The sequence below is a fragment of the Kaistella montana genome (genome assembly GCF_024436175.1).
GTDB lineage: Bacteria > Bacteroidota > Bacteroidia > Flavobacteriales > Weeksellaceae > Kaistella > Kaistella montana.
This window is the reverse complement of the sequence record NZ_JANFQP010000002.1, coordinates 692,059-749,729: the sequence shown is the minus strand read 5'-3', so window position 1 is coordinate 749,729 and position 57,671 is coordinate 692,059. Positions and strand designations below refer to the sequence as shown.

Annotated in this window: 44 protein-coding genes (2 of these 44 only partly in view); 24 read left to right on the top strand and 20 right to left on the bottom strand. The window is 37.0% G+C overall.

Annotated features, from left to right (window positions below):
• From pckA to NOV28_RS09610, 6 genes are all read right to left on the bottom strand, one after another.
• Positions 1–292: the beginning of a phosphoenolpyruvate carboxykinase (ATP) gene (pckA, locus tag NOV28_RS09635; protein ID WP_255930286.1), read on the bottom strand. It extends 1,313 nt beyond the left edge of the window; the window shows 292 of its 1,605 coding nt (coding positions 1–292); the start codon lies at positions 290–292; the stop codon falls past the left edge of the window.
• Between the two features lie 131 nt (positions 293–423).
• Positions 424–1,329, bottom strand: coding sequence for a GYDIA family GHMP kinase (locus NOV28_RS09630; RefSeq protein WP_255930284.1), 906 nt, complete (start codon positions 1,327–1,329; stop codon positions 424–426).
• A 9-nt stretch (positions 1,330–1,338) separates the two neighbouring features.
• Positions 1,339–2,214, bottom strand: a complete 876-nt coding sequence (gene fabD, locus NOV28_RS09625; protein ID WP_255930282.1) for an ACP S-malonyltransferase — start codon at positions 2,212–2,214, stop codon at positions 1,339–1,341.
• An 83-nt stretch (positions 2,215–2,297) separates the two neighbouring features.
• Positions 2,298–4,211 carry a LysM peptidoglycan-binding domain-containing protein gene (locus NOV28_RS09620; RefSeq protein WP_255930400.1) on the bottom strand — a complete coding sequence of 638 codons (1,914 nt, stop codon included), beginning with the start codon at positions 4,209–4,211 and terminating at the stop codon, positions 2,298–2,300.
• 38 nt (positions 4,212–4,249) lie between these two features.
• Positions 4,250–5,836 carry a bacillithiol biosynthesis cysteine-adding enzyme BshC gene (gene bshC, locus NOV28_RS09615; protein WP_255930280.1) on the bottom strand — a complete coding sequence of 529 codons (1,587 nt, stop codon included), beginning with the start codon at positions 5,834–5,836 and terminating at the stop codon, positions 4,250–4,252.
• 7 nt (positions 5,837–5,843) lie between these two features.
• Positions 5,844–7,772 carry a putative porin gene (locus NOV28_RS09610; RefSeq protein WP_255930278.1) on the bottom strand — a complete coding sequence of 643 codons (1,929 nt, stop codon included), beginning with the start codon at positions 7,770–7,772 and terminating at the stop codon, positions 5,844–5,846.
• Between the two features lie 202 nt (positions 7,773–7,974).
• On the opposite strand from NOV28_RS09610, the gene NOV28_RS09605 reads away from it, so the two are divergent.
• Positions 7,975–8,634, top strand: a complete 660-nt coding sequence (locus NOV28_RS09605) for a hypothetical protein (protein WP_255930276.1) — start codon at positions 7,975–7,977, stop codon at positions 8,632–8,634.
• Positions 8,635–8,876: 242 nt separating this feature from the next.
• Here the strand turns inward: NOV28_RS09605 and NOV28_RS09600 are convergent, their stop codons facing one another.
• The 7 genes from NOV28_RS09600 to rimP form a co-directional block, all read right to left on the bottom strand.
• Positions 8,877–10,235: a RagB/SusD family nutrient uptake outer membrane protein gene (locus NOV28_RS09600; protein WP_255930274.1), complete on the bottom strand. Its 1,359-nt coding sequence runs from the start codon at positions 10,233–10,235 to the stop codon at positions 8,877–8,879.
• 49 nt (positions 10,236–10,284) lie between these two features.
• Positions 10,285–13,134: a SusC/RagA family TonB-linked outer membrane protein gene (locus tag NOV28_RS09595; RefSeq protein ID WP_255930272.1), complete on the bottom strand. Its 2,850-nt coding sequence runs from the start codon at positions 13,132–13,134 to the stop codon at positions 10,285–10,287.
• A gap of 623 nt (positions 13,135–13,757) precedes the next feature.
• Positions 13,758–14,981 (bottom strand): RagB/SusD family nutrient uptake outer membrane protein, encoded by a 1,224-nt coding sequence (locus NOV28_RS09590; RefSeq protein WP_369413222.1) that lies wholly within the window; start codon positions 14,979–14,981, stop codon positions 13,758–13,760.
• A 238-nt stretch (positions 14,982–15,219) separates the two neighbouring features.
• Positions 15,220–18,144 (bottom strand): SusC/RagA family TonB-linked outer membrane protein, encoded by a 2,925-nt coding sequence (locus NOV28_RS09585; protein WP_255930260.1) that lies wholly within the window; start codon positions 18,142–18,144, stop codon positions 15,220–15,222.
• A gap of 277 nt (positions 18,145–18,421) precedes the next feature.
• Entirely contained in the window at positions 18,422–21,295 is a 2,874-nt protein-coding gene (gene infB / locus NOV28_RS09580; RefSeq protein ID WP_255930248.1) for a translation initiation factor IF-2, read from the bottom strand.
• A gap of 71 nt (positions 21,296–21,366) precedes the next feature.
• The gene (gene nusA, locus NOV28_RS09575; RefSeq protein ID WP_255930246.1) at positions 21,367–22,614 is read right to left on the bottom strand and encodes a transcription termination factor NusA; all 1,248 of its coding nucleotides are present in this window, start codon (positions 22,612–22,614) and stop codon (positions 21,367–21,369) included.
• Positions 22,615–22,740: 126 nt separating this feature from the next.
• The gene (rimP, locus tag NOV28_RS09570) at positions 22,741–23,208 is read right to left on the bottom strand and encodes a ribosome assembly cofactor RimP (RefSeq protein ID WP_255930244.1); all 468 of its coding nucleotides are present in this window, start codon (positions 23,206–23,208) and stop codon (positions 22,741–22,743) included.
• A 680-nt stretch (positions 23,209–23,888) separates the two neighbouring features.
• Here rimP and NOV28_RS09565 point away from each other — a divergent pair.
• From NOV28_RS09565 to NOV28_RS09550, 4 genes are all read left to right on the top strand, one after another.
• Positions 23,889–24,572 (top strand): carbonic anhydrase, encoded by a 684-nt coding sequence (locus NOV28_RS09565; protein WP_255930242.1) that lies wholly within the window; start codon positions 23,889–23,891, stop codon positions 24,570–24,572.
• A gap of 1 nt (position 24,573) precedes the next feature.
• Positions 24,574–24,867, top strand: coding sequence for a hypothetical protein (locus tag NOV28_RS09560; protein ID WP_255930241.1), 294 nt, complete (start codon positions 24,574–24,576; stop codon positions 24,865–24,867).
• Positions 24,868–25,049: 182 nt separating this feature from the next.
• Entirely contained in the window at positions 25,050–26,645 is a 1,596-nt protein-coding gene (locus NOV28_RS09555; RefSeq protein ID WP_255930239.1) for a SulP family inorganic anion transporter, read from the top strand.
• Between the two features lie 33 nt (positions 26,646–26,678).
• A complete protein-coding gene (locus NOV28_RS09550) occupies positions 26,679–27,314 on the top strand; it encodes a carbonic anhydrase (protein WP_255930237.1) in 636 nt (211 codons plus the stop codon).
• Between the two features lie 6 nt (positions 27,315–27,320).
• Here NOV28_RS09550 and pth read toward each other — a convergent pair whose 3' ends face one another.
• The gene (gene pth / locus NOV28_RS09545; RefSeq protein ID WP_255930235.1) at positions 27,321–27,884 is read right to left on the bottom strand and encodes an aminoacyl-tRNA hydrolase; all 564 of its coding nucleotides are present in this window, start codon (positions 27,882–27,884) and stop codon (positions 27,321–27,323) included.
• A 139-nt stretch (positions 27,885–28,023) separates the two neighbouring features.
• A complete protein-coding gene (gene mfd / locus NOV28_RS09540) occupies positions 28,024–31,407 on the bottom strand; it encodes a transcription-repair coupling factor (protein WP_255930216.1) in 3,384 nt (1,127 codons plus the stop codon).
• 259 nt (positions 31,408–31,666) lie between these two features.
• On the opposite strand from mfd, the gene NOV28_RS09535 reads away from it, so the two are divergent.
• The 3 genes from NOV28_RS09535 (at position 31,667) to NOV28_RS09525 (ending at position 34,337) form a co-directional block, all read left to right on the top strand.
• Complete coding sequence (locus tag NOV28_RS09535; RefSeq protein WP_255930214.1) at positions 31,667–32,098, top strand: hypothetical protein; 432 nt, start codon at positions 31,667–31,669, stop codon at positions 32,096–32,098.
• 352 nt (positions 32,099–32,450) lie between these two features.
• On the top strand, positions 32,451–33,965 hold the full coding sequence (locus NOV28_RS09530) for a GH3 auxin-responsive promoter family protein (protein WP_255930212.1): 1,515 nt from the start codon (positions 32,451–32,453) through the stop codon (positions 33,963–33,965).
• The gene (locus tag NOV28_RS09525) at positions 33,966–34,337 is read left to right on the top strand and encodes a hypothetical protein (protein WP_255930210.1); all 372 of its coding nucleotides are present in this window, start codon (positions 33,966–33,968) and stop codon (positions 34,335–34,337) included. It abuts the gene before it with no gap.
• Here NOV28_RS09525 and NOV28_RS09520 read toward each other — a convergent pair whose 3' ends face one another.
• Positions 34,338–34,676 carry a DMT family transporter gene (locus tag NOV28_RS09520; protein WP_255930208.1) on the bottom strand — a complete coding sequence of 113 codons (339 nt, stop codon included), beginning with the start codon at positions 34,674–34,676 and terminating at the stop codon, positions 34,338–34,340.
• 85 nt (positions 34,677–34,761) lie between these two features.
• Here NOV28_RS09520 and NOV28_RS09515 point away from each other — a divergent pair, with 85 nt between their 5' ends.
• The 10 genes from NOV28_RS09515 to NOV28_RS09470 all read left to right on the top strand — a co-directional run bounded on the left by NOV28_RS09515 (position 34,762) and on the right by NOV28_RS09470 (position 47,075).
• Positions 34,762–36,000, top strand: coding sequence for an MFS transporter (locus tag NOV28_RS09515; protein WP_255930206.1), 1,239 nt, complete (start codon positions 34,762–34,764; stop codon positions 35,998–36,000).
• A gap of 157 nt (positions 36,001–36,157) precedes the next feature.
• On the top strand, positions 36,158–37,747 hold the full coding sequence (gene dnaB / locus NOV28_RS09510; protein ID WP_255930204.1) for a replicative DNA helicase: 1,590 nt from the start codon (positions 36,158–36,160) through the stop codon (positions 37,745–37,747).
• A gap of 104 nt (positions 37,748–37,851) precedes the next feature.
• Complete coding sequence (rnhA, locus tag NOV28_RS09505) at positions 37,852–38,340, top strand: ribonuclease HI (RefSeq protein ID WP_255930202.1); 489 nt, start codon at positions 37,852–37,854, stop codon at positions 38,338–38,340.
• Between the two features lie 307 nt (positions 38,341–38,647).
• Complete coding sequence (locus NOV28_RS09500; RefSeq protein WP_255930200.1) at positions 38,648–39,277, top strand: NAD(P)H-dependent oxidoreductase; 630 nt, start codon at positions 38,648–38,650, stop codon at positions 39,275–39,277.
• A gap of 5 nt (positions 39,278–39,282) precedes the next feature.
• Entirely contained in the window at positions 39,283–40,884 is a 1,602-nt protein-coding gene (nadB, locus tag NOV28_RS09495) for an L-aspartate oxidase (RefSeq protein ID WP_255930198.1), read from the top strand.
• A 1-nt stretch (position 40,885) separates the two neighbouring features.
• Positions 40,886–41,746, top strand: coding sequence for a carboxylating nicotinate-nucleotide diphosphorylase (nadC, locus tag NOV28_RS09490; RefSeq protein ID WP_255930196.1), 861 nt, complete (start codon positions 40,886–40,888; stop codon positions 41,744–41,746).
• 232 nt (positions 41,747–41,978) lie between these two features.
• Positions 41,979–44,450, top strand: a complete 2,472-nt coding sequence (locus tag NOV28_RS09485) for a TonB-dependent receptor (protein WP_255930194.1) — start codon at positions 41,979–41,981, stop codon at positions 44,448–44,450.
• An 82-nt stretch (positions 44,451–44,532) separates the two neighbouring features.
• Positions 44,533–44,970 (top strand): hypothetical protein, encoded by a 438-nt coding sequence (locus NOV28_RS09480; RefSeq protein ID WP_255930192.1) that lies wholly within the window; start codon positions 44,533–44,535, stop codon positions 44,968–44,970.
• 28 nt (positions 44,971–44,998) lie between these two features.
• Positions 44,999–45,991 (top strand): aspartate-semialdehyde dehydrogenase, encoded by a 993-nt coding sequence (locus NOV28_RS09475; protein ID WP_255930190.1) that lies wholly within the window; start codon positions 44,999–45,001, stop codon positions 45,989–45,991.
• A gap of 76 nt (positions 45,992–46,067) precedes the next feature.
• Entirely contained in the window at positions 46,068–47,075 is a 1,008-nt protein-coding gene (locus tag NOV28_RS09470) for a cation diffusion facilitator family transporter (protein ID WP_255930178.1), read from the top strand.
• On the opposite strand, the gene NOV28_RS09465 is transcribed toward NOV28_RS09470, so the two are convergent.
• Positions 47,072–47,506 (bottom strand): exosortase F system-associated membrane protein, encoded by a 435-nt coding sequence (locus tag NOV28_RS09465; protein WP_255930176.1) that lies wholly within the window; start codon positions 47,504–47,506, stop codon positions 47,072–47,074. The genes NOV28_RS09470 and NOV28_RS09465 overlap by 4 nt on opposite strands.
• A complete protein-coding gene (xrtF, locus tag NOV28_RS09460) occupies positions 47,493–48,035 on the bottom strand; it encodes an exosortase family protein XrtF (protein ID WP_255930174.1) in 543 nt (180 codons plus the stop codon). The genes NOV28_RS09465 and xrtF overlap by 14 nt, the downstream gene beginning before the upstream one ends.
• A 51-nt stretch (positions 48,036–48,086) precedes the next feature.
• Here xrtF and NOV28_RS09455 point away from each other — a divergent pair, with 51 nt between their 5' ends.
• The 5 genes from NOV28_RS09455 to NOV28_RS09435 are packed head-to-tail and all read left to right on the top strand — an operon-like array spanning position 48,087 to position 51,561.
• Positions 48,087–49,106 carry an aminoglycoside phosphotransferase family protein gene (locus tag NOV28_RS09455; protein ID WP_255930172.1) on the top strand — a complete coding sequence of 340 codons (1,020 nt, stop codon included), beginning with the start codon at positions 48,087–48,089 and terminating at the stop codon, positions 49,104–49,106.
• A gap of 54 nt (positions 49,107–49,160) precedes the next feature.
• Entirely contained in the window at positions 49,161–49,571 is a 411-nt protein-coding gene (locus NOV28_RS09450; protein WP_255930170.1) for a RapZ C-terminal domain-containing protein, read from the top strand.
• Position 49,572: 1 nt separating this feature from the next.
• The gene (locus NOV28_RS09445; RefSeq protein ID WP_255930168.1) at positions 49,573–50,286 is read left to right on the top strand and encodes a nucleotidyltransferase family protein; all 714 of its coding nucleotides are present in this window, start codon (positions 49,573–49,575) and stop codon (positions 50,284–50,286) included.
• Between the two features lie 5 nt (positions 50,287–50,291).
• Complete coding sequence (locus NOV28_RS09440) at positions 50,292–51,050, top strand: LOG family protein (RefSeq protein ID WP_255930166.1); 759 nt, start codon at positions 50,292–50,294, stop codon at positions 51,048–51,050.
• A 40-nt stretch (positions 51,051–51,090) separates the two neighbouring features.
• Positions 51,091–51,561: a DUF6702 family protein gene (locus NOV28_RS09435; RefSeq protein WP_255930164.1), complete on the top strand. Its 471-nt coding sequence runs from the start codon at positions 51,091–51,093 to the stop codon at positions 51,559–51,561.
• Between the two features lie 320 nt (positions 51,562–51,881).
• Here the strand turns inward: NOV28_RS09435 and NOV28_RS09430 are convergent, their stop codons facing one another.
• Both NOV28_RS09430 and NOV28_RS09425 read right to left on the bottom strand, forming a co-directional pair.
• Positions 51,882–53,957 (bottom strand): DUF5689 domain-containing protein, encoded by a 2,076-nt coding sequence (locus NOV28_RS09430; RefSeq protein WP_255930162.1) that lies wholly within the window; start codon positions 53,955–53,957, stop codon positions 51,882–51,884.
• A 17-nt stretch (positions 53,958–53,974) separates the two neighbouring features.
• Complete coding sequence (locus NOV28_RS09425; RefSeq protein WP_255930160.1) at positions 53,975–56,698, bottom strand: TonB-dependent receptor; 2,724 nt, start codon at positions 56,696–56,698, stop codon at positions 53,975–53,977.
• 238 nt (positions 56,699–56,936) lie between these two features.
• Here NOV28_RS09425 and NOV28_RS09420 point away from each other — a divergent pair, with 238 nt between their 5' ends.
• On the top strand, positions 56,937–57,671 hold the 5' portion of the coding sequence (locus NOV28_RS09420; protein WP_255930158.1) for an endonuclease/exonuclease/phosphatase family protein. Its footprint extends 468 nt past the window's final position; 735 of the gene's 1,203 nt are visible here — the first part of the coding sequence; it begins with the start codon at positions 56,937–56,939; its stop codon lies beyond the right edge, outside the window.

Here is a 57,671-nt window from a genome sequence, read left to right as displayed (position 1 = left end):
AGCTTTCAAAAATTTCAGGAGTAGTAGGTAAATTAACTTTTCCATCCCAATAGATGGTATCTTTAGTTACGTCATCTTTTACAATATATCTGTCTTTTGGAGAACGGCCTGTGAACACTCCGGTTTTTACTGCTACAGCACCCGATTCGGTGAGAGCACCTTTCTCAAAACCTTGGTTCTTGGTGGACATTTCAGCTTTGAAAAGCTCTTCATAAGTGGGATTATAAACCACCTCTTGGTAGCCCGTAATTCCTAAACCATCTAATTGTTGAATAATTTTGAAATTCTTCATAATGACTTTTTATTTTCTGATTTTTATAGTGAAAAACAAATTTAAACATTAATAATAATTAATCATGTTTTAAAAATACTGATATTCATCAGAATTCACAAGAAAATTAAAAACCTATAAACACCTGATTATCATTTAATTAAATAAGACCAAGAAAAAACGTCCCTAAAACCTTTTCCCGAAAAATAGTCTTCAAAACCCGAAAATTTAGTACTCATCACGAAATCGCCTCCCCAAGCGCCTAGACTTTTTACAAAAACAGGGCAGTTTTCGAAATATTTTTCTTTCACGGTTTCGATTCCGAGAAAATTTGAAAGTTTTTCTTCATGTTTGGTCATCAATTGCGAAAAATATTCTAAATCTTGCGCTTTCAAAACCTGTTTCGTCAGTTCAGAAAATTCATCAATAAGTTCCTGCGATTTTTCCTTCGAACGGTAAAGTTGAATACCTTCACGGCTGTCTTGTTTCTGATTTAGATGAATAAAAATGAGTTCATCTTTAAATGATGGTTCGAAATTGATAACTTCCACTCGTCTTTCATTTCCGGTAAGTTGATAAAGAAGTGCAGATTTTTCTTTAGCCACGGCGATATCATAACCGCTGCCCCCCAAACTCAGTTCATTAAGTTTGTAAGCATCAATCACGGCCCATTCTGCTAGATTGTTCATCAAAGTAGAGCTGCTTCCTAAACCATAGTTGGAAGGGAACTGAAGATTGGTCCGCAACAGATAAGAGTAATTAGCTTGAAAAACTTTTGTAGAAAGCCGCTGAACATTCTGAAGAACTTTCAAGACAAATGCCGCAGGTTCTTGCATATTGGTATCGAGAATTTCCCAGGTTTTATAATCAATTTTTGCGTACAGCCACAACTGATCTTGGTGGTAAGCTTCCCAAACCACTTCCGATTGCTCATTGTCATTGGCTTCAAAAAAAAACTCTTGCCCCCATTTTGTAGGTACGGCAAGAGCTAAGGCTCCGTCTAAAACGGTATATTCTGAAGTGAACAATAATTTTCCACGTGAAAATAGTTGACCCATTCTTTTCATTTAAATTGCGGTTGAAACCTCTACTTCGTTGTTGATTTTCTTAATCAAACCTTGCAAAGTTTTTCCAGGACCCACTTCGATGAAAGTGGTAGCTCCGTCTTTGATCATATTCTGAACAGATTGAGTCCATTTTACAGGTTCAGTAAGTTGTTTGATCAAGTTTTGTTTAATCTCCTCCGGATTTGTTACCGCAGTTGTGGTAATATTTTGATAAACCGGAATGGTAGGATTTCTGAACTTGGTTTTTTCAATTGCTGCTGCCAGTTTTTCTTGTGCAGGTTGCATCAATGGCGAATGGAATGCTCCGTTTACCGGAAGCATTAATGCACGTTTTGCACCTGCTTCTTTCATTTTTTCACAAGCTTGTTCTACTGCAGCCGTTTCTCCGGAAATAACTAATTGCCCGGGACAGTTATAATTTGCAGGAACAACAATGCCATTGATTGATTGACAAATTTCTTCTACTTTTTCATCAGCAAGACCTAAAATTGCTGCCATCGAACTCGGATGAGCGTCACAAGCTTCCTGCATCGCGTTTGCACGTGCAAAAACAAGTCTTAATCCATCTTCAAAAGACAAAACTCCGTTGGCCACTAAAGCAGAAAACTCACCGAGTGAATGGCCGGCAACCATCTCCGCGCCTTGCCCATTTACTATTTTTAAAACAGCTACGGAATGAATGAAAATAGAAGGTTGTGTCACTTCTGTTTTTTTAAGGTCTTCGTCTGTTCCATTAAACATGGTGGAAACAATGTCAAACCCTAAGATGTCGTTGGCAGATTCCATAAGGTCTTTGATGTCTTTACGGGAATCATATAATTCTTTTCCCATCCCGACAAACTGTGAACCTTGACCAGGAAATACAAGTGCTTTCATATATTTTATTTGCAAAAAATTGTGTGGGTCATTCTTGTAGAATTACCCCTTTTGTGTTATTTAGATTGACCTTTTCGGATTTTTTAATTAGGTACCAAACGAACAACTCGGTAACCTTTGTTTACATAAGCGCCCGATTTGGTTTTTTCAAATTCAAATTTGGTGGCAAGCTGAGTTTGTACTTTACCCATTTGTTTGAAGATTTCCCCTTTTTTATTCTCACGGCTGAGCATATCATTAACGATATCGAAACCGATTACTGAATATTTAGAAGGTGTTTTGCAGTATTTTTTCTTATATGCTGCTAATATTTCCTTCTCGAAATCACCTTCCGTATTGATTTTTCTATCCATTAAATAAACCAAATTGGCTTGACTAAGTTCATCCACTTTTTTCTCGAAAATAGATGAATAATACATACTGAACGCTTTCACATCTGGAGTTTCCTTAGCAAGAGAAATCATTCTGTTGGCAAATGCTTCAGCTACAGCATCATTATCATTAGCCAGAATAGCGATTACAGGTGCAGATTGTCCCGTCATCATGTTCTTATCTGCTTGTACATCAGCTGCTGAATTGACAATGATAACATTTGGATTTTTCAATTCTTTTTCAAGATTGGTTTTCAGATAGTTGGCTTTGGTTTTATCACCATCCGCAACAATATAGATTTTCTGATCCGAATAAGCATCTTTCACTTCTTTTACGATTCGGTCTGCATAGACCATTTCATTGGTTTCGATAAGGATAAGATTGCTGTATTGATACAAATCTTCAGAATTCGCAAATGGAGCTACTACCGGGATTTTCGAAGTTTTCACATAATCCAAAACCTGTAAAACACTCGATTTGAAAAACGGTCCGATAATTAAATCCGTGTTATCAGCATTGATTTGAGTTAAAGAATTTTTAAAACTCGCTTCGTTGCCGGCATCGATTACTTTAATGTCGAGTTTTTGCCCATTGGCAACATTTCTTTCAATTGCCAGTTTAGCTCCTGTAAGAAAATCAAGAGAAAGGGTACGGAATTTCGAATCGTTGGTATCAAAACCGAACGGAAGCATTATTACTACATTCAGAGCATCTCCTGATTTTTTGCTGTATGCTGCATCTAATTTTTTGATTTTTAAAACCATCCCTGTTTTCAAACCTTGGGAAATATTAGGGTTTAGACTAAGCAATTCGTCTAAAGAAATTCCAAATTTATTTAAGATCCCGAAAACAGTATCACCGGCTTGTACCGTGTAAGTCACATAATCATCAGCTGTAGATGTTGTGGTATAAGTATTTGCAGGTTTGCTTTCCTCCACCTTTTCCTCTACACCTTTTTCAGAAACTTCTGAGGCTGTTGTATTTCCTTTGATTTTAATAACGTCTCCCGGTTTCAAACCTTTTTCCTCCAATCCAGGATTGAGAGCAAACAATTCCTTTTGGGTAAGGTTAAACTTTCGGGTCAGTTTATAATAATTATCTTTTTCTTCAATGGTATAAAAATCGTCGCCAGAAGCTTTTTCTTCATTTTTCACCTCTTCCACAACAGGAGTAGTTTTCACTTCTTCCTGTTTTACAGAAACATTTTGGGCGGTTCCGAACTTGTTGATATTCGCCAAAGGCAATACCACTTCGTCACCAATTTTCATGTGGCTGTCCAACTCAGGATTCAATCTTCTGAGTTCTGCCTCGCTGATTTGATATTGTTTGGTGATTCCGTAGATCGTTTGCTTTGGTTGCAAAACTATTTTGCCTAATTGTACTGAGGCAGTAGCTTTGGAACTTGTCGTTTTGGTGGATCCAGTAGTTTTACCAATAATCAAAACATCTCCTAAAGCCAATTTTCCGTTTTTTACTTTTGGATTTTTTTGATAAAGTTCGTCTAAACTTATTCCATACTTTTTGGAAATATTATAAGGATTATCTCCCTTCACAACAGTATGAGTCTGGGCACATAACCCTGAGAAAACGATTAAGCTCGAAATTATGAATGATTTTTTGAACATCATGTATGATAAATATTTACAAAAATACTGCTTTAAAATTAAATGGAAACAATAATAAGTTCCGACTTCTCTACGTCCATTTCTTCATAACAATTTTGAAGCCATTCTCTACCATAATCAGCATAGAATACAGAAAAATTAAACACTCTTTCCTGCCATATTTTTCCGGGATGAATCTTTAAAAATAGGGTTTCAAGTCTTTCTAATTTCTCGTTTTGCTTTATTTTTTCTGCACGAAGCAGCCTTTTTCTCATTCTTTCAAAAGATTTCAGTTGTCGCGTTTTTTCCGCATCTACCAAACTTCCGAAACTACTATCTGTTGTTACGGCTTTGGCTGAAATTTCTTCAAACTGTTGGTTCAAAGCGGCTTCACTATGATTCAAAAGAGCCATAATTTCGCTGTTTTCTAAAAGAATTCCTTTCGTAACTGCTGCAAAATCTCGGAAAAAATCGTTTAGAGAAAGGCCTATTTTTTCTGCTTTATTCAATGTTTTTTCATCGGTGAAAAGCAACGAGTTTCTCGGAACCAAAACTGGAAATGGCACCTGAATCGAATTAAAATAATCTTTCAGCTCCAGCCAATACATAATTTCTGCATTTCCACCTACATAAACCAAATTCGGCAAAATACTTTCTTGATAAACCGGCCGCATCAATGCGTTCGGACTGAATTTTTCAGGATGATTTTCTAGTTCGGCAATAATCTCCTCTTTGGTAAATGAAATTTCGGTATCTACAACATAGAATTTATCTTCACGGAATTCAATCCTGTTACGGGTTTCCGATAGATAAAACAAATTGATTTCCCGAGGATTTACCTGTACTTTTCCGTATTTTTCAGTAAGGAAACCAACGGTATTTTTGGTCTTTTCAAAAAGGTTTTGGTGCAAAAGTTCGTTTCGGAAAACATCGGTGATTTCTTTTTTCAATTCTGCATGATCACCATCAATAATGATTAAGCCATAATCTGCAAAAAGCTCCTGAACTAAAATTCTCGTGGCTTGCGAAAGTGAGTTTCCCTTTCGGTAAGCCCTTTTCATCAACAAAATAAGCTCGGTTCCAAATACAGAATCCTTGTATTCTTCTTCAAATTGAGAAATGAAAAAATCGTCTTCTACAGCAATTCTACCTACTGCTCCACCAGATTTTGCTTTGGTTTCGTAATAATGATTTTCAGTTTTAAAATGATTGATTTCCTCAAAATCATGGTCTTCCGTTGCCATCCAAAATACAGGAACGGTCTTATTTTCGTGGAATTTTTCATTCAGAAAATTGGCCAATTTGATGGTTTGCAAAATTTTATAAACGAAAAAGACCGGTCCGGAAAACAAGTTCAATTGATGCCCTGTGGTTACCGTAAACGAATTTTCATCTTTTAAATAAGATAAATTTCGTTTTTGCTTTTCGGTGAGATTTGAAGTGGCATGTTGCTCTTCTAAAACCCTCGAAAGCACGGCTCTTTTCCCTTGTGAAAAACTTTCTTTTTTGAGCAGAAACTGTTTTTCAATATTTTTAAGGTTAAAAACATCTTCCTCAAAACCTTCAATCTTCTGCGTAAGAAAATCCTTGATCAGCTGTGGAATGCTTTCAATTTCTAAAAACGGGATATTTTTAATTTTTTCCAAAATAGTCTTAACTGAATAAATACCAAACAATCCCGAGATTCAATCTGAAATCATAGATCGGATAATTTGGCGCGGTGAAAGATTTGTTCTGCATGAAAGTGGTGTTCAGATGCTGCGCTTCGATAAAGAAGAACATTCGCTTCACTTTCAGGTTGAAATAAACATCGGCAATCGGTTGTCCGCCGATGGAATACGAATTGGCATTAGGCAAAATAAATTCGTTCAACACCGGGAAATATTCCCGTGAAGCAAACTTGCTGAAATAATACACCTTGATTCCTGCTTGAATTTCTGCTGCTTTTTTGAACGCTTTAGATTGCCAAAAAAGGTTTGCTCTACCAATAAAATTAGGCATCGGCAGCAAATCCTTGTTCTCAATTGCACTTTGGAAAAGCACTTTCGGATTCAAATGGAAATTTCCATAAGAGAAAGTTGCTTCGCCACCGATTTGAGAAATATTTAACGATGAACTGCTCTGCTGCGGTTGCGCATCGGCATCGAGGTAAGTATAATTGTCAATTCTGAAATAATTCGCAAAAACACTGCTCTTGAACCATTTTAAATTGATGTCGCCACCAATTTCGGTAATCGATTCGTTGCTTGGATTTTGTAAATTATAATTAAATTTCTTGTAAATCGAAGGATTCATCAACAAATTAAAACTCGGTGATGCAGTTTGGAAATTCACTTTGGCATTGACGAAATAACCTTCAATCGGTTCGAATTTCAATAAGTTTTGTGAACGAAGAAAGCTTCCGAATTCGGTTCCATTAGAAAATTCTAGATTAGAATTAAGCGCGACTTTATTCCAAAGTTTAATTTCTAAATTTCCGACTGCTCCGATTCGGTTTTCGGACCTTTCCTGAGGAATATTCAAAGCATCGGGCAAAGCGGTTCCCATTCCTAGTTTAATGAGTTGATGACGAACTCCAGCGTCTAATTTGAAATGTTCTTTATCGAAAAGTACACTTACCGTATTGCTTAAATTCTCGGAATATTTCTTCGAAGAAAGCGGATAGTCGATCAAATCGACTGCGTCGGTATAGTAATATCCTTCTGCTGAAGATTGGTTGTAATAATATTTATTGCCTTGGTGGTAAATCGTATGTCGGATTTTAAAAGGGAATTTCTCCGAAGAAAACGGTCGAAATTGCTGGCTGAAATAATATCTTCTGTAAGAAAATCGAGAGTCTGAAGCGGTAAGATTAACCGGTAAATTGAGTCGATTGCTAAAATTGCTGTTTCCATCAAGGAAAAGACTGATATCCGAAACACCGCCATTCTCCTGATTATTAACATTTTGATGCAAATAATGAGCGAAAGCTTCGTATTTATTGTTTTTGGAAGTATAATGACCTGAAAAAACAATATTGTTGTTGGACGCCAAATTATATTGATATACTCCCAAAGATCTCAACCCCATATATTCTACTGCAAAATTGAAGTTTTTACCAATATTTTGGGTGTAAGTTGACTGCAACGCCGCTCCACTGCTTACCGAATTGTGATAGATGAAAGCGGTTGTAGGAGTTTTCACATCGTAATATTTCACCTCTTTAATTCCCAAAATCATAAATGATTTATTGGTCGGAAGCAAGGACAAGTTTTGCTCGGGATTGACTTCATAAACCAGCGGCTGATAACCGGAACCGATGTTGGCAAACTGTATTTTCCCGAAGTTATCGCGGTTATTGTATTGTGAAAAAATGAAAGTTTTGTTGTGAGTAAGTGTGGTATCGAAGATCTTTTTCTCAGAAAACTGAGTTTGATAAGTATAATCGTAAATCGTAGGTTTAAAGATTGTTAACGAATCTTTGGTGCCGGAATCAATAACCAAGGTATCCTGAGGTTTCACTCTGTTGGAATCGGTTTTATTGACGACCTGCGCAATGAGGAAACTGTTGCAAAACAATATACAGAGAAGGAAGTATTTCATTGGTAAACTTTGGAGTACAAATGTAAGAAATATAGGGAAATAAAAAACTCAAGTAAATATATGGGAATTAATACATGGTTTCGATTATTTATGGATTAAAAACTTCTAATCAAACAATGCTTTACTATAATTATGAGACATAAAAAAGAATCAGACATTTTTATCAAAATAAATGTATATATTAGATTTAAAATTTTCAATTATGAAAAAAACAATAATATTTTTAATAGCCACCCCTTTTTTTGTATTCGCACAACAAAAAGAAGATCATAATGTCGTTCAAGGTTCGGAACTACTCATGAGCCGAAAAGCAACAAAAAGTAACACTATTGAGGGCTCTCCCTATCTTCAAAAGGAATTTTTACAATCACAAATAACTGGATATAGCAAAAAATACTTTCTAAGATACAATGCAAATCAAGATGAAATGGAATTCATGCAAGATAATGAGATTCAATATTTAAATAAGATTGAAAATTTAGAAATCCATTTTCCAACACTCAATAAAACATATGTATTAACAAATTACATTGACGGGAAGGGGGTTGCTGTTTCACAATACTTGGTTAGGTTAACAGACAATCCTATGAAATATAATCTATACAAAAAAGAAAATATTGCTGTAATAAGTGGAATTAACGGTTTAAATAGTTATCAAAAATCACAAAATGACTATTATGAAAAACAAAAAGACACCTACGTTATCAAATATCAGAATAAAACCTATGTTGTCCCCGATAATGTAAAGAAACTTGACGGAGAATTACTAATACTAAGTAAAGATTTTACGAAAAACAACAAACTAAAGTTGACCGAACCTGAAATTATTAAATGGCTTAATTATTTAAACTCAAAATTATAGTCCCAAAGATTACAAAAAAAGTCCGCCCCATTACCGAGGCGGACTTTTTTTTGATTTTCCTGTAAAATTTTAAATAACTTAAAACCGTAAACAATGCTCAGTCGAAGTTGAACCATGGCTAGCTCATTTCAACCTTCTAAAACGATTTTGATTTTTTTAAAATATCTAAAAAAATCCGCCTCACTCCATTAAGTGAGGCGGATTATACTATTTATTCCTTAGAGCTTGTACTCTAATATGGACTATTTGTATCCGAAATTCTGAACAATATTAGAGTTAGCTCCAGTTTCAGTTGCAGGAATTGGGAACGCATAGTTGTAACTACCGTAAGGCAAATCAGTATCCCCAAATGTTTGTAACAAATCTACTTTTGGAATAGCCATTCCGTTTCTTGCTAAATCATCGAATCTAAATCCTTCGAAGGCAAGTTCCTTTCTTCTTTCAAGAAGAATGTTACTTAAAGTAGCTGCCGCATATGGAGCTGCATTACGATTCGCAGGAATTTTATTCAATTGAATAAGCGCTTCGGCTGTCTTTCCATTTCTGAAAAGAGCTTCAGCATACGTAAGTACAACTTCCTCATATCTCATTACTGGAATGTCATCTTTATAAGGATCTTTAGAAGGATATTTCCCAACGTTACGATAAAATTGACCATCGAAAGCCATCATTGCTTTTCTAACATCAGTGGCACTAAAAGTGTCATAAATATTCTTAGTTGCTGCAACATCACCATAAGGAGTATCTTGATAGATGTTTGCTAAACCATTAATCCCTAAGTTATCAGTTGGACTAGCTGCAACAGCGAAAATATGATTCATTGCATTATCCGTACTAAATGTTGATGCAAAACTTCCAGCAGGTGCAATAGAGAATTGGCCAATCACTTTACTAGCAGCGCTTTCAGCAGTAGAATAGTCTTTAAAATAAAGGGCTGCTCTAGCCATTAATGCATTGGCTGCATGTGTGGTGAAATAATGTGAATTTCTATTTGCAGAAGGAGACATTAATTTTAAAGCCTCATTAAGGTCATCCATTACCATTTTTTGAACTTCCTGAACAGTATTTCTTGAAGGAAGTAAATTATTCTGGTCTCTAAAAGTAGTAACATAAGGAATTCCCAATGTAGGATCTCCTCCCGCAGTAACGTTTTGCTGACCGTAAAGCTTTAATAAATCAAAATGTCCCAAAGCTCTCATAATAAGGGCTTCTCCCTTCAATTGATTAATTTCAGCAGTTGTACCTTCAGTAATTGTAGCAGCATCTTTTCCAATCACCACATTCGCAGTTGCAATTGCCCCGTAAATTGCTGCCCAAGTATCTGCCGCATACGCATCATTAACTGTTAAATCCATTCTTGCAGCCGTTACAAAACGGTTTGAATTTGCATTGGAAAATGCATTGTCAGATCTTACTTCGCCGAAGATAATATAATCTCTTCCATAGTAAGCTACTCCACTTAATCTATTGTACCCAGCATTTAAAACAGCATTTAAATCTTCAACAGTATTAATACTTGTTTCAAGATCCTTCGATTGCTGTAGTGTGGGCTCTAAACTTTCATCTCTACACGAGTTCAATGCCGGTAGCGATAAAGCCATTGTTAATACTAAATATATCGTCTTTTTCATTTTGATAATAATAATTTAATTAGAATTTTACGTTTACACCAAAGATTACAGACTTCACAGGAGGAGTAGTTAATGTAGTATAACCATTGGCCTGAGTTTCTGGATCCAATTTAAGATCTTTATCCTTTGTCCACGTGTACATATTGGTTCCTCTAACTGACAAGGTCAATCCATCAATACCTATAGCATTTGTAAACGATTTCGGCAAGTTATATCCCAATGTTACATCTTTAAGTCTAGCGAAAGTTCCATCATAAAGGTGACGAGAGCTTGTTGCATGGAAGTTATCACTTCCTGCAAATTTCAGTTTCGGAATATCCGTAACATCTCCCGGTTGCTGCCATCTATCCAACAACTCTTCTACACCATTATATGACATTAAAGTAAAGTTGTTTGTTCTCATGTAAAACTGTGCGTACTGCTCGTAAATTTCGTGTCCTCCGGCAAAATAAACATTCGCGTTTAAGAATACATTCTTAACAGTTAATCCAGTTTGGAATCCTCCGGTATACTTTGGAATTGAAGTACCTTGGTTGTGTCTTGCTGCTAAGTTATAGTTGGATGTTCTTTCTCCATCTACCCCGTTAACATACCATTCAGGAGCACCTGTTTCTACATTAACACCAGCCCAAGTTCGCATAAACCAATATCCAATTGATTGACCAACTTCAGTATTCTTGTAACTAGAACCTGCACTTGGATTCACTGGATTTCCATTACCATCTAAAGCAAGCTTCTCCACTTTATTTTCAAGAGTTGCAAAGTTTGCAGATACATTCCATGTAACGTTATCATTTTTAATGATATCGTATCCTAACATGGCTTCAATACCTTTGTTGCTAACTTCACCAACATTTTGTGCTTGAGACGCAAAACCTGAAGTTCTAGAAAGTGGAACATTCTGAAGTAGATCATAAGTACGCTTGTTAAAGTATGCAAGTGAACCAGTTAATCTTCTATCTAAAGCTTCAAACTCGAAACCAACATCAAAAGTTTTGTTTTTCTCCCATGTTAAGTCAGGATTTCCGAATACACTTGGATAAGCTGCACCGTTTCCATCATAATCCGCATCATATGACAATAAGGCTTGGTAAGCATTCACACCAACACCAGAGTTACCTGTTAAACCATAAGAAGCTCTAACACGTAAAAGGTTAAATGTTTCTTGGAAGATATCTTTGTGAAGGTTATAAGCTGCCCCCACAGACCAGAAATTACCAAATCTTTTCCCTTTCGCAAATCTAGAAGAGCCTTCTCTACGGATTGTACCATCAAGAACTAAACGATCCGCAAAGCTATAGTTTAACATCCCCAAGTATGAAGTATTTAACCAATCCGAATATTCCGAAGAAGCATCATCGTTTGCACCAGCAGAAGCAATATTGGTTAATCCATCAGCTGGGAAATTTTCTCCATAACCATAAAGCGATTCGTATTGGTATTTCTGATGTTCAAAAACTCCAGTTAAATCAAATCTATGATTATCTCCTACTCTAAAATTATAATTTAATGAGTTCTGGCTTACCCAAGTATAATCTGTAGACATTTGTCTTTCTGAATATCCTAAAGTTCCATCTCCATCTCCATGGTATCTGTTTTGGTAGTTACGATAATCATTAAGGATGAAGTCAATATTAAATCGAGTAGAGAAAGTCAAATTACGAATAATCTTGTAATCTAATTTCGTATTCGAAATTCCACGCATCATTTTATTTCTAACAATATTATTTGAAAGCGTATAAAGCGTATTATGAATTGATGTAAAATTCCCGATATCCTCAATATTGTAAGATCCATCTGCATTGTAAGGATTTGCAAATGGGTTCATCAATACTTTAGTAATAAAAGGGTTTGAGAAGAAGCTTCCCCCTTCCAAAATTGGGTTTTGTGAAATCCAAGATCCGTTGATTGAAGTTTCAAAATCTAATTTGTCAGTCAATTTATTAGAATACTTGAACATCGCTGAAATTCTTTCAAATGCTGGTCCAATTACAGTTGCTTCCGTCTTATTATGACCTAATGAACCATAATAACTACTCTTACCATCACCTCCAGACACACTTAAGTCAGCGGTACTTGTCATTGCATTCTTTCTCTTAAGCAATCCTTCCCAATCATACTCTTCACCAGTCCAAAGACTTGCGCCTCCATCAATACCATTCGCGGCAGCAAAATCAATTGCATTATCAAGAGTAACCCCATAATTTTTACCATAAGAATTAACTAAAGCTTCTTTTAAAAGCTCCAGTTTTTGTCCAGCAGTTAACCCATGACGCTTCATGTAAGCATCGTTCTGGAAACCAATTGATGTATTTAAATTAAATTTGGCTTTTCCACTTTTTCCTCTTTTGGTTGTAATCAAAATTACCCCATTGGATCCTCTTGCACCATAAGCTGCAGTTGCAGATGCGTCTTTAAGCACAGTTATACTTTCAATATCTTGATTGTTAATCGATGCTAAAGTTGATAAAGACGAATTGTCTGTAGATGCAGATGCATTACCATTAATCACTGGAACTCCATCAATAACAAAAAGAGGGGCATTGCTAGCGGTCAAAGATCCTACTCCACGAATTCGAATATCCTGAACAGATCCAGGAGTACCTGAACTTGCATTAACTTGAACCCCGGGCGATTTTCCCTGCAAGGCCTGATCTACACTGATTGCAGAAGGAGTATTGATTTTATCACTTGACAACTGTACCGAGTTACCGGTAACTTCTGTTGCTTTTCTTTTTACGTAACCAAGAACTACTACTTCTTCAATGTCCTTCGACTTAATCGAGTCGGATTGAGTTTGCGCCGACAAAGTACCAAGCCCAATAAAAAAGGCTACTCCAGCACTTAGAGCTTTAGATTTCACATTCATATTAACACTTTTTTAATATTATAATGGCAAATATGTTAATTTTTTTTAACACTACCAAATCAAAATATCCAAATCATGAAGTTTTACGAAAAAACATTAGCATTCTGTTAATTTATATTGCTGTTTTTTGAAGATAAATAACTTTATATGTTAAAATACACAAAATATAAAAATAACAAAATTTTCTCCAACCTCCCATTACAAGCACGATTGATGATACTTGAATCAGTTGCTTTCTTAGCTCTACTTCTTTGTAATTGGTTTTAATAAAAACAACCTAAAAAAAAACAGAATAATCAGATCATGATAATAATTCCTGTAATAGAATAACAAATCCATACAGTTTAACATGAACTGGTACAGTTTATGAAAAAAAACTATTTTTATTTTATCTACAGAATTCATCGTTCATAGTTGATTTACTTTTTAACACTCCAGTTATATAAACCTGTAATTAAAAATTGATAGGAGAAATTTTATTCTCGTATTTACTTCAATCTTTTTTGGAATATAAAGGGAATTTGAATTTGTTATCAACACAGTCCACATCTTAATAATTATGATTATAAAAAAGCCGTCCCAATTTCTTGGAACGGCTTGCTTATATAAAGTTTTTAGATAGACTATCTATCATTATTTATACTTGATGGGATATTTGGATTTGCATCGATTTCTGACTGTGGTATTTTCAAGAAAAATCTTTTATCATCCGGCATCAAAGGATTTGATGTCATTGGCAAACGGTGAACACCTCCTTGATCTCTTGGTAGACCTTTACGAAGTCTCTTGGCATCATACCATTCCACACCAATCTCTCCATAAAGTTCCTTTCTTCTTTCTACCATAATTTCATCTAATAATGCTTGTCCTAAATTTGCTGATTTAACAGCGGCAGGATCTCTGTTTACTTGAAGCGCATACAATAGTGCATGTGCTGCTGCAGGATTTGAGTAGTATAATGCTTCTGCTTCAATAAGAATCATCTCAGCGGTTCTCATCAATGGCACATCAGCATGGAAAGAAAATACAAACTTCTTGGTATATACCTGTCTGTAATCAGTTCTTGCTGTAGTAACAAAAGTATTACGAACATCTGTTTTTGTAAAAAGGTTTTTGAAGTTTTTATTGATGTAGGTATTATTGTATGCAGATTCAGTTTGAGTAAAGAATCCGTGTGGCGCAGTATAGTAATATGCAGACTGATCATCAGTCTGTGGACTTGCAAGCATCCATTCATTCCCTGCATCCATATCGTCAAAACCATTTTTATAAACGTCCGGCGAAAGAGCTGCATTTACATTCCCACCATAAGCAGCTTTTGCATGTTCAGCAGCTTTAGGCCAGTTCCCCATAACTTGATATACTCTTGCGGCAATTCCATGTGCCACCTCTTTATTGAAATATGATTTATTCATTCTTTCAGAAGAACCAATTTGAATAGATTTTTCAATATCAGATAGAATGAATGCATACATTTCAGCTTGTGTAGACATTGGCTTCCCTTCTAATTGGCTTGGTTTATCATAAATCGGCGGCGCTGGCAAACTTGTATCGAATTTATAAGTATGTTGGAATTCCAAACTTAATTCAAAATAAAAGAAAGCTCTCATTGCGTAGGCCTGTCCTAACAAAGGTCCTTTATCGGATTCAGCAATTGCTGTACTCCCCTCTACTCCTTCAATTAAAGCGTTGGTCTGGTTAATTAAGTAATACAAGAAGTTCCAAGTAAATGCAGTTCTTCTGTAGTTAGGCTCTCTGTTGTTATTTTCATAATCTGATCCGAACCAGCTTCCTGAATTTACAACATCATTTCCTTTATTCGTTCTTGCGAAATACATAGACCCCAAGTTACCGGTGTCTGTAGCAGTAAACTGCGCACGAGTGTTTCTTAAAATCCCTGCGATAAATGCAGTTGCACCTTCTTTAGATCCAAATACAACATCAGGTGATACACTGGTAGTTGGTTGAGGATCGTTCAAATAGTCTTCACGACAAGACTGAACGGTAAATAATATCGCGAAAAGCGCTATAATATATGTTTTAAAATTGTTCATATTTTATATATAATTTATAATTAATATTCTGTTAGAATCCGATTGTTACCCCTAAAGATAAATTTCTTGATTGATAAGATCTGTTATCTGTAGTTCCGGAAATCGACTGTTCAGGGTCAATACCTTTGTGTGATTGCCAAGTCCATACGTTATCTCCCTGAACAAAAATTCTGAACTGGTTGATTCCAAAAGGTTCTAGCATATTTTTGTCAATATTATAACCTAATGTTAAAGATTTCAACCTTACATAATCGTTCTTAAACAAGAAACGAGTTGATGTAGCATTATTGTTATTTTGAGTCTGAATATTCATTGGAACATTTGTAATGTCTCCAGGATTTTGCCATGCATCTTTAATATCAACCGACTGCTGATAACCTGGTCTAGAGAATCCTGCCATTAATGCTTGATAAGAGGAATCAAATACATAGCTACCAAAACTATAATTGAATAATACATTCAAATCAATTGCTCCCACTCTGAAGTAGTTGGTTAAACCTCCAAAGAAGTCAGGAATTGAACTTCCTGAATACACTTTGTTTTCAGCCAAATTCGCTTGGTTATAATCAGTAGTAACTTTTCTTCCAATTACATTGCCTGCTGCATCAACATCATTAATATACCAGGTTCCCATTCCTGTTTGAGAATCTACCCCTGCCCATTCTGGGATATAGAAATCGAAGATCGATCTTCCAACTTCATATCTTTTTGTCCCATTTTGGAAAGAAGCTTGATTGAGTTCTGTCAATCTGTTTTTATAGGTTGATATATTAAAATTGGTAGTCCAAGTGAATGTATCGGTGTTAATATTTTTTGAACTTAGGTTAAGCTCCCAACCATAATTTTCGATGGCACCAATGTTATCTAGATAAGTAGTGTTTCCTACAGAACCTGGTGTTGGTCTTGAATAGATAAGATCTTTGGACTCTCTTTTAAAATAATCAACATTCCCTGTAAGTCTGTTCTTGAATAATCCGAAATCCAAACCTATTGTAGTAGTAACACTCGCTTCCCATGTTAAATCATAATTTGCTGGTGAATCCAAGATAACTCCTGTTTGCCCCAATTGATTATTACCTGCAGAGAATAAGGTTTGGTAAGGGAAATAACTTTCCGCTCCATCTCTGATAATTTTATTATTACCCAGCTCTCCATAAGAAGCTCTAAGTTTTAATAAATTGATGTTATTACTGTCTGCCAAGAATCCTTCTTTAGAAATAACCCACGAAGCACCTAAACCATAAAATTCGCCTCTTCTGGTATCAGGGGAAAACTTGGTAGAACTATCGCTACTCCATGTTCCTTCTAAGAAATATTTGTTTTGGAAATTATAAGTAGCACGTCCTAAATAACGAACCAATCTTTCTCTGTTCACATAACCTCCAATGCTTTCAGGAGTTGTAGAGGTATTTAGCACATCATTTCCTGGCAAGAAACCTGTTCCTTGTGCTTGCAAGTAATCGTAAGTATACTGATATACTTCATAAACTCCTTGTAAACCGATCGTGTGATCTCCAAATTTTTTATCGTAGTTTAAACTGTTGGTAAAGTTGATGGTTTTACCTATTGCTCTGGTTTGAGATACACGTCCACCTACTGAAGCAGCTGATCCTACAGCGTAATTATCATAAGCCTTTTCATCAAACATAAACTGTTCGTAAGAAAGTTGTGATCTGAATGTCAAATCTTTGGTGAAATCAATTTCTCCAAAACCATTTACGACATAATTGCTTCTCTTTACAATGTCATAATTATTATAGAGTGCACCTACAGCGTTTTCATTCTCAAACAAAGGTCTTTGGGAATTTAAGAGTGCAGCACCATTAGCACCATAATCATAAATAGTATTACCAAAACCATCTTTAATCAAACCACCATTAGCATCTCTTCTGTAAAGTGGGTAGATGTTAGCTAAACTGTAAATCCACTGAATAGAACTTCCATAAGTGCTTCCAGATTGGATTGGCAAACTTGATGTTGACGCACTGTAAGATGAATTCATTCCCACCTTTAAATAATCGGTTACTTTCGATTCAAGGTTTAATCTTACTCCGGTACGCTCAAATTGAGATGTTTTAACAGAACCACTTAAATCTAAGTAATCTGCTGCTAAGAAATAAGTGGTTTTAGCATCTCCACCGCTGATGTTAAATCTATGCTCTTGTTTAAAAGCAGCTTTATTTAAGATTTCCTTTTCCCAATTTGTATCCCACATTAAATTAGCGCCCGCTACTAAATTACCGTTTGCATCAATAGGAGTGTCAACATTATATGGATTGTATCCCAAACTTCCGATTAAAGTATTGGTCGCAGCCTGACCAGGATTTGCATCTCCTGCTGCTTTTTTTGCATTTTTTATCGCTTGCCAAGAGTACTGCATATAATCAGCAGCTCCCAAAGTTTCATGCAATTCTACAGCGGGCATACCAACACCAATTAATGATGTCATGGTAGCTTGTGGTCTTGCATTCAATCTTCCTTTTTTGGTCGTAATAATAATTACACCGTTGGAAGCTCTTGAACCATAAAGTGCTGTTGCACCTGCATCTTTCAACACCGTCATTGACTCGACCTGATCCTGAGAGATATTATTGATATTTCCATTAAATGGTGAACCATCTAAAATGATTAGAGGCTGAGTACTTGAGTTAATAGATCCAACCCCTCTAATATAGATGGAAGGGTTATCTCCTGGCTGACCTCCAGAAGTAATAACATTTACACCTACAGCAGTACCTTGAAGCGCTGAAGTAATACTTGGCGCCTGTTGTGTAGCAATAACCTTATTATCAATAGTCGTAACTGATCCGGTAATTGCTTCTTTCTTTTGCTTACCAAAAGCTACGACAACAACCTCATCAATGTTTTTCGTTTTTAGCGAATCTTTTTGCGCCATCACTGCTTGTCCTGTAAAGAACAAAACACCAGCAGTTAAAGCTTTAAATTTTAAATTCATATTAACACATTTTTAATAATATCAAGCAAATATGTTAATTAAAATTAACATTAACAAACCCAAAAAGTCGTCATTGCAAAACCAAAAATACAGTATTAATAAGGGTTTAAAGAGATTAACGACTAAAAAAACAAACAATTCTTTAGAAAATTACAATATAACCAAACATTCTAAAAATGTGTTAAAAATAAAATAATTTGCTTTTTTTACATTTTTTTTAAAACAAAAAAAACCTGCCGTAAAAGCAGGTTCTTATTATAGTAATTTTTAAAGGTCGTTATTTCAGTTTTTTCTTCACTGCTACTTCCTCATATACTTCTAGGATGTCGCCAACTTCGATGTCGTTGTATCCTTTGATGTTCAATCCACACTCGTAACCTTTGGTTACTTCTTTTACATCGTCTTTGAAACGTTTCAAACTTTCAAGTTCTCCGTCGAATTTCACGATACCGTCACGCAGCAATCTGATCTTCGAGTTTCGGGTAACTTTTCCGGTAAGCACCATACATCCTGCGATGGTTCCTACTTTGGTAATTTTGAAGGTTTCGCGGATTTCCACGTTTCCGATTACTTGTTCTTGAATTTCCGGAGAAAGCATTCCCTCCATCGCTTCTTTCACCTCGTCGATCGCTTTATAGATAACAGAATAAGTTCTAATTTCGATTTCTTCTTTATCCGCCAAATCTTTTGCATTGGCACCCGCCCTCACGTTGAAACCAATCATAATCGCATCAGAAGCCGCTGCTAAAAGCACATCAGATTCTGTAATCTGCCCTACTCCTTTGTGAATAATGTTGATACTGATCTCTTCTGTGGAAAGTCTCTGCAACTGGTCGGAAAGCGCTTCTACGGAACCATCAACATCCCCTTTCAGGATAATATTAAGTTCTTTGAAATCTCCAAGTGCGATTCGTCTTCCCAATTCATCCAATGTAAGGTGTTTTTTGGTTCTGATCGATTGCTCTCTTTGAAGTTGCTCACGTTTCGTTGCGATGGTTTTCGCTTCTCTCTCGTCTTCGAATACTCTGAATTTATCTCCTGCAGTAGGTGCACCGTCTAAACCAAGTATTGTAACCGGGATAGATGGACCTGCTTCCTGCAATGGTTTTCCTCTTTCATCGAGCATTGCTTTTACTTTACCGTGATTTTTTCCGGCTAGGACATAATCTCCCACCTTCAAAGTTCCGGTTTGTACCAACATGGTAGCAACATAACCTCTTCCTTTATCTAATGAAGCTTCTATAACAACACCTTGTGCATTTTTATTTGGATTGGCTTTGAGCTCAAGCATTTCTGCTTGTAGCAATACTTTTTCAAGCAAAGCATCCATATTGTTACCAAACTTAGCAGAAACCTCCTGAGATTGTACATTTCCACCCCATTCTTCTACCAAAATATTCATTCCGGATAGTTGCTGACGGATATTGTCTGGGTTAGAGTTTGGCTTATCCACTTTGTTTAAAGCGATAATCATTGGAACTCCCGCTGCTTGTGCGTGAGAAATTGCTTCTTTCGTTTGTGGCATCACATCATCATCCGCTGCAATTACGATAATTGCGATATCGGTGATTTGTGCACCACGCGCTCTCATCGCGGTAAACGCTTCGTGACCTGGGGTATCAAGGAAAGTAATTCGTTGACCATTTTCCAATTTCACGTTGTACGCACCAATGTGTTGGGTAATTCCTCCGGATTCACCGGCAATTACATTGGTTTTTCTGATATAATCGAGTAAAGATGTTTTACCGTGATCTACGTGTCCCATTACGGTAACAATCGGAGCTCTTGGCAATAAATCTTCTTCAGTATCGGTATCTTCTTCAATCGCTGATTCTTCAAGATCTGCATCAGAGAATTCAATTTTGTATCCGAATTCATCGGCTACTAGCAATAAGGTATCGGCTTCCAATCGCTGGTTCATGGTCACCATAACTCCTAACGAGAAACAAGCAGAAATTACTTCGGTAGGGCTCACGTTCATTAGACTCGCTAATTCCCCAACGGTGATAAATTCTGTTACCTTAAGCGTTCTGTCTGCTGCATCAATTTCTTGCTGAAGCTCATCTTGCTCTCTTCGGTAAACTCTTTTTTCTTTTCTGTATTTTGCCCCTTTATTTTTCCCTCCTTTATTGGTGAGTTTTTCTAGGGTTTCTTTAATCTGATTTTTTACCTGCTCATCTGTAAGTTCTACAGGCATGCTCGGTGCGCCTCTTCTGCTGCCTCCTTTTCCTGCGTTGCCACCACCTTGGTAACCAGGTCGGTTTCCGCCTTGTCCTTGTGGACGGTTTCCGCCTTGTGAAGGTGGACGATTGCCACCCTGTCCTTGTGGACGGTTCCCTTGTGCATTGCCTTGGCCTGGAGTATTAGCTCCCGGAGTGTTGGGCTTTTCAATACGCTTTCTTTTTTTCTTCGCAGCAGCACTGTTGGCTCCGCCTTGAGGTTTCGGCTTATTGAATTGGGAAAGATCAACAGTTTGCTTTAGAATTTTAACCCCTTCCAGTTTCTGATAAACCGTTTCGATTTTATCGCTTACTGGTTCTTCAGCCGGAGTTTCTGCTGGTTTTTCTACCGGTTTTTCTGCAACTGGCGCAGGAGCTTCAACCTTTGAAGCGGGAGTTTCCTCAGCTTTTGGAGCTGGCTTTTCTTCCTCTTTTTTAGAAGGTTCTTTTTTAGAAGATTTCGGTCGGTGACCTTCGATTTGTGATAAATCGATTTTATCTAAAACTTTGAATTCTTGTTTTTCAGAAGGTGCGGGAGTTACAGGAACTTCCACTTCCGGAGCTGCTTCTACTTTCAGAGCCGGCTCTGGCTTCACTTCTTCCTGAACCTCATCTTTTTTAGGCTCAAGATCTATTTTGCCCAAAACTTTTGTTTCAGGTCTCAGGCTAGCTTTGGCTCTTATTACCTCAGGCTTTGAAGGTTCAATTTCCAGTTTTTCATCCGGAACTTTAATCATCACTACCTCATGAGAAGCTTTTCTTTGTTCACCGTCTTTGGCGAACTCAGCTTCCAATGCAGAATATGCCGATTCTTCCAATTGAGCGTTCGGGTTATTTTCTACCTCGATTCCTTTAGATTGTAGAAATTCTACCAATCGTGACATCGAGATATTAAATTCCTTAACCGCTTTGTTTAATCTAATTTTGGGCATGTATAATTTATACTTTTATTTAATTTTCGGTAAAGTTAATGCTTTTCCTTTAATATGTATATTTTTAAGGCTTAGTCTTCAAACTCTTCCTTCAAAATCTGTTTTACTTCTTCGATGGTTTCTTCTTCCAAATCGACCATTTTCAATAGTGCATCGGTTTCTTTGTCCAAGATGCTTTTCGCAGTAGTAAGTCCTACTTTTTCGAACTCATCGATAATCCATTGTTCGATATCGCCTTCTTCTGTACCTACGAATTCTTTCAATTCTACATCGTCGTCTTCATTAGCTTCTCTATAAACATCAATTTCGTAACCGCTTAACCAAGAAGCCAATCTGATGTTTTGTCCTTGCTTTCCGATCACTCTTGAAATCTCTTCAACTGGTGTATACACCAATGCGTATTGAGTTTCAGGATTGATTTCAATTTTATTGATGGTGATGTTTCCTAATGCTCTTTTCACCATGATTTCAGGGTTTTTAGACCATTGAATAACGTCAATATTCTCGTTTTTCAATTCTCTTACCACTCCATGAATTCTAGATCCTTTCACTCCTACACAAGCTCCTACCGGATCAATTCTATCATCGTAAGCATCCACAGCGATTTTCGCTTTTTCACCCGGAATTCTCACTACTTTTTTCAAGATAATGGTTCCATCCTGGATTTCAGGGATTTCAAGTTCTAAAAGTTTCTCCAAGAATTTCGGAGCTGTACGGGAAACTACAATCTGTGGTTTAGCTCCTTTGAAATCTACACTTTCAACAATCGCTCTTACGTTTTCTCCTTTTTTGAAGAAATCGGAAGGGATTTGATTTTCTTTTGGTAAGATAAACTCGTTATCTTCATCATCCAACAAAATCACATGTTTATGGCGAATATGGTGAACTTCTCCTACTACGATTTCTCCGATTTTATCACGGAATTCTTCGTAAAGAACAGCGTTATTATGTTCTTGAAGTTTTGTAGCAAGAATTTGTTTTAAAGTAAGAATACTTCTTCTTCCCAATTTTTCGATTGGAATTTCTTCAGTAAAATCTTCACCAACCTCGAAAGTTGGATCTATCTTTTTAGCTTCGGAAATTTCAATTTCCAAATCATCGTCTTCCGACATTTCGTCTTCAACAATTGTTTTGTTTAAAAAGATTTGAAAATCTCCTTTATCAGGATTCACGATTACATCAAAGTGATCATCAGAATCATATCTTTTTCTAAGTAAAGTTTTCAGTGAATCTTCAATAATCGCCATCAAATCAATCTTGCTGATGTTTTTATCTTCTTTGAAATCGCCAAATGCTTCAATCAATGCTAAACCGTCCATTATTTTTTATTTTATTATTAAATTCCCGAAAGATGCCGGGAGAAGTTAAAAGCGCCGAAACCCTTTTCACTACAATGAAATTACTATTATTTTTTATCGGAAATTCTTTCGAATAACCTTTCTTTTCTAAAACTTTATCGCCACCAATGCTTTTTTGATGTCGGTGTAAGGAATTTCTTTTTCTTCCACTACATCTACTTTTCCCTTGCCAATTTCTTTGGGTTTTCTGTATTTCAGAACCAAAGTAATATGATCTTCTTCCACTTTGGCGAGTTCTCCCTCGATTTGTGTGGCATCCGCAAGGAGAATATCGAGTTCGCGACCGATATTTTTTCTAAATTGTCTCGGGGTAGCGAGCGGTTCACTCAACCCTGCACTCATCACCTGAAGGGAGAAATCGTGCTCTTCGCGATCCATATTGAATTCTATTGCGCGGCTTGCATCCAAACAATCTTGCAACGTAACACCACTGTCTCCATCGAGGATTACCGTGATATCGTCACTGGCTGAAAATTTCAGATCAATCAGGAACAAATCTGTTCTTTCCGCTAAAAACTGATGTAGCAGTTCTTCTATTTTTTTTCTAAATTCCATATCCTTAATTTGAGTTACGAAAAAAGGCATTCTTGCGAAGGCCTTTTCATTGTTTTCCGTAAATCCGATGCAAATATACACATTTTTGATAAAACTGCAAAACGCTCCCAAGAATCGCATCTTGAAAATCAGGCAACAATGGGTATTTATTTATATTGACTTGCATTTTTAAATACTGACTCTTCGATGAAGTTAAACCAAAATTACAATACAAAGCCTTCTCCATTTTCAACCCATATGGGACGTTAGCATTTATTATGTACATACATTCTGTTTTAGTTTAAACTTCTATCTTCTTAAACTTTTTTGAAGACAAAAAGGGGACATTTAAACATTCTAAAAAAAACTGTTTGTGACACTGTGTAAGGATTATTGTCAATGATCTATACTCAACCAATTTTTAGGTTTCTTTTAAAATCATTTATAGTTTTGAATGGTGCATTTTTCAATTTACTATATTGAAAGTCAATAAAACTCACCGATTTTCACCACACTTCAACAATCATTTCTTATTTTTGACTCCAGAATACACATCAAGTTAATAACAAAAATTAATATTAAAATCTGTTAAATATTCGGGATTTCATTTTCTATACTTTATTTTTGCAAAATTATTGACTACATCTATTGAATTTGAAATTAACAGTAACGAAATAGTATAATCTCACCAAATTAATTCTATGAAAAAATCCTACGAAGTTATTTTCGAAAACAATAAAAAATGGGTAGAAAGCAAATTAGCAGAAGATCAACATTTTTTTAAAACATTATCATCTTCTCAAACGCCAGAATATCTTTACATCGGTTGCTCAGATAGCCGTGTGTCGGCAGAAGAAATGATGGGAATGAAACCCGGAGAGGTATTTGTTACCCGAAACGTGGCCAATGTTGTGAATACTTTGGATATGAGCTCAACTGCAGTTATCCAATACGCGGTGGAACATCTGAAGGTAAAACACATCATCGTATGCGGACATTATGGTTGTGGTGGCGTAAAAGCAGCAATGACTCCGGAGGATTTTGGTTTGATGAATCCATGGTTAAGAACCATTCGGGATGTTTACAGATTACATCAAGCCGAGCTCGATTCCATCAAAGAAGACCATCTGCGCTACGACAGACTTGTGGAACTGAATGTTCAGGAACAATGCATTAATGTCATTAAAATGGCGGTAGTTCAGGAACAATATTTGCTAGACGAATATCCGATTGTTCACGGTTGGGTTTTCGATATGAAAACAGGAAAAATCATCGATTTGGAAATCGATTTTGAGAATATTTTAAAAGACATTCAAAAAATATACAATCTGACGAACTCGAATTGGGTGATGAGCAGAAAAAACAATAAAAATCTCATCGGATAGAATGAAACTTTGGAGCATTATTACATTAACGGTATTTTTAAATTTCATGGCTTTACCAAGTTTAGCCACGATATTTAATTGGGATTTGCCCACTACCAATGTGGTAATTTCTGAAGAAGAAACCCAACATTCGCCATTGGTGATCAATGAGAAAACGGTTCCAAAAACCCTTTCTGTTCACGATTTTATCAAATTTTTTGATAGAGATTCTACCTACCATTCTTTTGTATTGATGGACGATTCCGTGCATCTATCTCCCTTTATTACCATATTTTCTCCGCCTCCAGAAGCATAATTTTTTTAAAGAAATTAAAATTACGCGATACAGAACTTGCATTGTTTTGTAGCGTCTATTTTTGTCTAAAAAAAATTATTTTTCAATCGCTGGTAAAGGATCGACTGTCTTTTATTACCCAACTTTTGGGCAATAAATACATGCAGCTTTGTACCTAATTCCAGCACAATTTTTCAATCAAAATGAAAAAAACATTTTCAATATTTGGAGGGATTAAAGAGAATTTCCCTTCAGGACTCGTTGTATTTTTAGTGGCGCTGCCTTTATGTTTAGGAATTGCGCTTGCATCAGGGGCACCACCATTATCTGGAATTATCGCCGGAGTAATCGGTGGTTTGGTAGTAGGTTTTTTAAGCAATTCCCACATTTCAGTTTCTGGGCCGGCTGCCGGATTAACGGCAATTGTACTCACCGCGATTACCGATCTTGGTGCATTCGAACTGTTCTTATGCGCAGGAATTATCGCCGGATTGCTTCAACTCATTCTAGGATTTATCCGCGCCGGAAGTATTTCCAATTATTTCCCTACCAATGTGATCGAAGGAATGTTGGCCGGTATCGGAATTATTATTATTTTAACCCAAATACCGCATGCATTAGGTTATGATAAAGATTTCGAAGGAAACGAAACCTTATTTGCCAACGGATTTAATCCCAATTTTTTCACAGAATTATTCTCAGCGATTCACCCTGGAGCGGTGATGGTCACTTTGGTTTCTGTTGCGATTCTTATTGCATGGGATCAGGTTCCTGCGCTGAAAAAGATCAAAATGGTTCCCGGAGCCTTGGTGGCGGTAGCTGCAGGTATTTTACTCAATTGTATCTTCACCATCTCTGGAAGTTCGCTTGCAATTGGTAAAGATCATTTGGTTTCGTTGCCGGTTCCGCAAAGTGCAGATGATTTCAAAAACATGATTGTTTTTCCTGATTTTCAAGGATTTTTAAATCCGAAAGTATGGATTGTTGGTGCCACCATTGCTATCGTTGCATCTATTGAAACCTTGCTTTGCATCGAAGCATCGGATCGATTGGACGCTCACAGAAGGATTACCGATACCAACCTCGAACTTCGTGCTCAAGGAATCGGAAACCTCATCAGTTCCGCAATCGGCGGTTTACCAATGACTTCCGTTGTGGTAAGGAGTTCTGCCAACGCAAATTCTGGCGCTACCTCGAAAGTTTCTACGATGATTCACGGTGCGCTCTTATTAATTTGTGTATTAAGTATTCCATTTATTTTAAATTTAATTCCGCTTGCTACTTTGGCTGCAGTGTTAATTTTGGTTGGTTACAAACTCGCGAAACCCGCTACAATCATGCATTTTTGGCACAAAGGAAAATACCAGTTTATTCCGTTTATCGCTACGATTATCGCGGTGGTAACATTGGATTTATTAAAAGGAGTTGGAATTGGATTATTGATTTCCGTCTTTTATATTCTTCAAGGAAATATGAAACGAGCTTACTACCTAAGCCGTGAAGAATTGAGTGATGTGGATGATATTACCATTAAATTATCCGAAGAAGTTTCCTTCTTGAACAAAGCGGCGATTAAAAAAACCTTAAAAAATGTAAGACCCGACTCGAAAGTGTGTATTGATGCACGTTCTACGTCCTATATCGCGACCGATATTTTGGAAATGATTCAGGATTTTGCCAATATTCGGGCCAAAGAAGAAAACATCGAAGTGAAACTTCTCGGATTCAAAACTTCTTACCAAGAATACGCCGAAGACCACGATTCACACGTCATCATCGCCCACAGACGTGCAATGTAACTTATTGATTATTAATTAAAAGAGAAAAAGAAAATGAAAGCTCATACTTTAGAAACCCAATCAACCATAACTCCAGAAAAAGCCCTTCAATTTTTGCAAGAAGGCAACCAAAGATTTGTTCAAAATTTAAAAGTAAACCGAAATCTTTTGGAACAAGTAAATGATACCAGAAGCGGACAATGGCCATTTGCCGTAATCTTAAGCTGTATCGACAGCCGAACTTCTGCCGAACTCATTTTCGACCAAGGATTAGGTGATATTTTCAGCATCAGAATCGCTGGAAACTTCGTCAATCAGGATATTTTAGGTTCTATGGAATTTGGTTGTAATGTCGCTGGATCCAAATTGGTTGTCGTGTTGGGACATTCGAAATGTGGTGCGCTGAAAGGCGGTTTAGATGCTGCTAAAATTAAAAACACAGGCATGGAAAACCTCAATCATTTGATCGAAAAATTCGAAGGCTGCATCAATAATGTCATCAACGAAGGCGAAGAAAGAAGTTCTTCCAACGAAGATTTGCTCGAAAGATTGAACGTTTGCAACATCAAAAATACCATTTCCGAAGTTCGCAAACAAAGCGCTACTTTAGCCAAAATGGAAGAAGAAGGCCTCATCAAAATTGTTGGTGCAAACTACTGCGTGGAAAGCGGCGTGGTGACTTGGTTATAGCAAAAATTATTTCCCGTTGAAACCCGTCATCGCGTTCTGAATTCCCGCAAAAACGAATGACAGACACGCTTTAGAAAACTTCTCGATTCTTTCGGGAAGTTTTTCTTTTTCCACCTCGTTCCATTTTCCGAGAACATAATCAATTTGTTTTCCTTCGGCAAATTCGGCGGAAATCCCAAACCTCAACCGCGGATAATTCTGAGTTTGCAATTGTTCTTGAATGCTTTTCAAACCATTATGTCCCGCGTCGGAACCTTTCATTTTCATCCTTAAAGTCCCGAAAGGCAACGAAAGATCGTCGGTAATAATCATTAAATTTTCTAAAGGAATATTTTCTTTCTGAAGCCAGAATTTCACTGCATTTCCCGAAAGATTCATATACGTATCGGGTTTCAGAACAAAAACTTTTCGCCCTTTGTATTTTCCTTCTGCCATAAGTCCAAAATTGGAAGATTTAAAGGGAACTTCCAAGGATTCTGCGATTTTATCGGCAACTTTAAAACCAATATTGTGGCGCGTTTCCGTGTATTCATCTCCTTTATTTCCTAAACCTACAATCAGGTATTTCATGACAATAATTTATTTAATGTTAAAGCTTCAAAAATCATTCATTTTGGTGGTTTTAAAGCAATTTGATGGCAATATTCCTATTTTTATCGTTAAATCTCAGCAAAAGTAAACTTTTTTATAAAATCGAAAACGCTTCTGATTATTTAGATAAAATCCGCTCCAAAACTGCATTGACTTCATCTACGTGTTGCACATTTTCTTTTCTCATCATCAATTGACTGCCTTCTGCGGAATGTTTTTCTTTCAAAGTAGCCTCTTTCGGGTTTTGACTTAAATAAGAAATAATATGTTTAAACTTATCGCTTTGGTAGAATTTATCTTGAGGATTGGGTGGAAAATAACCAAGGAAAATTCCGTTTTTCACCACGATTTTATCAAAACCAATTTCTGCGGCAATCCATTTTAATTCTACACTTTTCAGAAGATTTCTAGCTTCAGCAGGAAGTTTTCCGAATCGATCTTCCAATTCGTTTTCAAACTTTTTAAGATCTTCTTTATTTTGAATTTCTGCAAGTTTTTGGTACAGCGAAAGTCTTTCTTCAATACTTTGAACATAAAAATCAGGCAACATCAACTCCAAATCGGTATCAATATTCACTTCTTTGGTCGACTTGAAGAGTTTTTTGCGATCTTCTTCATTCTCAAATAAATCGGAGAAATCATCATCATTTTGAAGTTCTTCCAAAGCTTCCTGCATGATTTTTTGGTAGGTATCAAATCCCATTTCGTTGATGAAACCACTTTGTTCACCACCCAATAAATCGCCTGCTCCACGAATTTCCAAATCTTTCATCGCAATTTGGAAACCGCTTCCCAAATCGGAGAATTGTTCAATCGCTTCCAATCTTTTTCTCGCATCCGAAGTCATCATATCAAACGGTGGCGTGATCAAATAACAAAAAGCTTTTCGGTTGCTACGTCCGACTCTTCCGCGCATTTGGTGCAGATCCGCCATCCCAAAACGTTGCGCATCATTAATGAAAATCGTATTCGCATTCGGAACATCTACTCCACTTTCCACGATCGTTGTGGAAACCAAAACATCGTATTTTCCTTCCATAAAATCAAGAACATTTCGTTCCAATTGTTTCCCTTCCATTTGTCCGTGGCCAGTGATTACTCGTGCATCTGGAACCAGTCTTTGAATCAAACCTGCGATATCTTTCAGGTTTTCAATCCGATTATTAATGAAATAAACCTGCCCATCTCGTTGAATTTCATAAGAAACCGCATCTCGGATAATTTCCTCGTCAAAACCAATAATACTCGTATCCACAGGTTGACGATTTGGCGGCGGCGTTTTGATCACCGATAAATCTCGTGCAGCCATCAAAGAAAATTGCAAAGTCCGCGGAATCGGCGTCGCAGTGAGGGTTAAGGTATCGATATTATTTTTTAAAGTTTTCAATTTGTCTTTAACAGAAACTCCGAATTTATGTTCTTCGTCGATAATTAAAAGCCCGAGATCTTTAAATTTCACGCTATTTCCAACCAATTGATGGGTTCCGATCACGATGTCGATTTTCCCATCTTCGAGCCCTTTCAACGTTTCAGATTTCTGTTTGGCAGTTCGAAAACGATTTAAATAAGAAATATTCACCGGAAAATCTTTCAAACGCTCTTTGAAACTACGATAATGTTGAAATGCTAAAATCGTTGTCGGAACCAAAATCGCAACTTGTTTTCCATCCGTTGCCGCTTTGAAAGCTGCTCTCACCGCGATTTCCGTTTTCCCGAAACCTACATCTCCGCAAATCAAACGATCCATCACGGTATCATTTTCCATATCTTTTTTCACATCGAGCGTCGCTTTTTCCTGATCCGGCGTGTCCTCGTAAAGGAAACTCGCTTCCAACTCATTTTGAAGATAAGAATCCGGCGCAAAGGCAAATCCTTTCGCAGTTTTTCTTTGCGCATAAAGTTTAATCAAATCAAAAGCAATTTGCTTAACCTTCGCTTTGGTTTTTTGTTTTAAATTTTTCCAAGCCGGAGAACCGAGCTTGCTGAGCACAATTTCACGTCCGTCTGGTCCGTTATATTTCGAAATTTTATGAAGCGAATGAATGGAAACATACAGCAAATCGCCGTTTTTGTAAACGAGTTTGAAACATTCCTGAACTTTTCCGTTGTTATTCACTTTCACCAAACCCATGAATTTCCCGATGCCGTGGTCGATATGCGTAATGAAATCCCCCACTTTCATCTGCATCAAATCTTTCAGCGTGAGTTGTTCGGATTTTGCAAAGGTATTTTTAGCTTTAAATCTTTGGTAACGATCGAAAATTTGGTGATCCGTGTACACTGAAATCAGGTGATGATGATCCACAAAACCTTCGTGAAGTTCCGATTTAAAGGATTTAAACGGAATTTTTTGGTCTTCTCCGAATGCTCCAATTTCTTCAAAAATAGCTTTCAAACGCTCCTTTTGTTTTTCGGTAGAAAATGAAATCCATAGATCAAAACCGGCAGCTGTTTTCTCGTTCAAATCCTCAATCAACAACTCGAAATTTTTATGAAAAGCCGGCTGTTGCGTTTGCGGCACCTCTATTTCATGAACATTTAAATCTTTAAATTTCAAAGGATTAATCGTAAAATCAATGCTTTTGAATTTTTGGTAATCTGCCAATAAAATTCCTTCAGAAAGAAATAATTCTTCCGGTTTTCTATGACTGATTTCTTTGCTTAAAGTTTCAAATTTTTCAATGGCTTTTTCGTAGAAATCTTTGGTTTTTCTGAATCCGAGAAAGGCGTTTTTGGAAACCACCAAACTGTCTTTTGGCAACAATTCGAAGAAAGAAACTTTGGTTCCCGAAACAGCAAAATTCATGTTAGAAACCAACTGAAATTCATTGACTTTCCCGTTGGTGAGCTGAGTTTCGATATTAAAAGTTTTAATACTTTCTATTTCATTTCCGAAAAAAGTAATCCGGTAAGGCTCTTCATTGGAATAGGAAAAAACATCAACAATTCCACCGCGAACAGAGAATTCACCCGGCTCGGAAACAAAATCAGTCAAACTAAAACCAAATTGTTGCAAAAGTTCTTCGGTGAAATCAAAGTCCAAACTTTCACCAACTTTTATTCGATGCGAAATTGCCTTGAAATCTTCTTTTTTCAACACTTTTTCTGTCAAAGCCGAAAATCCTGCAACAATCACTTTCGGTTTCTTTGCGGAGTTTAATTTATTGAGAACCTCAGTTCTTAGAACAAGATTCGCATTTTGAGTTTTCTCGATTTGGTAGGGCTCCAAATGTGTTGCCGGAAAATAAAGCACATTTTCTTTGCCCAACAAATCTTCCATTTCTGCAGTGATGTACAATGCTTCTTCCTTGTCTTCAATGAGGAAAAGAATGGTTTTTTGATGAGAAAGAAAAAGCTCGGCAGTGAAAACCGAAGGCGCAGAACCTGCAAATCCTTTTACGGAAATGTGCGGATGTTGATCTAAACTGTTGAAGATTTCTTTTCCGAATTCGTTTCGCAACATATCGGGAAGAAACGTCTCATTGATGGGCTTTAACTGCATTTTTTATAAGTAAAATATAAACAACAAAAGCGATTTCGGGATAATTCCGAAACCGTTTTTCTGGAGCCAAATTTACGCATTATTTTCGAGTTCTATTTTTTATTACGAATTGCATAAAAATGAAATTAAAGGATCATTTTTTAACATTAATATAACATAATATCAAAAATTGATAATAAAAGTTAAATTAAATCCATTATGATTTCATGGCATAATGTTTGAAAACCTCCATCCTATCAATCTTTAAAAAATAAATATTATGAAATCTATTCTTCAAAAAAAACAATCTCGAAATTCTATTTTTAAAGGAACCGCAAAATTAATTGCATTATTCCTTTTGGTATTTTCGGTGTTTTCTCTAAGCTCTTGTAGCCGTGACGATGATCCTGCCGATAACGATTTCTTCGCGGGAACTTACAATGGTTCCGTTGGTTATACCGATGGTACCACAACCATCAATAAAGACAACGGAAGTGTTTTCGTTACAAAAATCGCGAGTGGAACCAAGTACAACTTCAGATTCTCAGATTCAATTCCTGATTTGAATGGAGTTCAATTTGAAAAAACTGGTGACAATACCTTAGTGATGGTAGGTTCTACCGCAACTTCTTACATTAGAATTGATAACAATGAGTTGAAAATTTTGTACCATGCAGATGGTAAAACCTGGACCGCAAACGCTACCAGATAATTCCAATTCATTTTAAAAGTAAAAAACTGCTTCACTCATCTGAAGCGGTTTTTTTATACTTTAGAAAAAATATTGGATGAATTTTTCTTTAAAACTACCGTGAAACTCATCAAGAGTAATTGTTTGGAGAAAAACCTGCACCTACATTATTGATTCTGTTATAGTGGAAATTTTGCAACTCCGATCAAAATTGGAATTGCTTATCGTAAACTTCTTCGAACACTCGAAATTTGTAGCAACACAGCTCCTGAAATCTAGGATCCTCTTCTCTAAATTGAAGTTTGGGCTATCGTCATTAATTTTAAAATTAAAAATCAACAAGATTATCTCCAAAAACCTTTAAATTTGCTTTATGCTAAATTTTATAAAGAAAAAAATCGCTTTAATCTGGGCAAAAAAGCACGTTAAAGAAGCCGAAATATACAAGCAAAACGCCGTTGAAGATCAGGAAAAACTCTTATTGTCTTTGGTCAAAACTGCGGAGAAGACTTTGTTCGGAAGAGAACATCAGTTTGAAACGATTCAGAATGTTCCGGATTTTCAAAAATTGGTAAAAATTGACGATTATGAAGAGCTGAAACCTTATATCGAACGCGTTAAAAAAGGACAACGAAACATCCTCTGGACCGAAACCCCCGAGTATTTCGCTAAAACTTCCGGCACCACTTCCGGCGCAAAATACATTCCGATTTCCAAGGAAGGAATGCCCTATCAAATTGCTGCAGCCCAAAGTGCGATTTTTCATTATATCAATCAGAAAAATAATTCAGATTTCGTTTCCGGGAAAATGATTTTCTTGCAAGGAAGTCCGGAATTAGAGGAAATCAACGGAATTAAAACCGGCAGACTTTCCGGAATTGTGGCGCATCATATCCCGAATTATCTTCAGAAAAATCGTTTGCCAAGCCTGAAAACCAACCTCATCGAAGATTGGGAAACCAAAGTGGACGAAATCGTAAAAGAAACCGAAAAAGAAAACATGACCCTGATTTCGGGAATTCCACCTTGGTTGATTATGTATTTCGAAAAACTCATCGAAAGAAACGGAAAGAAAATCACCGAACTTTTCCCGAATTTGCAACTCATCATCACCGGCGGCGTGAATTTCGAACCTTACCGCGAAAAAATGAATGAACTTTTGGGGAAACCCGTCGATACGATTCAAACTTTTCCGGCAAGCGAAGGATTTTTTGCATTTCAGGATGATTATCAGAAAGAAGGTTTGCAACTTTTGACCAATCACGGGATTTTCTACGAATTTGTTCCTTTGGAAGAATACGGAAAACCAGACGCGAAAAGATTGACTTTAAAAGATATTGAACTTCATAAAGATTACGCATTAATTCTCACCACCAATTCCGGACTTTGGGCGTATTCAATCGGTGATGTGGTTCGTTTTATTTCAAAAAAACCTTATAGAATCGTGGTTTCCGGACGGACGAAACAATTCACATCCGCTTTTGGCGAACATGTGATTGCGTTTGAAGTGGAAGAAGCGATGAAGGCGACTGTGGAAAAATTTCCGGCTCAGATTACCGAATTTCATTTAGCTCCACAGGTGAATCCGCAAGAAGGTTTGCCTTATCATGAATGGTTGATCGAGTTTGAAAAAGAACCGGAAAACTTGGAAAACTTCCGTCAAAATCTGGATGCAGAAATGCGAAAAAGAAATGTGTATTATGATGATTTAATTGCAGGAAATATTTTGCAACCTTTAATCATCTCTAAATTACAGAAAAATGCTTTTCAGGATTATGCAAAATCCGAAGGAAAACTCGGTGGACAAAACAAAATTCCGAGGTTGGCCAATGATCGAAAGATTGCGGATTTTTTGGAAAAATTAATCAACCATAAACTGGAAGAATAAATGAAAAAAGCAACTCTTTTCTTATTGCTCATTCTTATTACTTCTTGTGTTTCCACGAAATATAATGTGTACGAAAACCAAGGAAATTTTGATAATATTCAAGCTGGAACAAAATATACCATTTTCGATAAAAACAACCACAAAGTTTTTCTGAATGTGACTTCCATTGAAAAAGATTCGATTCGTGGAACAAAGAAAAATCAGCCTTTTACTATTGCCAAAAGTGATATTAAAGAAATCAAAAAGAATAAAACCGGTGCAACGGTTATTTTAATTAGTACAACAGCCGGATTGCTTATAATGACTTTTGTAATTGCAGATACCATGAAAAAAATTGGTGAAGCTTTTGGGCATACAATTGCTGGACAATAATTAATGACTGACCAATTTCAAGCCGACCACGGAAGCAATTAAAGTACAAACGAAAAACATTCGCCAGAAAGTAGCCGGTTCATTGAAGATAAAAATTCCTGCTAAAACACCACCAACAGCGCCAATTCCGGTCCAAACCGCATACGCAGTTCCGATCGGAATGGGATTATTGCCAATGGAAATCGCTTTAAACATTAAAAACATACTGATGAACAGCGAAAGCACGAATCCGCCCCACCAGAAATTACTTTCGCGGCCGGTGGTTTCCTGAGCTTTTCCGAGACAAGTCGCAAAACCGGTTTCGAACAAACCTGCAATAATGAGAATAATCCAATTCATGCATCAAAGATAAGTTTTTATCAAATGCTCAAAAACTCTTCGCAAAGATTTACGCAGATTAATTCTTAAAAATTACATTTGCAAAATGATTTCACTCACGCCTGTACAAACCCTAAAAATTCCCGAATTCCGAAATTTAATGACCGGTCGGTTTTTCCTGGTTCTTTCGTTCAGAATGCTTGCAACGCTTATGGGATGGTGGATTTATCAACTCACCAAAGATCCGTTTGCGATTGGTTTAATCGGACTTTCAGAAGTAATCCCGGCGGTTTCCACCGCTTTGTACGCAGGTCATGTGATTGACAATTCAGAGAAGAAAAAATTGCTTTTGATCTGCAACTATTTTTATGTTTTTCTCATTAGTTTATTGATCATTCCTGCATTTTTTGGCAATCAATTATTGCATTTAAGCAACAAAGAAATATCGTATTTTATCTATGTTGTTATCTTTTTTACGGGATTTTGCAGGGCGTTTTTAGGACCAATCATCCCTTCTATGATTCCGAAAATCGTTTCAAAAGAAGTTCTTCCGAATGCGATTACGCTCAACCAAGGAACTTTTCTTACGGCATCGGTTGTTGGTCATGCTTTAGGCGGATTTCTGATTCATTGGATTGATATTTCCGGAACCATTTTGGTGGTTGTGGGTTTAATGATTTTCTCGTCCATTTTCTTTTGGATGCTCAATAAACACCCTTCCGAAAACACCCAAAAAGAAATTGGAGTGGTGCAAAGCATGCGAGAAGGAATTGCTTATATCTATAAAACAAAAGAAATTTTAGGAGCACTTTGTTTAGACATGTTTGCGGTACTTTTCGGCGGAGCAGTGGCGATGATTCCGGTTTTCGCAACAGATATTCTGAAAGTCGGAGCGGAAGGTTTTGGTTTGCTAAATGCCGCTTCTGATATCGGTTCCATGTGTATTATTGCATTTTTGGCTTTTGTTCCGTTAAAGAAAAATCAAGGCAAAATTTTATTGACAGCAGTGGCCGGATTTGGATTATGCATCATTGGTTTTGGACTTTCAGAATGGTATTGGCTTTCGTTCTTCCTGTTGGTTTGCAGCGGAATGCTCGATGGAATTTCCGTGGTCATTCGAGGAACTATTGTGCAGCTGAAAACCCCAGATTATATTCGCGGGAGAGTGTTGAGCGTCAATTCAATCTTCATCATGTCGAGCAACGAAATGGGCCAATTTGAAAGTGGACTGGCTGCGAAATTATTAGGCGTCGTAAGATCAGTAGTTTTCGGAGGAAGCATGACGGTTTTGATCGCTTTGCTCGTGGGAACTACCGTACCGAAACTCAGAAAAATGAATTATTAAACGAAAGTTTTCTCTTTGCTTTCTTTATTTTTTCAATCACTTTCTTGTTGACTTATCAACATTTAAAACTACTGTATTTCAATTATTTACAAAATACAAACAGAGAATTGTTGATTACTATCTGAATTTAATTTTTTAAAAAAACTATCTTTGCCCTATGGCACAAAAGGAAACATTATCATCGCTCATTCACGGCAATTTCGCCAAAGAACTCTCTATTTCAGACGGTAAAATGCCGCCGAACGCAGTAGAATTCGAGAAATTGGTAATCGGTACTTTCCTGATCGACAAGAAAGGGCTCGATTATTCCATCGATCTTCTTACGGCCGATGTATTCTACGATCCTCGCCATCAGGAAATATTCAAAGCCATCCTCAAACTTTACGAAGGAAACCATCCTGTAGATTTGATGACCGTTATTCAGGAACTCAAAAAAACCGAAAGATTGAATTTGGCAGGTGGTGATCATTATATCATTGATTTAACGATGGGCGTTTCATCCAGCGCTCACATTGAATATCACGTTCGGGTAATCCTTGAAAAATTCATTTTAAGAAGTTTAATTAATGTTTCCGCAAACGTAATCGACAGTTCTTACAAAGAATCTACCGATGTTTTTGAACTTCTCGACAAAGCAGAACAATCCTTCTTTGAAATCACCAACGGAACCATCAAAAAAGGTTTCGACACCGCAAATACTTTGGTAAAACAAGCTATTGAAACCATTAAATCTTTAAAAGACAAAGAAGGAATCTCCGGAGTTCCTTCCGGTTTCAGAGACATTGATAAAGAAACCGGAGGTTGGCAAAATTCCGATTTGATCATCATCGCGGCACGTCCTGCGATGGGAAAAACCGCTTTTTTGCTATCAATGGCACGAAATATTGCCGTAGAACACAAAGTACCTTTAGCTTTATTTTCTCTGGAGATGGCTTCTGTACAGTTGATTACAAGGATGATTGCATCCGAAACCGGCATTTCATCAGAAAAATTAAGAAAAGGACAAATGAGCGATGAAGAGTGGCAAAGACTCTTCTCCAATGTTTCCGAACTGGAAAACGCACCTTTATATATCGACGAAACACCATCACTTTCTGTATTTGATTTTCGGGCGAAATGCCGAAGATTGGTGATGCAACACGGCGTGAAAATCATCATGGTGGATTACCTTCAACTAATGACCGCAAACAGCGGAAAAGGTGGCGCAGGAAATCGTGAGCAGGAAATTGCAACCATTTCCCGTTCCTTAAAAGCGATTGCTAAAGAACTCAACGTACCTGTAATTGCACTTTCACAGCTTTCGCGTAGTGTGGAAACACGCCCCGGAAAACGTCCACAGCTTTCCGACCTTCGGGAATCTGGAGCGATTGAGCAGGATGCCGATATCGTTTCCTTTATTTTCCGTCCGGAATATTATAAAATTACGACTTGGGACAACGATGAAGATGGAGCTGAAACTTCCACAGAAAATCAGGCCGAACTCATCATCGCAAAACACAGAAATGGTGCTACCGCGGATGTGAGAATGTCTTTCTTTAAAAATATTGCAAAATTTGCTGACCTTGATTTATTCGGAAACAGCTATGGATACCAACCTTCCAATTTCGGACAACAAGATCAACCTAGCGGTTTCGAAAAAATAAAAGCAACCATCGATCCAGGCGCAGCATTTGATCTTCCAAATAACCAAAATCTTTCAGGTTCGGCGATGAATGATGATGACGATGACGATGATTTTAAATTTTAAGACCAAACGAATTCAACATTCAATAAAAACATCAATGTAAGCGGGCTATTGCCCGTTTTTTAATAGAATTGACCAATTGTTTTTAAACATTAATTTTTACTAAATTGAGGATAGAAATCTTTACTGATGGTGCTTGCAGCGGGAATCCCGGAAAAGGAGGTTACGGAATTGTGATGAAAGTTCCCGAAAAAAACTACGAAAAAAGATATTCAAAAGGTTTTCGACATACCACCAATAATCGAATGGAACTTTTGGCGGTGATTACGGCTTTGGAAAAACTTAAATCCACTGAAAACGACATCCATATTTATACCGACAGCAAATATGTTTCCGATGCCATCAACCAGAAATGGATCTATGGATGGATCAGAAAAGGATTCAAAAATGTAAAAAACCCTGATCTTTGGAAACGGATCATCCCATTATTAAACGCCCACAAAACTACTTTCCACTGGGTGAAAGGCCACGCCGGGCATCCTGAAAACGAAATCTGCGACCAACTTGCCGTGAAAGCAGCGCAATCTTCTGACCTTGAAATCGACGAATATTTCGAAAATCCAAATGGTGACGGATTGTTTGATGTCAATCCCTGAATAGACTCGTCTTGTTTGATACAATTGTTCTCATAAACATATTTACAACATACATCTTCCATCTATGTAGTTTAATATCTCATGTCTGGCATCTAGCATCTAAAAAATATCAAGACTATCTCTCCCCCAGTCAAAGCCTAGGCAAAGCCCAGTCCTAGCCCACCATAAAGGCACTAACCTCCTATCGGCAAAAACGGTCGTTTTCGGCAAAAACAGACGTAATCGGCACCATCCCACCCTTTCTTTGTTCGTATTAAAACTTCCAACATCGCGCTTCCATCTTCCGACTTTTTTCTATCTTTGAAATATGAATTACATTGAGTCTCTTCAAAAACGATATTCTGTAAAAAAATTCAATAAGGAGAAAAAAATTCCTCAGGAAATTTTACGGAACATTCTAAAAGCCGGTCAACTTTCTGCCAGTTCATTGGGACTTCAGCCTTACAAGATTTTTATAGTTGAATCCGAAGAGATTAAAGAAAAACTGATTGCTGCATTCAGAAATCCGTCGCAAATTTCCACTTGTTCACATCTAATTGTTTTGGTTTCTAAAAAAAACATTGAAGAAAAATACGTGGACGGATATTTCCGACACATCACCGAACTGCGCAATGTTCCGCTCGAAAGCCTTGATCTTTTTCGTAAAAGCATCGATTTTTACATCAATTCACTTTCCCAAGAAGAACAACAACATTGGAATCAAAAACAAGCTTATATCGTCTTGGGACAACTGATGTTCGCCGCTGCATTAGAAGAAGTTGATAGTTGCCCGATGGAAGGCTTTGACGAGGATTTAATGAATGAAATCTTAGGACTCGATTCAACCGCAGATTCCGCAACAGTGACGTTGGCTTTAGGTTATAGAGCAGAAGATGACCATTTTCAGCACCTGAAAAAAGTGCGCAAACCTGACGATAAATTGTTTAAATTCTTATAAACACCATGATAAAAGCAGATGTACTCGTGATCGGTTCCGGAATTTCTGGGCTTTCCTATGCGATAAAAATATCAGAAAAAATGCCCGATGCCCAAATCATCATCGTCACCAAAGCCGATGAAGATGAAAGCAATACCAAATACGCACAAGGTGGCCTTGCTGTGGTGACGGATTTTGACAAAGACAACTTCCAGAAACACATCGACGATACCATGAGAGCCGGAGACGGCGAAAACAACCGCGAAATCGTGGAGATGGTGATTAAAGAAGGTCCCGCAAGATTCCAAGAACTGGTAGATTGGGGAACGCATTTTGACACTGAAAAGGACGGCGATTTCAAATTAGGACGCGAAGGCGGCCACACCGAAAATAGAATTGTTCATCACAAAGACATTACTGGTGCCGAAATAGAGCGCGCATTGCTGGAAACCATTCGAAAATCGAACAATATCGAAATGCTCGCCCACCATTATGTAATCGATTTGATTACCCAACACCATGTTCCGGGCAAAGAACTCAATACCGATGATATTTCGTGCTACGGCGCCTATATTCTGGATGAGAAATCAAAAAAAATCAAAAAAATCACTGCGAAAATTACTTTGGTAGCCACCGGTGGAGCAGGCCACGTTTACAAAAACACAACCAATCCTGTTATTGCCACTGGCGACGGAATTGCCTTTGTACACCGTGCCCGCGGAAAAGTATCGAACATGCAGTATTATCAGTTTCACCCAACAGCATTGTTTTCTAAAAGAGATGGAATGTTGTTTTTGATTTCAGAAGCAGTTCGTGGTGATGGCGCAAAACTTCGATTGAAAAATGGTGAAAAATTCATGCACAAATATGATGAACGGGAAGAATTAGCTTCCCGCGACATTGTAGCCAGAGCTATTGACAATGAAATGAAAATCAGCGGAGATGACTACATGGGTCTCGACTGTAGAGAAATGGATCATGAAAAATTCAAAGAGCATTTCCCAAACATTTACCAAAAATGCCTAGACGAGGGCATCGATCCCTTTAAACAATTGATTCCTGTAGTTCCGGCTTGTCATTACCTCATGGGCGGCATAGAAACCGACCGACATGGACAGAGTTCAATAAAAAATCTCTTCGCTGTGGGCGAATGCACCAATTCCGGCCTGCACGGAGCTAACAGATTAGCTTCCAACTCTTTACTGGAAGGATTGGTTTTCGGACATAATGCTGCCATGAAAACAATAGAACTTCTCGAAATTAATGATTTTAATTTCGAGGATTTAAAATCCGTACCGGAATGGAATGAAGAAGGCATGAAAATGATGGACGAAATGGTGATGGTTTCGTATCTGAGACGACAATTGCAGGAAATGATGAGTGACCTTGTGGCCATCGTTCGTAGCAATGCCCGTCTTGAACTGGCGCAAAAAAAACAGCGCGAAATCTACGAAGCCGTGACTGAACTTTACAACTACAGCATTATGTCGCCGCAACTTTCCGAACTCCGTAATTTAGTGAACATCAGCTATTTAATCATCAAACATTCGCTTCAAATGAAAGAAAACAAAGGAAGTTTTTATAATAAGGATTTGGCAAAAAAATCATTAATAATTTCTGAAAACTAATATGAAAAGACCACCCTACACCACCGATAAAGCACTAAAACAATTCATAAAATCCGCTCTGGAAGAGGACATCCAGGACGGCGACCACTCTACCCTATCGACGATTCCGGCAGATTTGGAACAGCAAGCTAAACTTTTGGTGAAGCAAGATTGCATCCTCGCGGGAGTTGAATTGGCTGAAATTATCTTCAAAACTTTCGATAAAAACATGAAGGTGGAAGTCTTCATCAAAGACGGTGAAGCAGCAAAAGTGGGCGATATTGCATTCATTGTCAGTGGAAAAGCCCGATCGATTCTACAAACGGAAAGATTGGTTTTGAACTGTATGCAAAGAATGTCCGGTATCGCAACTTTAACTCACGACTGGGATTCCCGACTTTTGGGAACTAAAACAAAACTACTCGACACCAGAAAAACAACACCCAATTTTAGAATTTGTGAAAAATGGGCAGTAGCAATTGGTGGCGGTACCAACCACAGATATGGGCTTTACGACATGATCATGCTGAAAGACAATCATATAGATTACAACGGAAGCATCACAAAGGCCGTGAAAATGGCAAAAGATTATGTGAAAACAAACAAATTGAAGCTGAAAATCGAGGTGGAAACGCGCAATCTTGACGAAGTTAAAGAAGCCCTTAAAGCCAAAGCAGACCGCATTATGCTGGACAATATGGATGTACCGACGATGAAGAAAGCCGTGGAAATTATTAACGGACAATGCGAAAGCGAAGCATCGGGCGGCATCACTCGCGATATGCTAAAAGATGTGGCATCAACTGGCGTTACCTTTATTTCGGCAGGCGCACTTACCCATTCAGCAGAAAACATGGATTTAAGTTTGAAAGCAGTGAAATAGAAATGTTATTTTATGCATCCACTAATGTTTTTTTGGCTTTTTTTTATAATTTAACAGAACACAAAGCAGACAGCTTAATAAAAAATGCCCATTTAAGCCATTAAATACCAATGCGATACACCATAAAAAGGCAATATTTCAAAAATTAACAATTTGTTAATCAATGTTAAATTTATTTATCATATTTTTGCGCCATCAAAGAAAATTTATAAACCAATCTATAATCAAAAAAATGAATTTCAAACCTTTGAAAAAATCGATGCTTACGGTAGTTCTTACACTATCTACAGCAAGTGTTTATTATGCACAATCTGTGAATGACACTGTGGGCAGAGAGAAAAACATTGAGCAGGTTGTTCTAACAGGTGTTGCTGACATCGCGAAAGACAGAAAAACTCCAGTGGCAGTTTCTACAATTAAAGAAGCACAAATCGTTGAAAGACTAGGAAATCAGGAATTCCCTGAAATCCTAAATACGACACCTTCTGTGTACGCTACTAAAGGTGGCGGTGGTTTTGGTGATTCCAGAATTAACGTAAGAGGTTTTGATCAGAGAAACACTGCGGTAATGATCAATGGGGTTCCTGTAAACGACATGGAAAATGGTGCTGTTTATTGGTCTAACTGGGCGGGGCTTTCTGATGTAACTTCTGCAATGCAAGTACAAAGAGGTCTTGGATCTTCAAAATTAGCAATTGCATCTGTTGGTGGAACAATTAACGTTTTGACAAGAGCTGCAGACAAGAAAAGACAAGGAAACGTAACTGTTGGTGTAGGAAACGATGGCTATCACAAGGCTTTATTTTCTTACAACACAGGGAAATCAGACAAAGGATGGTCTTCATCTTTCTTAATGAGTAGAACTGCAGGATCAATGTATGCTGACGGAACTGAATTCGAAGGCTACAACTACTACTTCGCACTTGGATTCAAACCAAACGCTACTCACGATTTACAATTTACCATTACTGGTGCACCACAATGGCACAACCAAAGATCTTTTCAATCTAAAATCTCCGATCATATTAAATATGGGGGTACTGAAGACGAACCAAACAGAAAATATAACCAAAACTGGGGATATTTAAATGGTGAAGAATATTCTATGACAAGAAATTATTACCATAAACCAGTAATGTCTTTGAACTGGGATTGGAATATTAATGACGCTACTAAATTAAACTCAGTTGTTTACGCTTCTTTCGGTAGAGGTGGTGGTACTGGTGATGCTGGAGGTATTGACAACAAATCTTACACCGCACTTCCTAGAACTGCAGACGGATTAATTCGTTTTGATGACATCGTAAAATGGAACCAAGGAGGCGCTGTTGCTGACTTTGGTGCAGTTGATGCTAATCCATTCGAAGCAGATGGTAATAGAAGAAATGGACTTATCAGAAGATCTTCAATCAATTCTCACAACTGGTATGGTATTATCTCTAGCTTAAATCATAAATTCAGCGAAAATATTAATGCTACTGTTGGTGTTGATGCTAGAAGATACGATGGTATGCACTACAGAATCGTAAGCGATTTACTAGGAAATAGAGGTTATACAGATAATTCTAACGTCAACAATAAACCAAATCGCATTACCAATACATTCGGTGCATCTGCAAGCTGGAATCCTTTCGGAGGTAAAACCAACGATATTAAAGATCAAATGGCTTACAGCAACGATGGAATTGTAAACTGGATCGGTGGTTTCGGGCAGGTAGAATATACCAACGATGCATTATCGGCATTTGTTCAAGGATCAGTTTCCAACCAAGGCTTCCAGAGAATCGACTATATGTTGTTTACTCCAGCTGAGCAGGAAAGCGAAAAAGTTGATTTAGTTGGATTCAACGTTAAAGGTGGTGCAAACTACAATATTAACGAAAACCATAACGTATTTGTAAACGCTGGATACTATGAAAGACAACCTTTCTTCGGAGCTGTTTTCTTAAACAACAGAAATGATGTAAACCCTGATTTAACTAATGAGAAAATTACTTCATTCGAAGTAGGTTATGGTTTTAGATCTGCAATATTCAACGCGAACTTAAACTTGTACTCAACATCTTGGGATGATATCTACAGAAGAGTTACTTCTAGAGTAAATAATATTTCTTATGTTGCTAACATGTTGGGAATCCAAGAGGTACACAGAGGAATTGAATTAGATTTCAATGTAAAACCAGCACAATTTGTTACTGTTAACGGTATGCTTTCAATCGGAGACTGGTTCTACAAAGGAAACCCTACAGCAACATTTATTGACGATAATACTAATGCAGTTGTAGGTACTCAAACCCTATATCTTGACGGTGTGAAAGTAGGTGATGCAGCACAATTTACTGCAGCATTAGGAGCAGACTTCAAAGTTACCGACTGGTTTAATTTTGATGCTCAATACAGACATGCAAGTAACTTGTATTCTGCTTTTGAACCACAAAACAGGACTACAAACGACGGCGCACAAGCTATTAAATTACCTGATTATGGTCTATTTGATCTTGGAGCAAGTTTTATGTGGAAAAAATCTCTTAAATTAAGAGTGAATGTAAACAACTTATTAGATAAAACTTACATCGCTGAATCGAGAACCAACATTGCAGCAGATGCTAATAGTGCTAATAACTGGAATGGTGTTAACAAAAACAACGAAGTTTATTTCGGTTTCGGAAGAACTTGGAATGCTTCTGTTAGTTATACTTTCTAAGAAATTAAATCTTATAATACTCTAAATCCCGGCTATCAGTCGGGATTTTTTATATCTTTGTAACCAACTAAAAATTATCATTATGGATTTCAACATTATGCTTCAGGCACACCGTGGCTTTGCTTATTTAATCTTATTGGCAACTGCCGTGTTCGTAGTAGCTTTACTTCTCACAATGTTCGGATATTCCGGGAAAATTTCTAAACTTCTTAGAAAATCTACCCTTTTCACCATGATCTTCTTTCACACCCAGGCTTTAATCGGTTTGGTAATGTTGTTCTTCTTCTCTCCTGGGTTTAAAGCAGCCAAAGAAGCAGGAACATTAATGAAAGATGCCGTTTCCAGAAATACTTATGTAGAACATCCAACCGCGATGATCATTGCAGCAGTATTGCTGACCATTCTAAACAAAAAATTCAAAACCAACGATACTTTGAAAATGAGCTGGGTAATTCTTGGCTTTGTGGCCATTGCTTTGATGCTTTGGGCTTTTCAATGGACTCGTCTTTTTGGAGCCTAAATTTCACCTTTAATTTTTTATCAAAATAATGAAAATAGCTGTCGTAGGCGCCACAGGTATGGTGGGCCAAGTGATGTTGAAAGTATTGGAAGAAAGATACTTCCCCGTAACAGAACTGATTCCGGTTGCTTCGGAAAAATCAGTCGGTAAAAAAATCAGTTTTAAAGGAAAGGAATATTCCATCGTTTCCATGCAAACTGCCATTGATATGAAACCGGAAATTGCGCTTTTTTCAGCAGGTGGCACTACTTCTTTAGAGTTTGCACCCAAATTTGCAGAAGCAGGAACTACGGTAATCGACAATTCTTCAGCTTGGAGAATGATGCCCGACAAAAGATTGGTAGTTCCGGAAATCAATGCAGATATCCTTACTAAAGAAGATAAAATTATTGCCAATCCAAACTGCTCAACCATTCAGTTGGTGATGGTTTTACATCCTTTAAATAAAAAATACAACTTGAAAAGAGTTGTGGTTTCCACTTATCAATCGGTAACAGGAACCGGAAAAAAAGCCGTAGATCAGCTCAACGCAGAAATCAACGGAAACCAAGGCTCAGAAATGGCTTATCCTTACGAAATCTTCAAAAATGCACTTCCTCATTGCGACGTTTTCGCGGATGACGATTACACCAAAGAAGAATTGAAACTAATGACTGAACCTAAAAAGATCATGGGTGATGACAGTTTCAACCTTACTGCAACTGCAGTTCGGGTACCGGTTCAAGGTGGTCATTCTGAAAGTGTAAATATCGAATTTGAAAATGATTTCGATTTGGATGAAATCCGTAAAATACTCTCTGAAACTCCAGGAGTTGTGGTGATGGATGATGTGAAAAACAAGATCTATCCGATGCCGCTTTATTCCGAAGGAAAAGACGAAGTTTTTGTCGGAAGAATACGCCGTGATCCTTCACAAACCAAAACACTTAATTTGTGGATTGTCGCCGATAACCTCCGAAAAGGAGCAGCTACCAACGCTGTGCAAATCGCAGAATACCTCTTACAAAATAAACTCATTTAAGATAAATGCTCAGATTTCTGAGCATTTTTTATTTATTAGACGCATCAAACAATCATAATTAATTTAATCGAACAACATGTCGGAAAATCCGAACTCACCAAAAAGTAATTTCACGTTTCAAAAAACCGTTGCCATAATCGGGATCGTCCTTTTCATCGGCAAATTAGTCGCTTGGCATCTCACCAATTCAGATGCCGTATTTTCAGATGCGATGGAAAGCATTGTGAATATTGTTGCAGGTTTTATGGGGCTTTATTCGCTTTATCTTGCTGCAAAACCTAAAGATGAGGACCATCCTTATGGTCACGGAAAGGTTGAATTTGTAACTTCCGGAGTTGAGGGTGCGCTAATTATTTTTGCCGGAGTCATCATCATTGTACAGGCTGTTGATTCGCTTTTACATGGAAATATTCCCAAAAAATTGGATTGGGGAATGCTTATCGTCGCTTTAACTGCGGGAATAAACTATTTGATGGGGTATATCTCCGTAAAGAAAGGAATTCAGCAGAATTCTTTAGTTTTACAGAGTTCTGGGAAACATTTGCAAAGCGATACCATCACCACTTTGGGTGTTGTGATGAGTTTGCTTTTGGTCTATTTCACTAAAATTTTTTGGATTGATGCAGCTGTAGCGCTTGTTTTTGGTGGATACATCATCTTCGTAGGTTACAAAATCATCCGAAAAGCTTTAAGTGGAATCATGGATGAAGCCGATCTTGGAATGCTTACCAGACTTTCTGAAATTCTTACTAAAAACCGAAAAACAGAATGGATCGACATTCACAATACCAGAATTCAACAACACGGAAGCGGTCTCCACATCGATGCGCACCTTACTTTACCGTGGTATTACGAACTTAGAAAAGCACATGAGGAAATGGAGGAAGTGTATAAAACCATCGCAGCGAATTCCGACAGATTCATTGAATTTAATTTCCATTTAGATGACTGTAAACCTTTCTCTTGTAAGATTTGTCAACTTTCCGAATGTCCGGTAAGACAGTACGATTTTATAGGAAAAATAAATTGGAATGCAGAAAACATTTCGCAAGAGCAAAAGCATGACGAAAGCCTTCTATCCTAAGATTTACTCAATGCTTGTTTTCGATAATAAAACATCGGAATGATGAGCAATAAAATCAATGGCTGAATTACAAATCTTCGCATATAAAACGAGAAAAGATACCCGATTTCAAATTTCGTACTGATAGCATACAGATAAAGCGGAAAAGTAATGACGAAAACAATCAGCATCAAAACCATCGCCTGAACCGTCCATTGCTTATTTTTAAAAATAAAATGCACGACAACTGCCGACAAAATCAAATTGAGCAAAAACCGGAACAAATAGTTTAAAATCAATGGAATCAAATCGAAATCAGGGAAAGTTGCATCCTTGTTGGCGAGGTGAAAATAATCCAGAAAAGGATCATAAAACAAACGATCTTCCATCATTCGGACTCCGATTAATCCGAAGATTCCTAAGATAACGATGATCCAATTAAGAATTTTCATTACCTGTATCCTTTAATGCAAAAAATTTAATCCAAATCAACCAAAGCAACACGACGCTACCATAAATAATGGCGGGAAATAAGTAATCATGTCCGATTTTCGAATATTGTGGCATTTCCCTTAAAAGAATATTAAGCCCGGCAATTCTCAGCACATTCATCAAGTGAAGAAAAAGTAGTCCTAATCCCGCAAAGACAAAGGTTTTCGTTCCTTTATAAAACGCAAATATAAAAGCCAAGAAAAGGATCATCACCGAAATCGCATTACAACCTTCAACCATTCTAGAAACATATTTTCCGGCAACATAAAACCACGCAGTTTCCTTCCCAGGCGTTCCATGAACAATTTGCGACGGATATCCCAAAATATTCTGCACAAAACCCGTCTGTTCTGCAACCCAAACCGAAACCGGATCCAAACCCGAATGATGGAACTTATTAAGGTAAAACTGATATCCCAAAACCATCACCACATAAATGATAATGAAGCGCAAAAGGATTTTCAGAACCGGTTTGAAGTCGTTGAACATATAGCAAATATATAATTTTAAAAAATCAATTTTCATTATATTTGTAAAAGTATGAGCATGGAAAACGCAAAACTTTTTTTCGAAGATTATATTGGCGGAAAATCAGCAGATTTTTATTCTTTAGCCCAAAGTGGTTCGGCAAGACAAAACTTTGTCGGCGAAAATTCCAATCGAAAATTCATCATCACTTACAACGAAAATCTCCCTGAAAATGAGAGTTTTTATTATTTCTCTAAGGTTTTTTCTGAATTAAAACTGAATACTCCTCAAATTTTCAGCATTTCTGGAGATCGAAAATTGTATATTCAGGAATTCTTGGGTGAAAATACAATATCAGAAATCATCGAAAAAGAAGGACTTTCTGATCGTGTGAAAGCTTTGGTAAAACAAACTTTGACGAAACTTTTCGTGTTGCAAACCAAAACCGAAAACCAAATTGATTATTCAAAAACTTTTGAATACGAAAATTACGATGAACTGCCGATTACCAACGATTTGTTTTATTTCAAAAGCTTCATCGCAGATGTTTTAGAAATTCCTTATCACAAATCTTCTTTGCTGAAAGAATTCAGAAAACTAACCGAAATATTGGAAAATTCCACTCCAAAAGGTTTGATGATTCGCGATTTTCAAGCGAGAAATATCATGGTTAACAGCGATGACGAAGTATATTTCATCGATTACCAATCAGCGATGAAGGGACCTTTGATGTACGATGTTATTTCATTTTTATTCCAAGCAAAAGCCAATTTTCCAGAAGAATTTAAAGATGAAATGTTGGCGTTTTATTTCTCTCTTTGGGAAAACCAAGAAACCCAATCTCAACTAAAAAAATCGGTAAAACCGATTCAATTGATCAGATTTATGCAGGTTTTAGGCGCTTATGGTTTTCGAGGATTAATACAGCGGAAACCTCATTTTCTGAAAAGCTTGGATCAGGGAATTGAAAATCTCTACTATTTTTCAAATCATTGGGAAGAAATGGAAAATTTCCCAGAGTTGAAAAAACTAATTACAGAACTGAAATCTGAAACAGTTCAGAATAAAATTGAAACTTTAATGAACCATTAAGAAATTAATTTTAAAAGAATAATTCCTTAAAGTCTTAAAAATAAAAAATAATAAATGAGTCTTACCATAGAAATCCATAGTTTTTCTTACAAAAAAGGCGGAATCCCAAAAGATAATACCGGCAACGGTGGCGGTTTTGCTTTCGATTGTCGAGGAATTTTGAACCCCGGAAGAATCGAAGAATATAAACAACAAACCGGCTGCGACATCGGCGTACAGGATTATCTAGAAACTCAAACCCAAATGCCCCAATTTTTGGAATTGGTGAAAAGCCTTGTTTCCATTAATATTGACGACTATCTAGCTCGTGGTTTTGAGAATCTTCAAATCAATTTCGGTTGCACCGGCGGACAACACCGATCAGTATATTCGGCTGAGAAAATCGCGGAGTTTATCCGAGAAAAATATCCTCAAACGACCGTAACGATCAATCACGACGAACAACCTCAACTCAATCATCACTAAAATGAAGGCACTCATTTTCGCTGCCGGAAAAGGTACAAGGCTGAAACCATTTACAGATCATCACCCGAAAGCATTGGCGACAGTAAACGACGTTCCTTTGCTCGAAAGAAACATCCGGTTTTTACAAAGTTTCGGTATCAATGATTTTGTAATCAATATTCACCATTTTGGAGATCAAATTGTTGATTTCTTGAAAAAAAACGACAATTTCGGAGCGAAAATTGAAATTTCTGATGAACGAGGTGAGTTGCTAGAAACCGGAGGCGGCCTAGTATTTGCAAGAAGGTTTCTTGATTTTCAGGAAGATTTCTTAATCATGAATGCAGATATTTTAACGGATTTGAATGTTGTGGAATTCGTAAAATACCATCAGGAAAAGAAAGATTTTGCTACATTAGCGGTTTCAGATCGAAAAAGCTCCAGAAAACTATTGTTCAATCCGGAAATGATTCTCCGCGGTTGGCTGAATGTAGAAACGGGAGAACAACGTTTGGCAGAATTCAACAAAGGTTTTAAACCACTCGCTTTCAGTGGAATACACTGCATAAATCCTGAAATATTTAATAAAATAAAAAGAACGGGAAAGTTTTCGATTATGGAAGAATATTTGGATTTGATGCATTCAGAACAAATCCATGGCTATGAACATCAGGGAATTTTAATCGATGTCGGAAGACCAGAATCGGTTTTGGAAGCCGAAAAAATTTTTAAATAAATCGCATGAGCAAAATACAAAGAGGCAAAGGAACCACCAGAGCTAACGCAGGAAATGAACAGGAAATCGATCAGAAAATAAAACGATCTTTCACAGAAAAAACCTGGGACGAAACAATCACCAAAGACAGTTGGATGGTTTTCAAAATCATGGCTGAATTTGTGGATGGTTACGAAAAACTGGCAAAAATAGGACCTTGTGTTTCAATTTTCGGTTCAGCGAGGCTTGCTCCAGAAAACGAATATTACCAAATGGCGGTAGATATCGCCGAAAAAATAACCGAAATTGGTTTCGGTGTGATTACCGGTGGTGGACCGGGAATCATGGAAGCTGGGAATAAAGGAGCTAGAAACGGCGGCGGAAAATCAATTGGTCTCAATATAGAACTTCCTTTTGAACAGCATTTCAATCCATATATCGATAAAGGATTCAGCATGGATTTTGATTATTTCTTTGTCCGAAAAGTGATGTTTGTGAAATATTCTCAAGGATTCATCGTAATGCCAGGCGGATTTGGAACACTAGATGAACTGACGGAAGCAATAACCTTAATCCAAACCAATAAAATCGGCAAATTCCCTATCGTTTTGGTAGGCTCTAAGTTTTGGGGCGGTTTGTTGGAATGGTTCCAGAATACGCTTTTAGAAAACGGATTGATTTCTGAGCAAGACCTAAGTCTTTACCGAGTAGTAGACACTGCCGAAGATGCGGTAGCACACATTAAAGCGTTCTATGATAAATATACTGTGAACGTAAACTTCTAATTGGCATTATATTTGAAACATTAATTTTACACGATAAATAATGAAAAAGTTTTTACATATTACAGTAATTTTTGTTTTGATGATGCTGATGAGTTTCTCTGCAGCAGACTTTTATTCATCAATGACAAAAGTAGATTATGTGGAAGGAAGCAAGACCTTGAAGTTTACAACAAAAATGAATACTCAGCATATATCAGACGCTATTAAAATCAATCCAAATACAGCTAGTTTTGAGGCGGAAGTTAAAAAGTATGTGAACAATAATTTCGATTTGTATATCAATGGAAGTCCTAAAACACTTACTTTCACGGGGAGCCAGGTCAACGGAGAGTCTGTCTGGGTTTATTTTGAAACCGGCGGAGTATCCGAAATTAATTCAATGAAAATTAAAAACACCATTTTGCTCAGTACTTTTCCGAAACAGTTTAATTTAGTAAACATCGCATACAAAGGAAATCAAAAAACAATGAATTTCCAGCGAGGAAGAGAGGTAAATGAAGTAAATTTTTAAAAGAAATAAGATCAACTGAAAAGACTGCAAGAAATTGCGGTCTTTTTTATGCTTTTTATCGCAGTTATTCCATTATCATTTGTTGCTTTAAAGCTTTTATATAAGAAAAAAACGGCATAATTAGTCAGCTTATAAATCCCTTTCATGTGGCTATAATACTTTAATCAATCGTAGAATTCATGTCTTGTCAATACTAGAAAAATCCGGATGATATTCCTTAGAATTAAGAGGTTTTACTACACTTGTTTTTGACATTCATTCATTAAAAAAGCAGCCTCGAATTGAGACTGCTTTATATTTTAGGTGATGAGATTAAAAACTTAAGGCTTCGCTTTAATTTTAATGTTATCGACTTCCCAAGTGTTTGCTGCTGATGTAGTAGAAACATATTTGAATGCGATTCTCACTTTTTTACCGGCAAAACCATTAAGGCTTACATTTCCTGAATTCACGAATCCAAAAGCACCAGAATTGGTATCCCAGATTGCAGAAAGTTCAGTCCATGTCGTTGTAGCTGGATTTCCTGTGTAGTTATCAGTTACGAATGCTTTCAATGCTGTTCCGTTGTATCTTACATCTGTGTCAAAAGTAAGATTGATTTGTGAATAACCGTTCATGTCGATTTCTTTTGACACTAACCAATCTTCATTTGCATTATTGGTACTGTTAGCATAGCCGTTCATTACTGCATAATAGTTGGTTCCTGTACCCTGGTTGGAGGTTGTCCAAGCTTGTGCACCGGTCACACTTACTGCAGTCCAGTTGGTGGTATCTAAAGAAGTTCCAAATTCTTCGGAGAACAAAATCTTCGGAGCTACTGCTCCATCACATCTTTCGTTATCGAAATCTGCATTTGCTTGAGAAGGAATCCAAAGCTGATAAGTTCCGTTGAAATAGCTCAATACCGCATAAATATCACCTTGTCCGGCATCTATTGTATTGTTTGCAAAGGTGGCAAAATTGCTGGTTCTAAGGATCACTTGGTTACCTGAACAGTCTTTCAAAGTTCTGTTAGTAGTTGTTCCGGCTGCATAAGGCTCACCAAGATCACTTTCTACAAATTGTACATTTTTGATTTTAATCCATCTTCCAACATCTTCGAAGGAAAGCTGAGGAATGGTTTTTTCAGTTGCTGTAACACTCGTAACACTTTCCTTAGAATCGAAGAAATATTTATAAACATTTACTTCTTCAACCTGACCAATATTTCCGTTGAATGGTACTCCTAATTGGAATTCTCCACCCGATTTGCCGATATATAGATCTTTTAATTTAATGATTATGTTTTTACCAACTTTGAATCTTGAATCCTGATAAAGGTTTAATTTATTGATATTTACACGGATTCCTCCGGTTGCATCTTCAACATAAACATATTTGTAAAGGTTACCCGTTTCATCGTTTGCCATTACTTTAGCTTTAAGGTAAGCATCCTGAGTAATTTGGGTAAAGTTTCCGCTGATGTACATTTGCTTCACTTCAGCTACTGTTTTTTGAGCAGCACTTGCAGGATCAAATCCACAAGGATCAGCAGTTAAACCATCTTTTCTTGGGAAATGAGTCATATCAGCCAAATCACTCACCTTGTTGATGTACATTTGATAAGTCGAATTGTACTTAGTGAAAATTCCAATGAATTTACCTTTCCCTGCTGGTAAAGTTTGGTTTGCGAATGAAGCAAAACCACTGTTTCTTACCACTCTAGTGGTAGCCGACATGGTAGGGTCGTTGATTTGTCGATCAACCGTATAACCATCCGGAGCGAAAGTAGAGCAAAGCACTTTTTGGTCAAATTCAGCATCATTTACTTGAACAAGAGCTCCTAAGAGTTTATTATTAGCAGTCATTTGTGTTAATGTCATTACTTTCGGAACAATCTCTTTTCTTATCGTACAAGATCTGAAAATATGAAGCGGAACTGCTTTTTCAGGGATTCTTGAAACCGCATCAGTCCCTGTTGCAATTGCTTTCTCATCTTCAATTCCTAATTGTACCAATCCACCGTAAGTTCCCAATGCAAGCCCTTTCAATTCAATATAAATTTTGGAACCTTGAGGATATTTGGTATAAGTACTTACTGCATCTACACTGATGGTAAACCCTTCAGTAGGGTTTGTCGGATCATCCTGAATATAGATGGTTTTATAGATATTCCCGCTTTCATCTGTGGAAGAAACATACCCTTCCATCACTGCGGTAGAGTTATCTGGAAAAACATATCTTTTATTAGTATGCAAAGCTTTTACCTCAGTAATGGTCATCGTCGCCGTAAGATCCTTACATTGGTAATTATCTAAATTCGGATCATCATATTTATCATCGTGTACGCAACCTGTAACCAGAAGCGAAGCGAAGGCGATGAATAAAATTTTGAAATATGAATTGTATTTTTTCATTTGGATATTATTAATAATTAGAATCTTAAATAAACGTTAGCAAAGTAAGTAGTTCCTCTGTCGTACCATAATTTTGGTCCAAACCATGGCTTGTCTCTTTGTGCATCTGCGAACGCTTCCGGGAAGTTTACAGCTCTTCCCTGCTCGAATCCACCGGTTACATAATTTCTATTGTTTAAAATATTATTTACACTTAGGCTGATTCCCATTCTGTATTTGCCCATTAAGAAAGATTTTCCAGCATTGGCATTTAACATGAACTGATCGTCAAACTTCTTTTGTGCTGTAATTTGAGCAATAGCTTCCGGAGTGGCACCTGCATAATTATCGCCTGTAGCAGGGTCGGTGTACATTACTTCTGTTTTATTCAATGCAGAGAAATCTAAATATTGGTCTTGCAGATAGTTTGCGGTAGCGCCGATCCACCAGAATTTTGTTGAATTATATCTCAACCCAAATGAGTAGGCTTTTTGTGGAGTTCCTGCAATTTTATAATCTTTCAATTTTGCGGTTCCCCAATCTCTTACACCGTAATCATCATCAAATGTTTTTACATTAGGATTGTTGGAGATTCTGTAATCACCATAACTTCCTACTGCGGTTGCACTAAGAGTTGGGGTGATTTTTATTTCTGCTCCTAATTCTAACCCTTTGTAAGTTTTGTTGATTCCTGATAAAACTTCTGCAATTAATGCATTTCCGCCATCTCCTGAACCACTGGTGATATCCGCATAATATCTTGAAATTTCAGTAGCATTATTAATGGTGGTATAGTAACCACTTAATCTTAATTTAAGAACTTGACCTCTGATAACGTAGCTTAAATCATTCGAATTAATTATTTGGTTTTCTACATTCGGAGTAATCATGTTAGTTACACGCGGACTTATGAAAATTTCATTCAAAGTAGGTGCTAAGCTGAAGAATGCGCCATTGTAAACGATAAAGTTTTTACCGTTAATTTTATACAACACTCTTCCTTTAATTCCTGCATCTAAAGCGTTGAATACCTCGCTTTTCCCTTTGCTGTCTGCAAAATTATGGTGTCTGAATTTACCATCTCTCTGAGATTCCGCATAAGAAGTAAATACAGAAGCAGTTACATTCCATTTAGCAAAATCGATTTCAGTGGATGCGTTGAATGAATATTGATTTCTCAATAAATCGTAAGAATACTGGGTTCTATCCCCTACACCAACTTGGGTAGTAGAATTATCTAAATCATAAGGCTGATCGCTTCCGAAAGCATTCAAATTATTGGCATAAGATGCTCCTAAAAGATCTTTAACCTCTCTGAAATTATCTGATTTCAAGTTTTGATAGCCGAAGTTCAAGTTCAATTTCCAGTTCTCTTGGAGTTTAGTATCAAAGTGGGAAACGAAGTTGATGGTTTTATCCTTATTCACATCATCTACAATAGTATAAACAGCACCGTGATCGGTTCCGTCCATATTGTATCGGTTATTATAGTTGGCTTGGTACAAACTTTCCCAGTCAATTTGAGATTGTGCCTTGAATTCGTCTTCAGTTAAAATACCATATCCTGGCAATTTTCTGTAGTAAGTTGGGTTTGGATCAGCAGCATGGAACCAATCTAATCTGCTTCTTCCGTCTCTACCAAATTGGTAAGAAAGAGTGTTGTTCCAGTTACTTGTTTTTCCGAGTTTCAAATAATCAGTAATCATGAACATTGGTTCAAATACTTTTCTGATTCTGGAATTTCTTTTCTCGCCATCTTGCCATCCCCAATAAGAGTTGTAATCTTTACCCATTAAATCATAAGTTTCTTGGGTATTCGGAGAGTTACTTGCACGGTAAGTTGGCGATCCAAAAGCGGTAAAATTAATCGCATGTCGGCTGCTGAATTGTTTTTCAATTGCACCGAAGTAAGCGTAAGAATCTTGATAAGTTCCATCAATCACTCCTTCATCTGCCCATCTTCTACTTCCTGAGAATGTAAATGCCCAACCGTTTTTGGATAAACCTGAAGAGTAAGTTGCCATTGCTCTATGGAAATAACTTCTATTAGTATAAGAATAAGCCAAAGAAGTCTGTTTTCTGTAGCTGGATGCTCTTGTATTATAATAAACTACTCCTCCTAAATTTCCGAATGCATATTCAGATGGTGTAATATTATCTACTGATTCAAAAGGATATCTGGTAACATCATTTAGTCCACCCCAATTGCTGAAATCTACCTTTCCATCATCGTTTTTTGACATCGATACTCCATTGAATAAAACTTCTTCATAACGATTCTCAACACCTCTTGGTCTGAACCAATAAGCTCCAAGTTCGAAGGCGCTCACATTCTGAAAAGTATCTCTACCAGCACTCAAAAGGCCCACTGTAGGTTGCATAGAAGATCCTCCTTCATCAGAATCACTTGAAGAATCATCAATTACCATTACGCCTGCACCCATAGAAGTAGACGGAACTAAACTAACGACCCCTAAATCTTTTCTCTTTTCACTTGATGTTACATCAAATTCGATAATTTTCTGATCAAAACTTTGTTTTGAAACAGTAATCAAATAATGACCCGGCTTCAAATCGACAAACTGAAAATAACCAATTTTATCAGCTTTCACGCTTTCAGTAGATTGTCCAAGATCAATCTCTGCACTCTCTACTGGTTTTCCTTGTTGATCTTTAACATACGCATACACTGTAGTTTGTGCGAAGTAAAAAGATGCAGGCAACAAAGTAAACAATGAGATTAAGGATAATTTTTTTATCATAACAAATTATTTATTTCTCCCTATTGATAACAGTTTTTAAAAGGGACAACAAATTTAAACTTAATTTTTGTTAAGTTAAACATTTTTAACACTTTATTCGCAACAATTCCAGTTAATAATTCCTAATATACTTATATTAATAATAGGTTACTGTTATATAGCCGTTCTTTTCATTCGTCTTACTTTTAAGCTTTTTGATTAGAAATTATTAGTAATTTTACGCTCTTAAAATTTTCAAATGAAAAAACATTTTATCTTATTCGCTGTTTTGAGTTTTGGGTTGTTTTTTGCCCAACAAAGACAGGTACAGAGAGCTACAGTAGCATTCCTAAACGTAGAAAACCTTTGGGATACAATTCCTTCTGCTGATTACATCGATGGAACCAAAGACTTCAAAAACCCTGCTTTTCACAGAAGCGTACCTATTGATTCTTTAAAATATTTGGAAACTACCGAAGAATATAAAGGAGAATGGAGCGATGAATTATTAGTTGGCAAAAAAGTAATCCGTCATCAAATTCTTGCGGATGAATTCACCGCAAACAGCCCAAAAAATTGGGACACTAAAAAATACAATCAAAAGCTGGCTAACGAAGCCAAAGTTATCTCAGAACTTGGCCGTCAATACACCAATGATAACCCTGTAATTGTCGGATTAATTGAAGTTGAAAACCTACAAGTTATTCAAGACCTCATTGCGCAACCTGCATTAGCAAAAAGCAATTACGGAATTGTACACCACAATTCTTACGATGCGAGAGGAATTGATGTTGCCATCATTTACCAAAAAAACAGATTTCAAGTTACCGATCATTACGTAAAAGATATTAAAGTTTATAATGACGAAGGCAAAAGAACCTATACCAGAGGAGTTTTGGTGGTAAAAGGTCTTTTGGATGGTGAAAAAGTAGCGATTTTTATGAATCACTGGCCATCGAGAAGTGGTGGTGAAGCAGCTTCTTTGCCACGACGT

What these genes read in the sequence shown, in the direction of transcription:
- NOV28_RS09630 (WP_255930284.1), bottom strand. Translation starts at nt 1,329, where the DNA reads ATGGGTCAACTATTTTCACGTGGAAAATTATTGTTCACTTCAGAATAT.
- fabD (WP_255930282.1), bottom strand. Translation starts at nt 2,214, where the DNA reads ATGAAAGCACTTGTATTTCCTGGTCAAGGTTCACAGTTTGTCGGGATG.
- NOV28_RS09620 (WP_255930400.1), bottom strand. Translation starts at nt 4,211, where the DNA reads ATGTTCAAAAAATCATTCATAATTTCGAGCTTAATCGTTTTCTCAGGG.
- NOV28_RS09610 (WP_255930278.1), bottom strand. Translation starts at nt 7,772, where the DNA reads ATGAAATACTTCCTTCTCTGTATATTGTTTTGCAACAGTTTCCTCATT.
- NOV28_RS09605 (WP_255930276.1), top strand. Translation starts at nt 7,975, where the DNA reads ATGAAAAAAACAATAATATTTTTAATAGCCACCCCTTTTTTTGTATTC.
- NOV28_RS09600 (WP_255930274.1), bottom strand. Translation starts at nt 10,235, where the DNA reads ATGGCTTTATCGCTACCGGCATTGAACTCGTGTAGAGATGAAAGTTTA.
- NOV28_RS09595 (WP_255930272.1), bottom strand. Translation starts at nt 13,134, where the DNA reads ATGAATGTGAAATCTAAAGCTCTAAGTGCTGGAGTAGCCTTTTTTATT.
- NOV28_RS09585 (WP_255930260.1), bottom strand. Translation starts at nt 18,144, where the DNA reads ATGAATTTAAAATTTAAAGCTTTAACTGCTGGTGTTTTGTTCTTTACA.
- infB (WP_255930248.1), bottom strand. Translation starts at nt 21,295, where the DNA reads ATGCCCAAAATTAGATTAAACAAAGCGGTTAAGGAATTTAATATCTCG.
- nusA (WP_255930246.1), bottom strand. Translation starts at nt 22,614, where the DNA reads ATGGACGGTTTAGCATTGATTGAAGCATTTGGCGATTTCAAAGAAGAT.
- rimP (WP_255930244.1), bottom strand. Translation starts at nt 23,208, where the DNA reads ATGGAATTTAGAAAAAAAATAGAAGAACTGCTACATCAGTTTTTAGCG.
- NOV28_RS09565 (WP_255930242.1), top strand. Translation starts at nt 23,889, where the DNA reads ATGAAAAAATCCTACGAAGTTATTTTCGAAAACAATAAAAAATGGGTA.
- NOV28_RS09560 (WP_255930241.1), top strand. Translation starts at nt 24,574, where the DNA reads ATGAAACTTTGGAGCATTATTACATTAACGGTATTTTTAAATTTCATG.
- NOV28_RS09555 (WP_255930239.1), top strand. Translation starts at nt 25,050, where the DNA reads ATGAAAAAAACATTTTCAATATTTGGAGGGATTAAAGAGAATTTCCCT.
- NOV28_RS09550 (WP_255930237.1), top strand. Translation starts at nt 26,679, where the DNA reads ATGAAAGCTCATACTTTAGAAACCCAATCAACCATAACTCCAGAAAAA.
- pth (WP_255930235.1), bottom strand. Translation starts at nt 27,884, where the DNA reads ATGAAATACCTGATTGTAGGTTTAGGAAATAAAGGAGATGAATACACG.
- mfd (WP_255930216.1), bottom strand. Translation starts at nt 31,407, where the DNA reads ATGCAGTTAAAGCCCATCAATGAGACGTTTCTTCCCGATATGTTGCGA.
- NOV28_RS09535 (WP_255930214.1), top strand. Translation starts at nt 31,667, where the DNA reads ATGAAATCTATTCTTCAAAAAAAACAATCTCGAAATTCTATTTTTAAA.
- NOV28_RS09530 (WP_255930212.1), top strand. Translation starts at nt 32,451, where the DNA reads ATGCTAAATTTTATAAAGAAAAAAATCGCTTTAATCTGGGCAAAAAAG.
- NOV28_RS09525 (WP_255930210.1), top strand. Translation starts at nt 33,966, where the DNA reads ATGAAAAAAGCAACTCTTTTCTTATTGCTCATTCTTATTACTTCTTGT.
- NOV28_RS09520 (WP_255930208.1), bottom strand. Translation starts at nt 34,676, where the DNA reads ATGAATTGGATTATTCTCATTATTGCAGGTTTGTTCGAAACCGGTTTT.
- NOV28_RS09515 (WP_255930206.1), top strand. Translation starts at nt 34,762, where the DNA reads ATGATTTCACTCACGCCTGTACAAACCCTAAAAATTCCCGAATTCCGA.
- dnaB (WP_255930204.1), top strand. Translation starts at nt 36,158, where the DNA reads ATGGCACAAAAGGAAACATTATCATCGCTCATTCACGGCAATTTCGCC.
- NOV28_RS09500 (WP_255930200.1), top strand. Translation starts at nt 38,648, where the DNA reads ATGAATTACATTGAGTCTCTTCAAAAACGATATTCTGTAAAAAAATTC.
- nadB (WP_255930198.1), top strand. Translation starts at nt 39,283, where the DNA reads ATGATAAAAGCAGATGTACTCGTGATCGGTTCCGGAATTTCTGGGCTT.
- nadC (WP_255930196.1), top strand. Translation starts at nt 40,886, where the DNA reads ATGAAAAGACCACCCTACACCACCGATAAAGCACTAAAACAATTCATA.
- NOV28_RS09485 (WP_255930194.1), top strand. Translation starts at nt 41,979, where the DNA reads ATGAATTTCAAACCTTTGAAAAAATCGATGCTTACGGTAGTTCTTACA.
- NOV28_RS09480 (WP_255930192.1), top strand. Translation starts at nt 44,533, where the DNA reads ATGGATTTCAACATTATGCTTCAGGCACACCGTGGCTTTGCTTATTTA.
- NOV28_RS09475 (WP_255930190.1), top strand. Translation starts at nt 44,999, where the DNA reads ATGAAAATAGCTGTCGTAGGCGCCACAGGTATGGTGGGCCAAGTGATG.
- NOV28_RS09470 (WP_255930178.1), top strand. Translation starts at nt 46,068, where the DNA reads ATGTCGGAAAATCCGAACTCACCAAAAAGTAATTTCACGTTTCAAAAA.
- NOV28_RS09465 (WP_255930176.1), bottom strand. Translation starts at nt 47,506, where the DNA reads ATGAAAATTCTTAATTGGATCATCGTTATCTTAGGAATCTTCGGATTA.
- xrtF (WP_255930174.1), bottom strand. Translation starts at nt 48,035, where the DNA reads ATGTTCAACGACTTCAAACCGGTTCTGAAAATCCTTTTGCGCTTCATT.
- NOV28_RS09455 (WP_255930172.1), top strand. Translation starts at nt 48,087, where the DNA reads ATGAGCATGGAAAACGCAAAACTTTTTTTCGAAGATTATATTGGCGGA.
- NOV28_RS09450 (WP_255930170.1), top strand. Translation starts at nt 49,161, where the DNA reads ATGAGTCTTACCATAGAAATCCATAGTTTTTCTTACAAAAAAGGCGGA.
- NOV28_RS09445 (WP_255930168.1), top strand. Translation starts at nt 49,573, where the DNA reads ATGAAGGCACTCATTTTCGCTGCCGGAAAAGGTACAAGGCTGAAACCA.
- NOV28_RS09440 (WP_255930166.1), top strand. Translation starts at nt 50,292, where the DNA reads ATGAGCAAAATACAAAGAGGCAAAGGAACCACCAGAGCTAACGCAGGA.
- NOV28_RS09435 (WP_255930164.1), top strand. Translation starts at nt 51,091, where the DNA reads ATGAAAAAGTTTTTACATATTACAGTAATTTTTGTTTTGATGATGCTG.
- NOV28_RS09430 (WP_255930162.1), bottom strand. Translation starts at nt 53,957, where the DNA reads ATGAAAAAATACAATTCATATTTCAAAATTTTATTCATCGCCTTCGCT.
- NOV28_RS09425 (WP_255930160.1), bottom strand. Translation starts at nt 56,698, where the DNA reads ATGATAAAAAAATTATCCTTAATCTCATTGTTTACTTTGTTGCCTGCA.